Annotated in this window: 50 protein-coding genes and 1 pseudogene (1 of these 51 only partly in view); 30 read left to right on the forward strand and 21 right to left on the reverse strand. The window is 63.1% G+C overall.

The genetic code is table 11. The features are described from left to right. Positions 1 to 1,627 carry the 3' portion of a two-component system sensor histidine kinase NtrB gene (locus AQS8620_RS14395; RefSeq protein WP_085837717.1) on the forward strand. The gene continues 839 nt to the left of window position 1, outside the view, so the window shows 1,627 of its 2,466 coding nt (coding positions 840–2,466); its start codon lies beyond the left edge, outside the window; the stop codon is at positions 1,625 to 1,627. Here the strand turns inward: AQS8620_RS14395 and AQS8620_RS14400 are convergent. The 7 genes from AQS8620_RS14400 to AQS8620_RS14430 form a co-directional block, all read right to left on the reverse strand. After that, positions 1,624 to 3,492 carry a putative bifunctional diguanylate cyclase/phosphodiesterase gene (locus AQS8620_RS14400; RefSeq protein ID WP_159453256.1) on the reverse strand — a complete coding sequence of 623 codons (1,869 nt, stop codon included), beginning with the start codon at positions 3,490 to 3,492 and terminating at the stop codon, positions 1,624 to 1,626. The two genes, AQS8620_RS14395 and AQS8620_RS14400, sit on opposite strands and share 4 nt — an antisense overlap. 453 nt (positions 3,493 to 3,945) lie before the next feature. Continuing rightward, complete coding sequence (locus AQS8620_RS14405; protein WP_085837719.1) at positions 3,946 to 4,401, reverse strand: type II 3-dehydroquinate dehydratase; 456 nt, start codon at positions 4,399 to 4,401, stop codon at positions 3,946 to 3,948. 29 nt (positions 4,402 to 4,430) lie between these two features. Beyond that, positions 4,431 to 5,726: a TRAP transporter large permease gene (locus tag AQS8620_RS14410; RefSeq protein ID WP_085837720.1), complete on the reverse strand. Its 1,296-nt coding sequence runs from the start codon at positions 5,724 to 5,726 to the stop codon at positions 4,431 to 4,433. Beyond that, positions 5,723 to 6,241 carry a TRAP transporter small permease gene (locus AQS8620_RS14415; protein WP_085837721.1) on the reverse strand — a complete coding sequence of 173 codons (519 nt, stop codon included), beginning with the start codon at positions 6,239 to 6,241 and terminating at the stop codon, positions 5,723 to 5,725. Before AQS8620_RS14415 ends, AQS8620_RS14410 begins: the two co-directional genes overlap by 4 nt. Positions 6,242 to 6,316: 75 nt before the next feature. Then, complete coding sequence (gene dctP / locus AQS8620_RS14420; RefSeq protein WP_085837722.1) at positions 6,317 to 7,312, reverse strand: TRAP transporter substrate-binding protein DctP; 996 nt, start codon at positions 7,310 to 7,312, stop codon at positions 6,317 to 6,319. A gap of 213 nt (positions 7,313 to 7,525) precedes the next feature. Further along, on the reverse strand, positions 7,526 to 8,212 hold the full coding sequence (locus AQS8620_RS14425) for a GntR family transcriptional regulator (RefSeq protein WP_085837723.1): 687 nt from the start codon (positions 8,210 to 8,212) through the stop codon (positions 7,526 to 7,528). Between the two features lie 99 nt (positions 8,213 to 8,311). Continuing rightward, entirely contained in the window at positions 8,312 to 9,202 is an 891-nt protein-coding gene (locus AQS8620_RS14430) for a ThuA domain-containing protein (protein ID WP_085837724.1), read from the reverse strand. A 164-nt stretch (positions 9,203 to 9,366) separates the two neighbouring features. Here AQS8620_RS14430 and AQS8620_RS14435 point away from each other — a divergent pair, with 164 nt between their 5' ends. From AQS8620_RS14435 to hisD, 11 genes are all read left to right on the forward strand, one after another. Beyond that, on the forward strand, positions 9,367 to 9,936 hold the full coding sequence (locus AQS8620_RS14435) for a hypothetical protein (RefSeq protein WP_085837725.1): 570 nt from the start codon (positions 9,367 to 9,369) through the stop codon (positions 9,934 to 9,936). Position 9,937: 1 nt separating this feature from the next. Next, on the forward strand, positions 9,938 to 10,861 hold the full coding sequence (locus tag AQS8620_RS14440) for an ABC transporter ATP-binding protein (protein WP_085837726.1): 924 nt from the start codon (positions 9,938 to 9,940) through the stop codon (positions 10,859 to 10,861). Continuing rightward, complete coding sequence (locus AQS8620_RS14445) at positions 10,858 to 11,601, forward strand: ABC transporter permease (RefSeq protein WP_085837727.1); 744 nt, start codon at positions 10,858 to 10,860, stop codon at positions 11,599 to 11,601. Before AQS8620_RS14440 ends, AQS8620_RS14445 begins: the two co-directional genes overlap by 4 nt. A gap of 6 nt (positions 11,602 to 11,607) precedes the next feature. Beyond that, on the forward strand, positions 11,608 to 12,678 hold the full coding sequence (locus AQS8620_RS14450) for an ABC transporter substrate-binding protein (protein WP_085837728.1): 1,071 nt from the start codon (positions 11,608 to 11,610) through the stop codon (positions 12,676 to 12,678). Next, entirely contained in the window at positions 12,675 to 13,493 is an 819-nt protein-coding gene (locus tag AQS8620_RS14455) for an ABC transporter ATP-binding protein (protein ID WP_085837729.1), read from the forward strand. The genes AQS8620_RS14450 and AQS8620_RS14455 overlap by 4 nt, the downstream gene beginning before the upstream one ends. Then, positions 13,490 to 14,302: an ABC transporter permease gene (locus AQS8620_RS14460; RefSeq protein WP_234990507.1), complete on the forward strand. Its 813-nt coding sequence runs from the start codon at positions 13,490 to 13,492 to the stop codon at positions 14,300 to 14,302. Before AQS8620_RS14455 ends, AQS8620_RS14460 begins: the two co-directional genes overlap by 4 nt. A gap of 2 nt (positions 14,303 to 14,304) precedes the next feature. Continuing rightward, entirely contained in the window at positions 14,305 to 15,144 is an 840-nt protein-coding gene (locus AQS8620_RS14465; protein WP_085837730.1) for a substrate-binding periplasmic protein, read from the forward strand. Positions 15,145 to 15,223: 79 nt separating this feature from the next. After that, positions 15,224 to 15,661, forward strand: coding sequence for a c-type cytochrome (locus AQS8620_RS14470; protein ID WP_159453257.1), 438 nt, complete (start codon positions 15,224 to 15,226; stop codon positions 15,659 to 15,661). A gap of 48 nt (positions 15,662 to 15,709) precedes the next feature. Then, complete coding sequence (locus AQS8620_RS14475) at positions 15,710 to 17,422, forward strand: pyrroloquinoline quinone-dependent dehydrogenase (protein ID WP_200809638.1); 1,713 nt, start codon at positions 15,710 to 15,712, stop codon at positions 17,420 to 17,422. Between the two features lie 97 nt (positions 17,423 to 17,519). Next, the gene (locus AQS8620_RS14480; protein WP_085837732.1) at positions 17,520 to 18,299 is read left to right on the forward strand and encodes a transporter substrate-binding domain-containing protein; all 780 of its coding nucleotides are present in this window, start codon (positions 17,520 to 17,522) and stop codon (positions 18,297 to 18,299) included. Between the two features lie 135 nt (positions 18,300 to 18,434). Continuing rightward, positions 18,435 to 19,721, forward strand: a complete 1,287-nt coding sequence (gene hisD / locus AQS8620_RS14485; RefSeq protein ID WP_085837733.1) for a histidinol dehydrogenase — start codon at positions 18,435 to 18,437, stop codon at positions 19,719 to 19,721. Between the two features lie 70 nt (positions 19,722 to 19,791). On the opposite strand, the gene AQS8620_RS14490 is transcribed toward hisD, so the two are convergent. Together AQS8620_RS14490 and AQS8620_RS14495 are read right to left on the reverse strand one after the other, a co-directional pair. Further along, entirely contained in the window at positions 19,792 to 21,138 is a 1,347-nt protein-coding gene (locus AQS8620_RS14490; protein ID WP_085837734.1) for an amidase, read from the reverse strand. Next, positions 21,131 to 21,328 carry a hypothetical protein gene (locus AQS8620_RS14495; protein WP_085837735.1) on the reverse strand — a complete coding sequence of 66 codons (198 nt, stop codon included), beginning with the start codon at positions 21,326 to 21,328 and terminating at the stop codon, positions 21,131 to 21,133. Before AQS8620_RS14495 ends, AQS8620_RS14490 begins: the two co-directional genes overlap by 8 nt. A gap of 144 nt (positions 21,329 to 21,472) precedes the next feature. Between AQS8620_RS14495 and AQS8620_RS14500 the strand changes: the two genes are divergently transcribed. Further along, entirely contained in the window at positions 21,473 to 22,669 is a 1,197-nt protein-coding gene (locus AQS8620_RS14500; RefSeq protein WP_085837736.1) for a nuclear transport factor 2 family protein, read from the forward strand. A gap of 60 nt (positions 22,670 to 22,729) precedes the next feature. Then, on the forward strand, positions 22,730 to 23,746 hold the full coding sequence (locus AQS8620_RS14505; RefSeq protein WP_085837737.1) for a LacI family DNA-binding transcriptional regulator: 1,017 nt from the start codon (positions 22,730 to 22,732) through the stop codon (positions 23,744 to 23,746). On the opposite strand, the gene AQS8620_RS14510 is transcribed toward AQS8620_RS14505, so the two are convergent. The 8 genes from AQS8620_RS14510 to AQS8620_RS14545 all read right to left on the reverse strand — a co-directional run bounded on the left by AQS8620_RS14510 (position 23,700) and on the right by AQS8620_RS14545 (position 33,133). Then, the gene (locus tag AQS8620_RS14510; protein WP_085837738.1) at positions 23,700 to 24,902 is read right to left on the reverse strand and encodes an MFS transporter; all 1,203 of its coding nucleotides are present in this window, start codon (positions 24,900 to 24,902) and stop codon (positions 23,700 to 23,702) included. The two genes, AQS8620_RS14505 and AQS8620_RS14510, sit on opposite strands and share 47 nt — an antisense overlap. Further along, positions 24,899 to 26,602 (reverse strand): alpha-glucosidase, encoded by a 1,704-nt coding sequence (locus tag AQS8620_RS14515; protein ID WP_085837739.1) that lies wholly within the window; start codon positions 26,600 to 26,602, stop codon positions 24,899 to 24,901. The genes AQS8620_RS14510 and AQS8620_RS14515 overlap by 4 nt, the downstream gene beginning before the upstream one ends. A gap of 26 nt (positions 26,603 to 26,628) precedes the next feature. Next, positions 26,629 to 27,696, reverse strand: a complete 1,068-nt coding sequence (locus AQS8620_RS14520) for an ABC transporter ATP-binding protein (protein WP_085837740.1) — start codon at positions 27,694 to 27,696, stop codon at positions 26,629 to 26,631. 4 nt (positions 27,697 to 27,700) lie between these two features. Beyond that, entirely contained in the window at positions 27,701 to 28,582 is an 882-nt protein-coding gene (locus AQS8620_RS14525; RefSeq protein WP_085837741.1) for a carbohydrate ABC transporter permease, read from the reverse strand. 13 nt (positions 28,583 to 28,595) lie between these two features. Next, complete coding sequence (locus AQS8620_RS14530; RefSeq protein ID WP_085837742.1) at positions 28,596 to 29,633, reverse strand: carbohydrate ABC transporter permease; 1,038 nt, start codon at positions 29,631 to 29,633, stop codon at positions 28,596 to 28,598. A gap of 129 nt (positions 29,634 to 29,762) precedes the next feature. Next, positions 29,763 to 31,004: an ABC transporter substrate-binding protein gene (locus AQS8620_RS14535; protein ID WP_234990508.1), complete on the reverse strand. Its 1,242-nt coding sequence runs from the start codon at positions 31,002 to 31,004 to the stop codon at positions 29,763 to 29,765. A 183-nt stretch (positions 31,005 to 31,187) separates the two neighbouring features. Further along, positions 31,188 to 32,207, reverse strand: a complete 1,020-nt coding sequence (locus AQS8620_RS14540) for a LacI family DNA-binding transcriptional regulator (protein WP_085837743.1) — start codon at positions 32,205 to 32,207, stop codon at positions 31,188 to 31,190. A gap of 155 nt (positions 32,208 to 32,362) precedes the next feature. Then, positions 32,363 to 33,133: an L-iditol 2-dehydrogenase gene (locus AQS8620_RS14545; RefSeq protein WP_085837769.1), complete on the reverse strand. Its 771-nt coding sequence runs from the start codon at positions 33,131 to 33,133 to the stop codon at positions 32,363 to 32,365. Positions 33,134 to 33,554: 421 nt separating this feature from the next. Between AQS8620_RS14545 and thiC the strand changes: the two genes are divergently transcribed. From thiC to thiD, 7 genes are read left to right on the forward strand one after another with little or no spacing between them, the layout of a single operon-like run. Then, positions 33,555 to 35,351 (forward strand): phosphomethylpyrimidine synthase ThiC, encoded by a 1,797-nt coding sequence (thiC, locus tag AQS8620_RS14550; RefSeq protein ID WP_085837744.1) that lies wholly within the window; start codon positions 33,555 to 33,557, stop codon positions 35,349 to 35,351. Next, positions 35,348 to 36,316, forward strand: a complete 969-nt coding sequence (locus tag AQS8620_RS14555; protein WP_085837745.1) for an FAD-dependent oxidoreductase — start codon at positions 35,348 to 35,350, stop codon at positions 36,314 to 36,316. Before thiC ends, AQS8620_RS14555 begins: the two co-directional genes overlap by 4 nt. Next, positions 36,285 to 36,482: a sulfur carrier protein ThiS gene (gene thiS / locus AQS8620_RS14560; RefSeq protein WP_085837770.1), complete on the forward strand. Its 198-nt coding sequence runs from the start codon at positions 36,285 to 36,287 to the stop codon at positions 36,480 to 36,482. Before AQS8620_RS14555 ends, thiS begins: the two co-directional genes overlap by 32 nt. A 1-nt stretch (position 36,483) precedes the next feature. Further along, positions 36,484 to 37,251 carry a thiazole synthase gene (locus AQS8620_RS14565; RefSeq protein ID WP_085837746.1) on the forward strand — a complete coding sequence of 256 codons (768 nt, stop codon included), beginning with the start codon at positions 36,484 to 36,486 and terminating at the stop codon, positions 37,249 to 37,251. Further along, a complete protein-coding gene (locus tag AQS8620_RS14570; RefSeq protein WP_085837747.1) occupies positions 37,251 to 37,844 on the forward strand; it encodes a thiamine phosphate synthase in 594 nt (197 codons plus the stop codon). The genes AQS8620_RS14565 and AQS8620_RS14570 overlap by 1 nt, the downstream gene beginning before the upstream one ends. After that, on the forward strand, positions 37,841 to 38,833 hold the full coding sequence (locus AQS8620_RS14575; RefSeq protein WP_085837748.1) for a HesA/MoeB/ThiF family protein: 993 nt from the start codon (positions 37,841 to 37,843) through the stop codon (positions 38,831 to 38,833). Before AQS8620_RS14570 ends, AQS8620_RS14575 begins: the two co-directional genes overlap by 4 nt. Next, positions 38,830 to 39,579 carry a bifunctional hydroxymethylpyrimidine kinase/phosphomethylpyrimidine kinase gene (gene thiD / locus AQS8620_RS14580; protein WP_085837749.1) on the forward strand — a complete coding sequence of 250 codons (750 nt, stop codon included), beginning with the start codon at positions 38,830 to 38,832 and terminating at the stop codon, positions 39,577 to 39,579. Before AQS8620_RS14575 ends, thiD begins: the two co-directional genes overlap by 4 nt. A 12-nt stretch (positions 39,580 to 39,591) precedes the next feature. On the opposite strand, the gene AQS8620_RS14585 is transcribed toward thiD, so the two are convergent. Continuing rightward, positions 39,592 to 40,614 (reverse strand): LacI family DNA-binding transcriptional regulator, encoded by a 1,023-nt coding sequence (locus AQS8620_RS14585; protein ID WP_085837750.1) that lies wholly within the window; start codon positions 40,612 to 40,614, stop codon positions 39,592 to 39,594. Between the two features lie 128 nt (positions 40,615 to 40,742). Here AQS8620_RS14585 and AQS8620_RS14590 point away from each other — a divergent pair, with 128 nt between their 5' ends. From AQS8620_RS14590 to AQS8620_RS14630, 9 genes and pseudogenes are all read left to right on the forward strand, one after another. Further along, a complete protein-coding gene (locus AQS8620_RS14590; protein WP_085837751.1) occupies positions 40,743 to 41,783 on the forward strand; it encodes a Gfo/Idh/MocA family protein in 1,041 nt (346 codons plus the stop codon). Between the two features lie 12 nt (positions 41,784 to 41,795). Then, a complete protein-coding gene (locus tag AQS8620_RS14595) occupies positions 41,796 to 42,728 on the forward strand; it encodes a sugar phosphate isomerase/epimerase family protein (protein WP_085837752.1) in 933 nt (310 codons plus the stop codon). A gap of 48 nt (positions 42,729 to 42,776) precedes the next feature. Continuing rightward, on the forward strand, positions 42,777 to 43,985 hold the full coding sequence (locus tag AQS8620_RS14600) for an ABC transporter substrate-binding protein (RefSeq protein WP_143267538.1): 1,209 nt from the start codon (positions 42,777 to 42,779) through the stop codon (positions 43,983 to 43,985). Between the two features lie 147 nt (positions 43,986 to 44,132). Next, positions 44,133 to 45,035 (forward strand): carbohydrate ABC transporter permease, encoded by a 903-nt coding sequence (locus AQS8620_RS14605; protein ID WP_085837772.1) that lies wholly within the window; start codon positions 44,133 to 44,135, stop codon positions 45,033 to 45,035. A 2-nt stretch (positions 45,036 to 45,037) separates the two neighbouring features. Continuing rightward, positions 45,038 to 45,853 (forward strand): carbohydrate ABC transporter permease, encoded by an 816-nt coding sequence (locus AQS8620_RS14610; RefSeq protein WP_085837753.1) that lies wholly within the window; start codon positions 45,038 to 45,040, stop codon positions 45,851 to 45,853. Continuing rightward, positions 45,850 to 46,923, forward strand: coding sequence for an ABC transporter ATP-binding protein (locus AQS8620_RS14615; RefSeq protein WP_085837754.1), 1,074 nt, complete (start codon positions 45,850 to 45,852; stop codon positions 46,921 to 46,923). Before AQS8620_RS14610 ends, AQS8620_RS14615 begins: the two co-directional genes overlap by 4 nt. Before the next feature lie 10 nt (positions 46,924 to 46,933). After that, positions 46,934 to 48,079 (forward strand): Gfo/Idh/MocA family protein, encoded by a 1,146-nt coding sequence (locus tag AQS8620_RS14620; RefSeq protein ID WP_085837755.1) that lies wholly within the window; start codon positions 46,934 to 46,936, stop codon positions 48,077 to 48,079. Further along, on the forward strand, positions 48,076 to 49,380 hold the full coding sequence (gene xylA / locus AQS8620_RS14625; protein ID WP_085837756.1) for a xylose isomerase: 1,305 nt from the start codon (positions 48,076 to 48,078) through the stop codon (positions 49,378 to 49,380). The genes AQS8620_RS14620 and xylA overlap by 4 nt, the downstream gene beginning before the upstream one ends. A gap of 117 nt (positions 49,381 to 49,497) precedes the next feature. Beyond that, positions 49,498 to 49,682: pseudogene (locus AQS8620_RS14630) on the forward strand (transposase); the annotation flags it as partial. 59 nt (positions 49,683 to 49,741) lie between these two features. Here the strand turns inward: AQS8620_RS14630 and AQS8620_RS17090 are convergent. The 3 genes from AQS8620_RS17090 to AQS8620_RS14640 form a co-directional block, all read right to left on the reverse strand. After that, positions 49,742 to 50,041 (reverse strand): amidohydrolase family protein, encoded by a 300-nt coding sequence (locus AQS8620_RS17090; RefSeq protein WP_159453258.1) that lies wholly within the window; start codon positions 50,039 to 50,041, stop codon positions 49,742 to 49,744. Beyond that, positions 49,930 to 50,346, reverse strand: a complete 417-nt coding sequence (locus AQS8620_RS17160; RefSeq protein ID WP_200809640.1) for an amidohydrolase family protein — start codon at positions 50,344 to 50,346, stop codon at positions 49,930 to 49,932. The genes AQS8620_RS17090 and AQS8620_RS17160 overlap by 112 nt, the downstream gene beginning before the upstream one ends. A gap of 125 nt (positions 50,347 to 50,471) precedes the next feature. Next, on the reverse strand, positions 50,472 to 50,619 hold a 148-nt coding region (locus AQS8620_RS14640), incomplete at its 5' end, for an IS3 family transposase (protein WP_143267539.1).

Consider the following 50,619-nt stretch of genomic DNA (forward strand, 5'->3'; position numbering starts at 1 on the left):
CGCGGCGGGGGCGTTTCGGGCATGGCACGTCCGGTTTTCGGCTCTCAAGGAACGCCGCACGCTGCTGGCTATTCTGAATGCGTTGAGCGGGGCGGTCTTTGTGATTCAGGATCGCAACCGCCCGCCTTTGGTCAATCAACGGGCCGAAGATCTGAGCGGAGCGGATATCGCGGCCGTCGATTGGCTGGAACGCGCGCAATTCCATTCGCTCTATCACCGCGCCGTTTTGAGCGGCAAGGATCATCCGGTCAACCGGCTGTTTGACCCCGATCACGGGGGCAAGGTTTTTGCGGGCTGGATCGACGGGGACGGGGTGGAGCGCGCTCTGGAATTTTCGCGCCGTGTGGTGCAGCCCGATCCCGACGCGGCGCCGTTGAATGTCATCGAGATCCTTGACGAGACCGAAAGCTGGCGCGTGCGCGAGAACCTGTCGCTGGTGGAAAAACTGTCGGCCTTGGGGGAAATGGCCTCGGGTCTTGCGCATGAGATGTCGAATATTTTCGGGGTGGTGCAGCTTGCCTCGGACACGGGGATGCTGGTCGCAAAATCCCCCGCTGCGCGGCGCCAGTTCGAGGCCATCCAATCGGCTTGCCATCGGGGCGGCGTGTTGACCAGTCAGCTCTTGCGGCTGGGCGGACAGGAACATGGCGTGCCCGAGGTCATCGACCTGTTGAAAAAACTTGAACGGGTTGGCGTTCTGGCCCGTGTTTCGGTGCCTGCGGATATTGCGATCGTGATCGAAACCCCCGAGGGCGAGACGGATTTGCAGGTCTTTTGCAATCCGGCGGAATTGGCGGGGACCCTGTTCAATGCGGTTTTGAATGCGCGCAACGCCTTGAGTGACGCGGCGATCGCGCAGGGCACGATCACGATCGGTCTGCGCCGCGTGACGCTTGACGATGGCCCGCCGCCGCTGGCGGGCTTTGAAATCAGTGTGGATGACAATGGTCCGGGATTTGAGCCCGAGATTCAGGACAAGCTGTTCGACCCGTATTTTACCACCCGCCACGACAAGGGCGGCACCGGTCTTGGCCTTGCGTTGGCGCGCGATTTTGCCACACGGGCGGGCGGATCGGTGACGCTTGAGGCGGGGGCGCAGGGCGGTGCATCGTTTCGCCTGATCCTGCCCGCGGCCCAGCCCATGGCGCCGCAAGACAGCGGGCAAGACGCGCTGAGCCTTGAGGGGTATCGCTTGCTTTTGGTCGCGCCGCCGGAAAATTTCGACCCGCTCACCCCCTATAGTTTGCGCTCGCTCGGGGCGGATGTTTACACCGCCGATACGGTTGATGCGGCCCATGCGATTGTGCCTCAGGCGCGGCCCCATGTGCTTTTGATCGACAGCGGTTTGACGCAGACCCAGACGGGGGCGGCGTTTGTCGCACAGCTGCGCGCCCGCCTGCCCACGTGCGGATTGATTTCGATGCAATCCGCGCTTCAGGCGGTGCGCGCCTTCAAGGATCAGGAGCAGGGGCGCGCGCCGGACCTAGGGGTAAAAGACCCGGGGGTTCAAGGCCCGGGGGGGCAAGATCTGGGGTTGAAAATCGACATGCCGGTCGGTTTGGACGTTCTGGTCAACTCGATCCGCTTGTGTCACCCCCTGCCAGAGGCCCCGCCAGCGGCGGATTAACGACGTTGTGCGTGGATGAGGGAGGGCTGGAATTCGTCTGGCTCAAAGCCATCTGGCGCGCAGTCGCGGGCGGCCTGCAGGTCGCTCAACAAAGGCCGGATGGCGGTATGGGGCACGGCGGGGCTGAACAGATAGCCCTGACCAAAACGGCAGCCCATATCGAGCAGCAGGGTGCGGTCCTCTTCGGTTTCAATCCCTTCGGCAATCACCTCAAGGCCAAGGTGGTCGGCCATCTGGATCAGGCCCTGCACGATGGCTTTGTCGCGGACCGTGTCGGCCAGAGCGCTGATAAAGCTGCGGTCGATCTTAATGATGTCGATGGGCCATGTTTTGAGATGCATCAGCCCGCCATAGCCGGTGCCGAAATCATCCAGAGCGACGCGCGCCCCGCGCATGCGTATTTCGGCCAAAGTCCGAAACACCTGCCCTTCGATATCGCCCAGCATGGTTTGTTCGGTCACCTCGATTGTCAGATCGTCCCACGTCAGGCCGTGTTGGCTAAGAACCTCTTGTAAGTCAAAGACGAATTCCGGACGCAGCAGATCGAAATGAGTGACATTGAGCGACACATATTGTTCGATCAGCCAGCCGGCCTGCTTTTCGGCGGCCAACACGCCAAGCGCCTGATGCGCCATGGTGCGGGTGAGTTTTTCGACCTGCGAGTGATCGCTCAGGATCGCCTGAAACGAGGCGGGGGGGAGCACGCCCTGCACGGGATCGTTCCACCGCGCAAGGGCCTCGAACCCGATGCATCTGCGGGTTTCCAGATCGACAATCGGTTGATAATACGGAGAAATTTCGTTCAGTTCCAAGGCGCGTTCAAACCGTAACCCCAAGGATCTGCGGTCATATTGCGCGTGTTCGTTTTCGTCGAAAATGGCCACGCCATTGCGCCCTATGGCCTTGATGGCATAGAGCGCGGCATCGGCGCGGCGGAACAATTCGTCAAAGGTATTGCCGTGTTTGCGCAGCAGGCTGACGCCCATGCTCATGCGCCCCAGCCCCGGCTTTTTCAGCTTGGTCAGGTCGCGCTGCACCATGGCGTTAACCTGATGCAAAATGACTTTGAGATAGCTTTCCGTAATTTGGGGCGCTTCAAACATCATGGCGAATTCATCGCCGCCGATGCGGCCCACGACCGCATCCAACGCCCGCAACCCGCCCAGCGACCGCCCGATCGCGCGCAGGTAGTCGTCACCGAATTGATGGCCGTAGATATCATTGATGGATTTGAAATGGTCCAGGTCGATCAACACCAGCGCAATCTGGCCGGTGGTCACCGTGATCCGTGACTCGCAGATCGTGCGAAAGGAGGCGGCGTTTTCAACCAGCGTCAGCCCGTCCAGCTCGGCGCGGCGGCGAAACCGCATCACTTCGGTGAGGGCAGTTTCGCGTTCATATTCCGCCTGTTGGCGCATGACCCATTGGGACATGATCCCCGCAAGAAGGGAGGCGCTGTGTTCGCAGGCGGCTGTTTGGGCGGCGGTCGGCTGGAGGGATCGACGGAACAGAAAGATCAGCTGGTAGGTGACGCGGTTCAGTTCAGCGCTCGATCCACGGCCCGCACCGACGCGGGAGTCCGATATGCTGACGTAGGTATCCTGCCTGAGTGTGCGCAGCTTCAATCCCCCAGCAAGTCGGGCGCCGTTGAAGGTACGATGCAACGTTTCGTCGCGCAGATAGTCGTCATAAAAGGCAAAGAGTTCCGGGCGGGCACGTTCGTCGCCGCAATGGGCCAGTTTCAACGGGTGCTCGCCCCAGCTGTCGCTGTCCAGCACCAGAGCGACACCATCCGCCTGGGTCAGGCGGATCCCGGCGCGGGTCAGCTCGTTGAGGGTGGCGTGCAGTTCGGTGTTGTTTGGCAAACACCGCCTGTGTTCGGTGCGGGGTCGCGACCCGCCAAGCGCCGCGCCCGGCGGCCGTTCATCCCCCTTGTGCGTGCCCCCCGGTGTTGGCGGATACACCGCACAAAAGGGGGAGGATGCAGCGCCGTTCGGGGCGTCCTCATCGGCATCGTCGCGCGTCATGACCAAGACAGACCGATGGGGCGATCCGAGGGAGCTGCATCTTTTGCAGCGGAGCGCTTGGTTGCATTGCAGACAACGAGTGCACGACACGAACGAGCCACTTGGTAACCTTTCACAGCGCAGGCAGCGGCCTGCTTCTCTAAAAAATCCCATACCCAAGTTAAAAATGCGTTAATCCGCCCCCCATCTGCAAGTCTCTTTCGAGCAAATATGGCGCTGCGCGGATCGAGCAAATATGGCGCTGCGCGCATCGGGGCGATGCAGGGTCAAAAGCGGCTGGCGCGCCTGCCCTCAGGCCGCGAGCGCGGCGGCCCGCAGGATCGCAAAGCGATAGCCGATGGTGCCAAAGCCTTCGATTTTGGCGGTGGCGGCGCGGGAGATATGGGAGGGGTGGCGGAATTCGTCGCGTTTGAATAGCGGCGAGATATGCACCTCGAAAATCGGCCCGTCAAAGGTCAGCAGGGCGTCGAGGATAGCGATGCTTGTCGAGGTAAACCCCGCCGGATTGATCAGGATCGCGGAGCCTTTCTTGCGGGCTTCGTGAATCCAGTCGATGATGACCCCCTCGTGGTTGCTCTGGTGGAATACCACCGAGGTGCCCGCGTCGCGCGCCGCATCGTGACAGATGGTTTCGATATCGGCGAGGGTTTCGGTGCCGTAGATATGGGGCTGGCGTTCCCCGAGAAGGTTCAGGCTTGGCCCGTTGATGACATAGATCGGCAGGGCGAGAGAGGGATCGTTGGACATGATGTCTCCTGATTTTCTGGATATGGGTGTCAATTGCCGTAGCCGTAGAGGCGGGGCAGCCACAGGACGAGGCCGGGCACAAAGGTGATGATGCCGAGGCCGACGATCATGATCCCGAGGAAGGGCATGAGGTAGCGGATGGTCTGGGCCACCGGCGATTTTGTGATCGAGCTGACAACGAAAAGCAAAAGCCCGTAGGGCGGGGTCGTCAGCCCGATCATGGTGTTCACGACAACGATCACGCCGAAGTGGACTGGGTCCACGCCAAGGGCGAGGGCGGTGGGAATGAGGATCGGGGTGATGACGAGCAGGATCGCATTGGCTTCGATCAGACAGCCCAGCACCAGCAGCACGGCATTGACCATCAACAGGAATTGCCACGCGGACAGGTCGTATCCGGCCAGCGCGCCGCGGATGGCCGCGGGCACTTGTTCAACCGTGATGACATAGTTGAACACCAAAGCGCCCGCGATCAGGATGCCAACGGAGGCGGTCGAACGGGCCGAGGAGCGGATCGTGCGCCATGTGTCGCGCAGGGTGATCGAGCGATAGAATACTGCCGACACCACGAAGGCATAGAGCGCGGCAAGGGCGGCGGCTTCTGTCGGGGTGGTGACGCCGCCGTAGATTCCCACCAGCAAGATGACGGGCATCAGCAGCGCAGGCACGGCCCGCAGGGTGATTTTGGGCAGCGCGTTCAGGGGCACGGGATCTTCGGTCGGGAAATCGTAGCGCCGCGCGAGAAAGGCGTTCATCAGCATCAGCAGCAGGCCAAGGATCAACCCCGGCACCACTCCGGCAAGGAACAGAAAGCCGATGGAAGTATCGGAGACCAGCGCATAGAGCACCATCGGGATCGAGGGCGGAATGATCGGGCCGATGATGGCCGAGGCGGCGGTGATCGCCCCCGCATAGGCGGCGGGATATTTGCCGTCGCGCAGCATCAGGTTGATGATGATGCGCCCCATGCCCACCGCATCGGCGATGGCCGAGCCGGACATGCCCGAAAAAATCAGCGAGGAGAACACGTTTACATGCCCGAGGCCGCCGCGAAACCGGCCCACAAGCGCGCGGCAAAAGCCCAGAAGACGGTCCGAGAGGGAGCCGATATTCATCAGGTCGGCGGCAAAGATGAACAGCGGAATGGCAAGCAGCACGTAGCTGCCATAGAGACCGCGCAGCATTTGTTCCGCCGCGATGCCCATGTCCATGCCCGAGACAAACAGATAGGTCAGCGAGGCCACGATCATGGCGTGGCCAATCGGCAGTCCGATGATGGCCGCACCGACGATGATGGCGACCGCAAGAGAAAATTCGGGGCTCATTCGGGGGTATCCTCGGGCAGGGACGTGTTCGCGGGCGGGGCGATGACGCCGCGCAGCTCTTGCACCGCGATCAGCGCGTAGCGCAGGATGCTGACGGCGAGAAACACCAAAAAGATAGCGAAAACATAGTTGTAGGGAATGTCGAGGTAAGAAGTATCCTCGATTTTCATGAAGCTTACGTAGCTCCAGCTATCGCCAAAGGCGATGAGATAGACGGTGATCAGCAAGAGCGCGGCAAGAATGCGAAACACGCGGCGGGTGCCTGCGCCGACCGCGGAATAGACGATGTCGAACCGGATTTCGTCCTCGTCGCGCGCGCTGACGGACTGCCCCCATAAAATGATCCAGATCCAGGCAATCGCGCAGACCTCGACCGTCCAGCCGACGGGCTGGCCGATGACATAGCGCATGAACACTTGCAGGATGAAGCTGAGAAACATGGCCGAAAGCAGCAGCGCGGGCACGGCTTCGGCGACTGTTGTGTAGATCCGCAGGGCGCGGTTGCGAAACGTCATTGGTCTGCCTTTGTCGAAAAGAGGGAGCAGGGTCGCGGGCCCATGGCCCGGACCCTGCGGGACCGACGCGCGCCGCTAGTTGCCTGCGGTCGCGTTGATCTTGTCAAGCATGCCCGGAATCCAGCTTTCGGCGAAATCGGAGGCCAGATATTTTGCCTGCGCATAGTCGCGAAACGCGGCACGATCCGGTTCGTAGACCGCAAGCCCTTCGTCCTTGAAGAACTGCACCAGCTCCTCTTCGCGCGCGAGGTGCTTTTGGGTGCTCCAGTCGATGATCTCGTTGGCGGCGGTTTGGAAGCGGTCTTGTTGCTCGGGCGTCATCTCGTTCCAGATGTCGAGTTTAAGCGTCAAAAGGTCGAAGCCGATCAGGTGGTTGGTCAGAACGATCTGGTTGGTGACTTCGTAAAACTTCATGTTGTAATCGTTGGGCAGGGGGTTGTCCTGACCGTCAATCGCGCCGGTCTGCAGGCCGGTGTAGACCTCCGAATAGGCCAGAGGCGTGGGGTTTGCCCCGATGGCCTCCCCGAGGAATTGCCACGCATCACCGCCGGGCATCCGGATGGTCATGCCTTTGAGATCCTCGGGGGTCATGATCTGTTTTTCGGGTTTCAGATTGACTTGACGGGTGCCGAAATAGACGGGGCCAAGGATTTTGAGGCCCAGTTTATCGGCGGCAATCTGGTCAAGTTCCTGCCCGACCTCGCCCGCCATCACGTCGAGCATGTGATCGGTGTCGGCAAAGAGATAGGCGGCGGTGACGATGGACCATTCGGGCGCCTGATTGGCGATGTCCTGGGGCGGGATGATGCCCATTTCCAGCGTCCCGCGCTGGATGGCGGTCAGTTCCGAGCCCTGGGGCACCAGGGTTGCGCCGAAATAGTTCTGGATTTCGAAATCATCCGACAGTTTTTCGGCCAGCATGTTGAAGGCCTCGGCGCGGATGTCGTTTTCCGACACAACAGACGAGAATTTCAGCACAGGTTTGTCTGCGGCAAAGGCACTGGACAGGCCACTCGTCATCGCAAGTGCCACGAGACTGCTGCCAAGGATCTGGCGGCGGGTAATGGTCATAGGTTCTTCCTCCCATTTGAAGACTCTTCAACTCCCCCAAGACATTCGGCCAAACTGTTAATCTGTGTCAAGATATAAAATATATGACAAAGTGCAAAACGTCATATAAAAATAAAGATCCGCATGCGCAAACGGCCACCCGGGGGTGGCCGCCTGTCAAAAGGAGGGCGCGAAAGGCTGTGCGGGTGCCAAAACGCCCGCGTTGCGCAGTGTTTAGGGGATTTTGCCAGTGCTCAGGATATGCTGCACACCGCTCTGGATATGGCGGCGCAGCAGGGCACAGGCTTTGTCAGTGTCGCGCGCCAGCACGAGGTCGCGCAGTTGTACGTGTTCGGCGGCGGCTTTTTGGCCCCGAAAATCCAGCACCAGCATGTGATAGCGCAAAAACCGGTCAAAAATGCTGGAATGGGTTTGCATCAGCGCAGGGGCGTTGCAGGCGGAAATCGTCGCGTGGTGAAAGCCCCAATCGTGTTTGACCCAGGCCTCGACCTCGGCATAGTTGCCCTCGATCAGATCGCGTTCGACGGCTTGCAGCTTGTAATGGGCGGATACGACGTTGCCTTCCCAGTTCAAGTCACCCTGTTTGAGCGAGCGTTCCAGCGCATGGGTTTCCAGAAGAATGCGCAAATCCGCGATATCATGCAGCCCGCTTTGGGAAATCGGCGCAACCTGAAAGCCGCGTTGACCCTCGGCAACCACGAGTTCTTCGCTGATCAACCGGCTGAGAATCTCGCGCAAAGTCGACACACTGACCGCATATTTTTCTTTCAGAACATCCAGTTTGAGACGGTCGAGCGGCTTGAGATATCCGTGGATAATATCGGTTCTGATCCGGCGAAATGCAATTTCTCCGACAGTTTCGCCATCAATACCAATATTGTCGAATTTGTTTGCTAACATGAAAACGGATGTCCAATGCGTTTTGTCGGGCTGATCCCAGAATTACCTCGGGTTTGGGGGCAATAGCAAGCGAGGGGCGTGTCCGCCCCCCGCCGCGGGTCACTCCCCGACGCAGAAAGGCGCCTTGCCCATCGTGCCTTCGACACCGGCAAGGATGTGCTTGCGCCAGTTCTCGTCCTCGAGGATTTCCATGCTGTGACCGAGGGTTGTCAGCCACGCGCGCCCGCCGTCGTAGTAATGGCACCACGACACGGGGTGGCCTTCGCCCATGCCCGGATGGCCGTAATAGCCCTGTGTGCCTTCGGTCATCGTCGCTTCGTCCACGCTCAGCAGGATGCGCACATCGCTGAGCGCGCGCGGATCGGGATGGACGTTGTAGAACTCTTCGGGGCCGAAGGTGACGCCGTCCAGATGCGCAACGGACGGATCGTTGGGTGCGCTCACATGCACGGTGCCGGTCTGGCGGGGCGCGTGATCATAGAGCTGTGCGCCCAGAAGACCTTCGTACCACGTCCAGTTGAAATTGGTCCCAAAGGCATTGTGAATGCCGGCAAAACCGCCGCCACCCTCGACGTAGATGCGCAGGGACATCTGCCCGAGGCTCGAGAGGGCGTCGCGCCCCGTGTTCCAGAACACGATGGTGTCAAAGGGGCGCAGGTTGAAGCCGCTGTCCATAAAGGTCGGATCTTGGGTCGCGGTGACTTCCATGCCTGCGCTTTCGAACAGCGCTGTCAGCGCCTCGACGCCCGCGTCGCGGTTGTCGTGCTGTTTCACGCCTTCGGCGACGTGATAGAAAACCAGCACCTTGGAGGCGGCTTCCTCGCCGCTGGTGCGGTCGAACCAGTCGTTATAGCAGCTGTCGTCCAGGCTGCCGCAAACGCCATATTTTTCAAAGGTTGTGTAGCTGTCGGGGATGCCGGTTGCAAAGCTTGCAGGCGCGGCGACGCCCGCCATGAGCAGTGCCAGCGCGGCGGATTTCAGTCCTGTCATGTGGTTTCCTCCCATTCAGGTCGCGTGTTCGCGTAGAGGGCGAACGGCGCTATTCGTGCCACAGGTTTTGCCACTCATCAAACAAAATATATGATATTGACAAAAACAAATGATATTTTGTTATTTAAGTGAGGCGAGAGGTTTTCCCTCTCGGGGGAGAGAACATGCAAGATGTCAGCTTGGCCGTTTTGGGCCTGCGCCTGTTGTGCGGCGCAATCGTGATTGTCTGCCACCAGATGGTGCTGGGCATGATCGCGCGCCGTGTCATGAGGGGGAACGGGGTCGGGGTCGGCGGCGCGGCGCCGCTGGAGGCGGCGGGACAGCGCGGGGTGAACCGTTTGCCGCTCTGTGCGCCTGCGTTGATTTGCGTTCTGGTTCAACAGGTTGGCTGGCCAGCGCTGCGCGTGCAAGGATGCGGCGCGCGGGTGGTGTTTTGCGTGGTGCTGGCGTCTTTGGGGATGGGCTGCGCGATGCTTTGCCTTGGCGCGGCGGCCCCGCTTGTGGCGCGCGCCCTGCCCGATCTGCGCGGGGCGGTCCTGCTGGACGGGTTGGCCCAAGTGCAGGTCATCGGGCTGCGCAGCGCGGTTCTGGCGCTGGTGCCGGTTGCGCCGCTGGCGATGGCATCGTGCTGGTGTGCGCGCGCGCGCGCGTTGGCCCGCCCCGTTCTGGGGGGCTGGGCGCTTGCGCTTGGTGCGCTGTGCCTGTCGTTGCTTGGGTGGCGGGGAGGGATCTGAGATGGCCAGCAGCTGCCCTGCGATCTCGCTTGAGAATATTCACAAATCCTTTGGCGGCGTGCACGCGCTCGACGGGCTGACGCTTGATATTGCCGCCGGTAGTTTCGTGGCTCTTTTGGGACCGAACGGCGCGGGAAAATCGACGGTGGTTGATATTGTGTCCACCCTCACGCGGCCTGATCGCGGGCGCGCGCGGGTGGCGGGGCTGGATGTGGTCGCGCAGGCAAAAGCCGTGCGACGCAAGCTGGGGGTGGTGTTTCAGACCCCCACCATCGACAGCCGCCTGAGCGTGGCGGACAATCTGGCGTTTCACGCGGCATTGCACGGGGTGGCACGCGGCGCGCGCGCCGCGCGCATTGCGCAGGTGTTGGAGCAGAGCGATCTTGCGCCGCTGCGCGACCGTATCGCCGCTGGCTTGTCGGGCGGGCAGAAACGGCGGGTTGAAATCGCGCGCGCCATGATCCACGCGCCCGAGGTTCTGATTTTCGACGAGCCGACAACGGGGCTGGATGCGGCGGCGCGGGCGGCATTTTGGCAGGCCCTGTCGCGTCTGCGGGCCATGCGGGCGATCACGCTGGTGGTGACAACCCATTATTTACAAGAGGTTGCGGGTGCCGATCGGCTTTGCATCCTGAACAAGGGGCGCATGCTTCGCGATTGCACCCCGGCCGCACTGGCGCGGTTCGGACAGGGGGGCGTGCAGCTGCTGATGCAGCCCGCCGGCCCCCGGCAAAGGGCGGCGTTGCTTGTGGCCTGTCCAGCGGCGCGCGCGCGCGAAGACGGGCGGATGTCCTTGCGGTTGCGTGATCGCGCGGCGGCCGAGGCTGTTCTAGCGCGGCACGGGGCGCTGCTGGATGGATATGCGCTTGAGGCGGCGGATCTGGAAACGGCCTATCTTGGGCTGTTCACGGAGGACGCGCGATGAGGCTGCGCCACCTGCGGGACCGGAGTCTGGCGCTGGGGTGCCTTGTGGGGGTCTGGATGGCGAGCGCGCAGATCGCGGGGCCGACAGTCGTGCCCGGCCCCTTTGCAACGCTGGACGCCCTGTGCCGCATGGCCGGGCAGGCCGCCTATTGGGCCAGCATCGCCCAAAGCCTTCGGGTCTTTGCGATGGCGTTTGGCCTGGCGGCGCTGCTCGCCATTCCCTGCGGGATCGGCTTTGCGCTGGTGCCACGGTTGGGGCGGGCGATGGAGCCGTTTGTGTTTGCGCTGGCGGCCACGCCGCGGGTTGCCTTTGTGCCGTTGCTGATCGTTCTGCTCGGCCTTGGGGATCCGGCGAAAGTCGCGCTGGTGTTTCTGGGCGCATCGATTCCGATCCTTCTCAACACGTGGGCGGGGGTGCGCCATGCCGACCCCGATCTGGTCGAGATGGCGCGCGCCGTCGGGGTCAGCCGGTGGCAGCGCGTTGCCTGGGTGATCCTGCCGGCCGCTTTGCCGATGATGGTGACGGGGCTGCGCCTTGGGGCGACCATCGGGCTGATCAACACGGTGGTTGCGGAATTATACACCGCGATTGGCGGGTTGGGCGGGCTGTTGGCGCGCTATGGCGCCAGTTTTCGCATGGCCGAATATATGGCCATTGTCGTGACCCTGTCCGTGGTCGGTGTGGTGATCAGCTCAGGCCTCTATCATCTTGAAAAATTTGTAAAACATAGAATGGAGTGACTTGCCATGTCGTTGAATATCCAGCCCTTTGGTGCGCGCGGTCGCGGTCTTTGGCGGGCGGTTGCGGCCCTATGGATCGCGTGTCTGGGCCTTGTGGGCGGGGCGGCGAGCGCCGAGCCGTTTCGATTGATCGTAACCCATCTCGAGCCGCCGTTGTTGCCCAATTCGGTCATGGATCTGGCGCAGAGCCTTGGCTATTTCGAAGCCGAAGGCGTCGAGGTCGATTTGGTGCGCGTTCAACAAACCCCTTCCGCGATTGCGGCGCTCAAAGCGGGGGAGGGCGAGATGGCGAATATTTCGCTGGATGCGCTGTTGCAATTGCACGCGATGGGCGACGACAGCCTACGCGCGGTCGTCTCGCCCAACACGTCTCTGCCGTTTTTGATCGCCGCGCGCGCGGCGGTGGCGAGTCCCGAGGCACTGGCGGGAAAAACCTTTGGCATCGGGCGGGTCGGGAGCCTTGATCATGCGCTGAGCATGCGGGTCCTGGCCGAGGCGGGCGTGGGGGCGCAGGCGGTGTCGCTGGTGGCGTTGGGCCAGCCGGCAACGCGCGCGCAGGCGCTGGCGGCGCAGCGGATTGACGCGACAACGATGTCGGTGGGGGTGTGGTCCACGATGCCCGACCGCGACGGCCTGCACGTGCTGGTCAGCCCCGAGGCCTATTTTGCCGCGGCCCCCTTGGTCAACAAGGTCAACGTTGTGCCGCGCGCGGTTCTTGAAACCCGCCCGCGCGAGGTGCAAGCGGTGATCCGCGCCTTGCTGCGCCTGTCGCGCGACATCGCCGCCGAGCCCGATCTGTGGGTGCGGGCGATGTCGCCGCTGCGTGCCGATGTCGGCCCGGAGGCGCTGCGCGAACTGGTGGCGCAGTTTTCGGGCAGCTGGATGGTCAACGGCGGCATGAATGCGGCGGATTTGCTGCGCACCCGCGACTGGTTGATCGAAACAGGAGAGCTGTCGCAGGCCGTGGTCGTGGCGGCCGCGCCAGACGATCTGTCGGCCTGGGTCGATTTTGCCCCGCTGGACGCCGCCCTGCGCGATCTGGGCGTCGCGGCGGGGGCCGATCCGGTGGCGCGATGAACGCCGCTGCCCCCTGTGCGCTGTCGCTGCGCGATGTGTCGCTGTCCTTTGGGGCGGTGCCGGTGCTGGCGGGCCTGACGCTTGAGGTGCGCGGCGCGGGGGTGACGGTGGTGCTGGGGCCGTCGGGCAGCGGCAAAACAAGCCTGCTGCGCCTTGCGGCGGGGTTGATTGCGCCGGACCTTGGTGCAGTGTCAATCGCGGGGCGCGCAGAGGATCGCGCGGCTGACGGGACCCGTGGGGGCGCGCGTGTCGGGGTGATGTTTCAGGAGGCACGCCTTTTGCCTTGGGCGACGGTGCGGCGCAATCTGGAATTCGCGCTTTTGCCGCTCAAGCTGTCGCGCGCGCAGGTCACCGCGCGCATCGACACCCAGCTGGCGCGGCTCGGGATCGCGGATCTGGCGGCGCGCATGCCCGCGCAAGTATCGGGTGGCCAGAAGCAGCGGGTGGCGCTGGCGCGGGCCTTGATCGTAGCGCCCCGGGTGTTGTTGATGGACGAACCCTTTGCCAGCCTCGATGCGCTGTTGCGCGAAGACATGCAGGACGAGCTGTTGCGGGTTCTGGCGCTGCAACCGGCCAGCGTGGTCTTTGTGACCCATAGCGTCGACGAAGCGCTGTATCTGGCGGATCGGATTGTGGTTCTGGGGGGCGGAAAAATCCTTGCCGATGTTGCGGTGACGACCCCGAGGCCAAGGCGCGTACCCGCGGGGGAGCCGCTTGGGGATGACGCGGCGCTGCGGGCCGATCTGCGGCGCATCCTGCGTGGGGCAAGCAGCGGTGGCGCGCGCGCGATGGCGGCCCGGGGAGCGGCACCATGAGCGATCTGATGCGCGAACTGGAAGGGCTGCGTGCCATTTGGTGGCGCGATGTGCGCCGGATGCTTACCGACAAGAACCAGATCGTCGGCGGTGTGAGCCGCCCCCTGCTTTGGGTGATTGTGCTGGGGGTCGGGTTGAACCCGTGGTTTCGCGGCGAGGTATACGGGTCGGTGCGCTTTGTCGTGCCCTTCACCTTTGTGCAGTTCCTGTTTCCGGCGATCATCCTGTTGAACCTTCTCTATGCCTCGGTCCAATCGGCGGTCTCGCTGATCTGGGATCTGAAATTCGGTGTATTGCGCGAGGTGCTGGTCGCGCCACTGTCGCGGGCCACGGTCTTGGTCGGCAAGATTCTGGGCGGGATGACGGTGGCGCTGGTGCATGGGGCGCTTGTGCTTTGCGTGGCGCGGGCGGCGGGGGTGGCCATGACCCTATCCGAGCTTGTGTCCCTGCTTGGCATCATGGCGGCGCTGTCCTTTGGTCTGACGGCCTTTGGCATCGTGATTGCGCTGTCCCTGCGCGAGTTCGACAGCTTCGGGGTGTTTTCCAACGCGGTGATTTTGCCGCTTTATTTTACCGCAGGGTCGGTGTTTCCGCTCGATGCGGGGCTGTCGCGGGCACAAACCCTGACCACCTATCCGCAGTGGCTGGTCAGCATCGTTGAAGTGAATCCGCTGACCTATGTGCTTGATCTGATGCGCGCGGTGGTCATCGACTGGCACAGCTATCCGCTGTGGTACGGCGTGGCCGTGATCGTCGCGCTCGATCTGGGGTGTCTGGGGCTGGCGCTGATGCGCTTTCGCAGGGTCTAGCGATGGTGCGCGCGCGCAAAAAGGGTCTGTCTGGGCTTGTGCCGCTTCTGGGCGGGCTGTGCCTCTTGCTTGCAGCCGGATCTCTGCCCCCCGACACGGCCCTGTCCAAAGTCAAAGCCGCAGGACGGTTGCGGGTCTGTCACCCCTCCGACAATCCCCCCTGGATCACGCGCGCGACGGCGGGCCAGCCTGCGGGCGGGATCGACCTTGTGCTCTTGGGGGCGATTTCGCGCAACGCGGGATGGGACATGGTTTCTGTGCCCGTTGCGCAGATGGATGCGGGGATCAATCCGCGCCGCTGGGGGCTGACGCGCGCGCGTTGTGACGTGATCGCGGGGGGGCTGGTATTGACGGAGCAGACCCGCGGGTTTCTCGACGCGCCTGTGGCCCATGCCACCTTCGGCTGGTCGCTGGTAACGCTCGAAGCCAAGGGGGAGGCGGCGTTGACGCCGGGCGCCACGATCGGGGTCTATGTCGCCTCTTTGGCGTCGGATCGCGCTAAGCTCGGCGGCTGGATTCGGGCGCAGGGTCTGGCACCAACAATCTTTGCGCGGCCCGAGGCGCTGATCGCGGCGCTGCGGGCGGGGACGATTGTTGCGGCGGTCACGGACGCGCCGCTGAGAGAGGGAAGCGTGCGGCTGCGGATCGGCCGTCTGCCGCCGCCCTTTGCGCGTCAACAGGTTGGATTTGGATTTTGGAAAGGCGATGCGACCCTGCGCGATGCGGTGCTTTCGGGCCTCTCGGGGCTTGAGGCGCAGGGGCAACTTGCGGGGATTCAAGAGTTTTATCAGGTGTCGGCGGGAGATGGCGGGGCAGAGCCGAGTAAGGATCAGTCAAATTGACAAATACCATACATTTTGAATAATCTCATTTTAAAATAAGAATCACCGATTCATGTTCGGTGAGCAAGAGGAGAGACCAATGCCAATTCGCCACATCCTGCAAACGACAGGTGGACTTATGCTTTTGTGCGCTGTCGCAAGCGGGGCACAGGCCGCTGACAAGGTGGTTCTTTTGCAAGGCGGCAGCATCGGCACCGCGCAGGTTGCCGCAGGGGCCGAGGCCTATCTCGACAATTGTGCGGGATGCCACGGGGAGGATTTGCGCAGCGTGAATTCCAATGCGCCGGACCTGCGCGGGCCGACTTTCCAGTATTCCTGGGTGACCAAGCCGCTTGAGGAAACGTTTCACAAAATCATCACGACGATGCCGCCGGGGATGACGGGGGAGATCGACCCCGAAACCTACGCGCAGATCGTCGCCTATATCCTGAATTTCAACGGGGTCGAAGCGCAAGAGGACGGGCGTTTCCCGCAGACGGCCGAGGAGGTCGCGCCGATGGATCTTGTGATCCAGTAGGGGCGAGGCGCGGCCAAAGTACAACAACACGAAGAGGAGGAGTGATCTATGTTGGGACAGATGACAGGACGACTGCGCGGCGGTTTGACGGGAGTGGCGCTTGGGGCTTTGGCCTGCCTTGCGCCGGTTGCGGGCAGTGGCGCGCCGGTGACGCAAGAGACCTTGCTCGATCCGGCACCGCAGGACTGGCTGCAATGGCGCCGCACATTTGACGGTTGGGCCCATTCGCCGCTTGACCAGATCACCAAGGAAAACGTCGGAAGTCTGACGCTGGCGTGGGGGTGGGCGATGTTGCCCGGCAGTCAGGAAGTTGTGCCCATCGTGCATGACGGTGTGATGTATATCGCCAACCCCGGTGGCTCGGTGCAGGCGCTGGACGCCAAGACCGGCGATTTGATCTGGGAATACCGGCACGAAACACCCGAAGGCTTTCGCGAAGGCATGATGAACCGCGGTCTCGCGCTTTGGGGCGATAACGTGTTCATCGCGACGCCCGATGCGGAAATGATCGCGCTTGATACCAAATCCGGTCAGATCGTCTGGCAGACCACGATCGCCAGCCGCGAGGTCGGAAAGTCGATCACCGCCGCGCCGATTGCGGTGGATGGCAAGGTGATCGTGGGGGTGCAGGGGTGCTTTCGTTTTTATGAGGAAAAATGCGCCGTGGTTGCGTTTGATGCGCAAACCGGGGCGCAGGCGTGGCGCACGGATACGGTGCAACGCGAAGAGGGGGACGGCGAGAATACATGGGGCGGCCAGCCGTGGCTGCTGCGCGGGGGTGGCGATGTGTGGACCACTGCAACCTATGATCCCGACCTTGACCTGATTTACATCGGCGTCAGCCAGGCCAAGCCCTGGTCGCGGCTGAGCCGTGGGCAGGACGGGGACTCGCTTTACACAAGCTCGACGCTTGCGCTTGATCCCAAAGACGGGTCCATCCAATGGTATCGTCAGTATATTCCGGGTGAAACCAATGACATGGATGAGGCATTCGAGCATATCCTCGTCGATATCGATGGCGAGCCGTCCTATGTGAACATGGGTAAACTGGCGATCCTGTGGCGCGGAAGCCGCGTGGACGGGACGCCGCTTCCGGCCTTTGATATGGGGCTTCAGGACCAGATCGACCTGAACGCCGATGGCACCTTTGCCACCTATCGCGATGGCAAGATCGGCGAGCTTGGGGTGCCCGTGATGCTATGTCCCTCGACGACCGGTTTTCGGGCGTGGCGCAGCATGGCCTTTAACCCCGACACCCGCGCGGTTTATGTGCCGATGTCGATCAACTGCGACGAGGCGGTTGTCTATGGCGAGGTCGAGATGGTCGAGGGTGGCGGCGGCAACGGCAAGTTTGCGGAGAACCGGATCGCCCATCCCGACGATCCCGATCACCTCGGGCGGATTGCCGCGCTCAACATCGATACCGGCGCGCTTTTGTGGGAAAAACGCCTGCGCACGCCGGCCAATACCGGCATGCTCAGCACCGATACGGGCCTGATTTTCGCAGGGGATTGGGACCGCAATTTCTGGGCGCTGGACGCGCAAACCGGCGCTGAATTGTGGCGCACGCGTCTGCCACAGGCCGCGCAGGGGATGCCGATTACCTATGAGGTGGACGGGGTGCAATATATCGCGATTCCCGTGGGCACAGGCGGTTATTCCTGGTCGACAAGCGTGCCCACGCAGCTTGCCCCCGAAGTGAAACGCCCCGAAGGCGGCAATGCCATGATGGTCTTTGCCCTGCCTGCGCAACCCAGCTGATCGGGTTTCGCGCAACGCGCACGAAACCTGTCGTAAACATTGGAAAGGATGCGTCGGATCATATGCGATCCGGCGCATTTCGCACATGACATCACCTGTGATCACCTTCGTTTTTTCTTTGATCCTTGGCGCTTTGTGCCTTGGGATAACGGGCGCGGCGCGGGCGCAAGAACCCTGGGTCGCGCCGGAGTTTCTGGCGCAAAGCCGACCCGATTTCGGCACGCGCTTGCCGCTTTGCGTGCTCAAAGGCTCGCCCAGTTTCGAGCGCGATGTGCAAACGGCGCAGGCCTTGGCCGATGTGTTGCTATTGACCTCGCAGGTGGTTGAGCTGGACCTGCGCGATGTGGCGCATCAATCCCAGGACGGGGTTTGGCCCGAAATCCGGCAGGCGCTGGCCGGACGCTGTCTTGGGGTTATGGGCGCGCGGCTTTACGGGGCGCAGCGCCTGCCCGATTGGCTGATCGCCTCGCGCCCCTATTTTTCCGCGCCCTATGTTCTGGTTTCGCAGGCGGCGCAGTCGCTTGACGATCTTGCAGCGTCCCATCCGCGCGCGCAATTGGGCGCGCCGCTGTACACGCCGATTGACCTGTCGTTGATCACCTTGATTGAGGCGGGGGGCCGGTTTGGCGGTTTTCAACGCCGCCCGTTTGATCGTCCCGAAATTGCGCGCGCCTTGATGTTGGCCGGTGCGATGGATGCGGCGATTTTATGGGAGCCGGATTTGGCGGGGCTGGCGCCGGATTTCTACCAAACCGTCGCGCCGATGCCGCCATCCTTTGATGCAAACCGCGATGTGGCGATCCTGTTTCGCAGCACCGATGGTGCGCTGCGGGCCAATATCGACGCGGCGCTCAAGGTGCTGGCGGCCGAGGAGTAGGCGGATGCGCTTGATTTAGGCAGTGTTGCCGGAAAATCGGGGCAGCGGGCGCTTGTGCCCTGCGCGGCGATTCCCACTATTGCATTCGTATGCAAAAATGCTATCGACGGGGGATCAGACACCGGATGTGAGGCCATGACCGACAGCAACACCAGCTTTCAAGCTCCCGAATTTATCAAAGCTCCGGCCCGCAGTGCCGTGGCAGACAACGCCCCCGTCGAACAGATTGTGGCCGAGGTGATCGCCCGCGTGCGCAGCGAAGGCGATCTGGCCGTTCGTGACTATGCGCGCAAATTCGACGGCTCCGATCTGGAGGCGTTCGAGGTAAGCGCGGCCGAGCGCGCGGCGGCTTTGGCCGACCTCGAGCCGCAGACCCGCGCCGATACGGAATTTGCCATTGCCAATGTGCGCGCTTTTGCCGAGGCGCAGTTGGGCACGCTGGGCGAACTGGAAGTCGAGATCCGCCCCGGTGTGCATCTGGGCCATCGCAATATTCCGCTCGAACGGGTGGGCTGCTATGTTCCCGGCGGTCGGTTCCCGCTTTTGTCGGCGCCGATCATGACGATCGTGCCCGCCAAAGTCGCGGGCGTGGGGGAGGTGATTGCCTGCCTGCCGCCCAATGCGCACCCGGCCATGATCGCGGGCTGTCACCTGTCGGGGGCGGACCGGATTTTTCGCATCGGGGGCGCGCAGGCGATTGCGGCGATGGCGCTTGGCACGCAGACCGTGCCGAAAGTGGACAAGATCGTCGGGCCGGGGAATGCCTTTGTGAACGAGGCCAAACGCCAGGTGTTCGGCCCCGTGGGCATCGACCAGCTGGCGGGACCGTCGGAGATTTTCGTGCTGGCCGATGACACGGGCGATGCGGAAATGATCGCGACGGATTTGTTGGCGCAGGCCGAGCATGACGTGCGCACGCGGGTCGGCTTGATCACCACCCACCGTCCCTTGGCCGAGGCGGTTCTGGCCGAGGTCGAGCGCCAGCTTGCCACCCTGTCCACCGCCGAGGTCGCGCGCCCTGCGTGGACGGATTACGGCGAAATCGCGCTGGTCGCGGATGAGGCGGCAATGATTGCCTATTCGGATGCGGTCGCGGCAGAGCATCTTCAGGTGCACACTGCGGACCCCAAAGCCTTTGCCACCAAGCTCAGCCATTATGGATCGCTGTTCATCGGCGAGCTGTCGAGCGTGGTCTATTCGGACAAATGTTCGGGCACGAACCACACGTTGCCAACGATGGCAGCGGGGCGCTACACGGGCGGGCTTTGGGTTGGCACCTATATCAAAACCGTGACACATCAGTGGCTTGACGCCGAAGGGGTGAAACAGGTTGCTCCGCCTGCGGCCCGTCAGGCCAAGAGCGAGGGCTTGGAAGGGCACCGGCGCGCGGCGCAGTTGCGTCTGGATCGCTTGCAGGCCTGACACCGGGCCCGTTGAACGCAAAACGGCCGCGTTTGATGCGCGGCCGTTTTGTTCTGGGGCGTGGGCAGGATCAGAGCGGCGGTTTTTGCAGGCAGTGATCGCTGGCCTGTTCAAAGGCCTGCGCGATCCGGCAAATCCGCGCTTCGCCGCCTTTGGCCCCGATGATTTGCAGCCCCACAGGCAACCCGTCGATCAGCCCGCAGGGCACGGTGATGGCGGGATGGCCGGAGATGTTGAAGGGGAAGGTGCGCATGGGCGTCCAGACCGCCCCGTCGGCAAACTGCGCAAAGGCGGGCGCGGGGGTGAGGGTGGTTGCCGTCACGATCGCATCTCGCCCTGCGAGGGCTGCGTCGATGTCTGCACTCAGCAGCTGCGCATGGGCCTGCGCCTTTTCAACGTCGCGCGCCGTCAGGACCGCGCCGCTGATCAGGTTCAGCCGGGCGTCGCGCCCATAGTCCTGTCCCCGCTTTGCAAGGCGCGCGCCGTGGACCTGCCAGGCCTCGGCCTGGATCAGCACACAGCCGGCATCTTCGGCTTGGGCGTAGTCGGGCATGTCGACCAGCGAAATTTCCATGTCCAACCGCGACAGAAGACCGACCGCGTCATCGAGAAGCGCGAGCAGGGCAGGGTGCGCCGCGGCGTCCTGCAACCAGTCGCGGGCAAAGCCCAGGCGCAGGCCTTTGGGATCATGGCCAAGCTCACGGCTGGCGGCGGGTGTCCCCGCGCAAGACAGCACATCCAGCACCAGCGCCGCTTCGCGCACCGAGGCGGCGAGCGGGCCGATGGTGTCGAGCGTTTGCGACAGCGGGAAAACGCCGTCATCGCGAATGCGCCCGCGCGTCGGTTTCAACCCGACGATGCCGCAATAGGCGGCAGGGCTGCGCACCGATCCGCCGGTGTCGGTCCCGAGGGCAGCGCGCACCAGCCCGCCCGCCACCGCCGCCGCCGAGCCCGACGAGGAGCCGCCGGTGATATGGTCGCGATGCCACGGGTTGCGCGCGGGCGGGTAGGGTTGATCCCAGGCAGGGCCGGTGAGGGCAAATTCATAGGTCGCGACGCGCAGGATCGGCAAGGCTCCCGCGCGGCGCAGCGCCGCAACAGGCGCGCTGTCCTCGCGCAGCAGTGTGGTGGGCATGGCCTTCGAGCCGCAAAGATTGGGCTGGCCCTGCGCGGCGAACATGTCCTTGAGGGCGATGGGCAGACCGTGAAGCGGGCCGAGATCCACGCCCGCATGCAGCGCTGCATCTGCCGCTTGCGCCTGGTCCAGGGCGTCGGCGGCGATCCATGTGACCGCGTCGAGGGCGCGGCGGGCGTGGACGCGCTCAAGCGTGGCGGACACCAGTGCAACGCTGGTGGTGTCGCCGTCGCGCAGGGCGCTGGCCTGATCGCATAGGGGGCGGTCGATCCAGTCAGTCATCGCCGCGCGCTTTCGGGTCTGCAAGCCGCGCGGCGCGGGCCTGTAATGCGGTCGCGCTGGCAAGAGCTGCCTCCTGTTCGTCGCGCGCAAGGGTCACCCCGTGGCGAGCCAAGATGGCCCCAAGCGCCTCGCGGGTCAGGGGCGCTTGGGGCTCTGGGTGCGCCGCGGGCATCGGGGGTTTTTGGGGCATGGCGGTCTCCGGTCGGGGCGCGAAAGTGGTGGGGCACAGGCGTAGAATGACACTGCGCGGATTTCTTTTGCAACACACTTGCATACGTATTCAACATAGGCCACAACTCTTGGCAAGAGGCAAGCGACCCCCAAAGGAGACCCCATGGCGACCCCCACCGATAAACCCACCGATAAATCCGCAGACCCCAAATCTGGCGATAGCCGACCCGCCAAAGCCGCGCAGAGCCACGCGGGCGAGGTCTTGCAATGCGAGCGGCTCGATTTCACCGATCTGGTGCCTCAAAACCGCCCGCGCGCCCAGTCGATGGCGGGGTTTGACGACTGCTACACCGATATTGTCGACTATATCATCCGCTGCACCCACAAGATTTGGGACGAGCGCGATGTGGGGCTGATTTACACCCATTACACCCATAATTGCGTGCTCTATGGGACGATGGGCACCATGTATAACCGCGAGGATGTGGTGCGCGACACGCTGCAACGTCTGGTGTCCCTACCCGAGCGGCGCGGCATGGCCACGCAGGTGGTCTGGAGCGGCAACGACGTTGACGGGTTCTACACCTCGCATCTGGTGACCGGATCGGGGCGCCACAGCCAGAACGGGCATTACGGACCCGCCACGGGGCGGGCTTTTGTGTCGCGCACCGTCGCCGATTGCATGGTCTTCGAGAACAAGATCTACCGCGAATGGGTGGTGGCCGACCAGATGGCAATCATCCGCCAGCTTGGACTTGATCCGCAGGCCTATGCCGAAAAACTGGCGAAAGCGAAGCTGTCTCAGGGCCTGACGAGCCTTGATATCGGGGAAAATGGCCTGATGATGGGGCAATATCCCCCCTCCGAGCTGCCGCTTGATACCTCGATTGCCGCGAGCGATCTGGAACGCAAGACCCTAGAATGGCTGCACGCCGCCTATAACCGCAAGATGTTTGGCGTGCTGCGCGATGTCTATGCGCCGACGGTGATGTACCACGGCCCGCTGATGAAGGAACTCTACGGCATCACCGCCGTCAGCCACCAGATGATCGGCTTGATCGGCGCGATTCCCGATGCGGTTTTCATGCCCCAGCACGTCTGTTCGGTGGACTGCGTCGAGGGCGGCACGAAGGTCGCCGTGCGCTGGGTGATGGAGGGGCATCATCTGGGCTTTGGCGGTCTGGAAAGCCTGGGCGATCCGACCGGAAAACGTATCCAGGTCATGGGCATGTCGCATTTCCACTACAAGGACGGGCGCATCGTTGACGACTGGACTGTTTACGATGAACTGTCCATGTTGGTGCAGGTGAAACTGGCACAGCTTGCAGATCGCCCCGCCGTGTCCGATATCGCCCTCTAAGTCAGCGGCCCGTGTCCTTTTGGGGCGGGGCTGCCCCAACCCAAAAGGAGATGCGCGGGGATGAGCGACAAACCGGTCACATCCGTTGATGTTGCGCGCAAGGCAGGCGTCAGCCAATCCGCCGTGTCGCGCTATTTCACCCCCGGAGCCTCGGTCTCGGCCAAAATGGCCGAGCGCATCCGCATCGCCGCCGGGGAGCTGGGCTATCGCCCCAACATCCTTGCGCGCTCGTTGATCACGGGCAAAAGCCGGATCATCGGGCTGGTGGTGCATTATTTCGAAAACCAGCTGTATCCCGACCTTGTTGAACGACTCTCGATCGCCTTGCAAGACGAGGGCTATCACGTGCTGTTGTTCATGGCGCAGCGCACCGTGGGCGATGTCGAGGATGTGGTGCAACGCATTCTCGATTACCGCGTCGATGCGCTGGTTCTGGTGTCTGTGTCGCTGTCGTCCGTGTTGACCGAGCGCTGCGTGGGGCTGTCGATTCCGGTGATGCTGGTGAATCGCGACCAGCCCGACAGCGGGTTGCGGTCGGTCACAAGTGACAACCACACCGGCGGGCGGATGGCGGCGCAGGCCTTGCTGGAGGGCGCGCCCAAACGCATCGCCCTGTTGCGCGGGTTTGCCAATGCCTCGACCGATCGCGACCGCGTGGCGGGCTTTGAAGAGGCCCTCTCGCAAGCGGGTGCCCAGATCGCGCTGAGCGCGGCGGGGGACTATCACTACGACACGGCCCGCGCGGCGGCTTTGCGGTTGTTTGACCGTCCCGATCCGCCCGATGCGCTGTTTGTGCCCGATGATCACATGGCCTTTGCCGCGCTGGATGTCATCCGCAGCGCCTGCCGGTTGCGCGTCCCCGAGGATGTCGCCGTGGTGGGGTTTGACGATGTGACCGCCGCCGCCTGGCCAAGCTTCAACCTCACCACTGTGCGACAGGATCGCGGCGCGATGGTGACGCGGGCCGTGGCCGCGCTTATGGCGGCCTTGGGGCAGGGGGAAGAGGGGCCGCGCAAGGTTCTGCTGCCCGTCACTTTGGTGCGGCGCGCGACGACGCATCCGCCCGCGCAAAGCTGAACCGCACCCCCGCCAGCACCACCATGACCGCGCCTGCCGCCGCCACAACGCCCCATCCGTGCGCGGCGTAGATCCACGTGCCCACAGCAGAGCCAAGCGCGCCCGCGGCGGTGAAACTGGCCATATAGACCCCGTTCAGCCGCGCCCGCCCGCCGCTTGCAAGGCCAAAGATCGTGCGCTGTCCGATGACAAAGCTCATGGTGACGGCGAGGTCGAGCAGGAGGGCAGAAAGGACCAGCACCACAGTACCCGTGCCCGTGCCCGCAGGCGCGATGCCTGCCAGAACAAAGGCCAGCGTGCCTGCGGCCAATGCGCCTGCGGTGCCTGCGCGCGCGTGTCCGTGATCGGCCAGCGTGCCCGCAATCGGCGCGACAACCGCGCTCATGGCGCCTGCAAGGGCAAAAAGGCCGATCTGGGCGTGACTCCAGCCCCAAGCGGGCCCGGCGAGCCAGAGCGGGATGGTGGTCCAGAATAGCGAAAACCCTGAAAACAGTGCCATTTGGTAGAGGATGCGCTGGCGCAGGAGCGGCATGGAGGCGAGCGCTCTGGCCATCGCGGGCAGCATGGCGGTGCTGGCGTCCTGTGCGGGCGGGCGGCGGGCGGGCAGGCGGTGGAACAGCGTTGCCAGCAGCGCGCCCATCAGTGCGGCGCTGATCCAGAACATCGCGCGCCAGCCCAGGCTTGCGGCCACAAAGCCCGACACGGGGCGCGCGAGCATGATGCCGACCATCAATCCGGTGGTGACCGTGCCCACGGTGCGCCCGCTGCGCGCGCTTGAGGCCAGATGGGTGGCATAGGGCACAAGCACTTGCACGCAGACCGAGCCAAGCCCGATGGCAAGGCTTGCCACGAAAAACACGGCGGCGGTCTGGGTGAGCGCCGCAAGGCAAAGCGCCCCCCCCGCCAGCGTGACCAGCCCCAGGATCAGCGCGCGGTTTTCCAGCCGGTCCGCCAGCGGCACGACCAGCAGCAGGCCCAGACCGTAGCCGATCTGGGTGAGGGTGACGACCAGCCCCGCCGCGCGTTCGGAGAGGTGCAAGTCGCTTGCAATCGTGCCTGCAAGGGGTTGGGCATAGTAGACATTCGCCGCCAGCAACCCGCAGGCCACCGAGAGCAACACCATCAGTCCCGGGCGGGCGGGCGTGCCGGGCGTCATGTCGCCCCCCAGGCGCAGACCAGTGCGCTCCAGCCTGCCAGTTGGACGCGCCCCCCGGTCAGGGTCGCGCCAGAGCTGTGCAGCACTTTGGGGTCTGTCAGCGCGCGCGGCAGATCAAAGACCTGCGCGGCGCGGCTGAAATTCAGCACCACCGCCACACCCCGGTCCCCCAGCGCGCGGCTGTAGGCGAAGATGGCGCGATGCGCGGGCGCAAGGTCGGTGTAATCGCCATAGACCAGCGCAGGCTGGCGTTTGCGCAGGGCGATCAGGGCCTTGGTTGCATGCCAGATGCTATCGGGGTCGGCCAGCGCGGCTTGGGCGTTCACCGTGTGATGGTTGGGGTTCACGGCAAGCCACGGCGTTGCGCTGGTGAACCCGCCCTGTGGGCCATCGTCCCACTGCATCGGCGTGCGGGTGTGGTCGCGGCTGGTGCGGTTGAGACGCGCAACGAATGCGGCCTCATCCGCCGTGCCATCGGCCAGCGCGCGCGCCCAGGCGTTGCGCACGGCGATGTCTTCGAATTGCGCGACGCGGGTGAAGGGGAAATTGGTCATGCCAAATTCGTCGCCCTGATACAGAAACGGCGTGCCTTTCTGGGTAAGCAGCAGCGCGTTCAGAACCTTGGCCGAGGCCACGCGCCAGTCGGGGTGATCGTCGCCGTAGCGGCTGACGGGGCGGGTGCAGTCGTGGTTGGCCAGATAGACGGTGGTCCAGCCGTGCCCATCCATGCTGGCGGCCTGACGGGCGAAAATGTCTTTGAATTCCGGCAGGGTCCAATCGCGCGGCTGTCCTTGCGCATCGCGGTCGAATTCCACCACATCGAATTGGAAAATCATGTCCAGCTCGCCGCGCCGCTCGTCCACGACACGCCGCATTTGCGCCTGATCCAGACCGTTGCCTTCGCCCACGGTGGTGCAGTCATACTGCGACAAGACCTCGCGGCGCATCTCTTGCAAATAGTCGTGCAGCTTGGGCCCTTCGGCATAGTGGCGCTGGGGTTTGACCCCCGCGGGCAGGTCGGGCAGCGCGGGATCTTTGGAAATGAAGGGGATCACATCCATGCGAAACCCGTCGACACCCTTGTCGAGCCAAAAGCGCATGATGTCGTAGACCTCTGCGCGCAAATCGGGGTTGTCCCAGTTCAGATCGGGCTGTTTTTGCGCAAAAAGATGCAGGTAATATTGCCCCGACTCCGCATCGAAGGTCCAAGCGGGGCCGGAAAAGAAATTCGGCCAGTTGTTGGGCGGGCCCCCTTGGGGGGCGGGATCGCGCCAGATGTAATAGTCGCGGGTTTCGCTGTCGCGGCCCTGCCGCGCTTGGGCAAACCACGCGTGTTCGTCGCTGGAATGGTTCACCACCAGATCGACGATCAGCCGCATACCGCGCGCTTTCAGCCCCGCGAGAAGCGCGTCGAAATCGGCCATTGTGCCAAAGGCGCGGGCCACTTTGCGGTAGTCGCGGATGTCATAGCCGTTGTCGGCATCGGGGCTGTCGTAATGTGGCGACAGCCAGATGAGGTCCACGCCAAGATCGGCCAGATAGTCGAGTTTGGCGAGAATGCCGGCCAGATCGCCAACACCATCCCCGTCGCTGTCGAGAAAACTGCGCGGATAAATCTGGTAGGCGACGGCGTCTTTCCACCAGATTTTGCGCATGCCGTTGATCCGCTCGGGGGCGGCAGGGGTCGTTTGCTGTGTCATGGGGGGTCCGTTTGGGCGGGCAGTGTTTATGCGGGGATCAACAGCGGCTCGATCCGCTGTCCGGTGGTGCCATCGAAAATATGGCTGACCTTTGCGGTGACGGCGGCGCGCACCACGTCACCGATGGCCAGACTGGCGGCCTTGTCGGCTTTGAGGGAAATCAGATCGTCCTTGGCGCGGATGGCAAACATCGTGCTGTCGCCAAGCCGCTCCACCGAATAGACGGGCGCGGCCAGGTTGCCGCCTTCGCTGACCACGGCGACATCTTCGGCGCGAAACCCCAGCGTCACGGGGCCGCTGTGGCGGTGGGGCAAGCCGCTGACGGTCAGCACGGGGGAGGTGAAGGTGCCCGCCTCCAGATGCCCCTCGATCAGGTTCATCGCCGGCGCGCCGATGAAGCTTGCGACAAAGGTATTTGCGGGCTTGTTGTAGATGTCCATCGGCGGCGCGATCTGTTGGGCGATGCCGTTTTTCATCACCACCACGCGGTCGGCAAGGGTCATGGCCTCGACCTGATCATGGGTGACGTAGACGGTGGTGGTTTTCAATTCGTGGTGCAGGTTGGCGATCTGCGCACGGGTGGAGACGCGCAGTTTGGCGTCCAGATTTGACAGCGGCTCATCCATCAGAAAGGCATTTGGCGCACGCACGATGGCGCGCGCCAGCGCGACCCGCTGGCGTTGCCCGCCCGACAGCGCGGCAGGGCGGCGGTCGAGGAACTGCGTCAGTTCCACCATTTCGGCGGCGCGCAGTACGCGTTCCTTATGCTCGCTGGCGGGGACTTTGCGGATGCGCAGCGGAAAGCGGATGTTTTCGTAGACCGACATGGTCGGGTAGAGACCGTAGCTTTGGAACACCATTGAAATGTCGCGGTCTTTGGGCTCGAGGTTGTTGACCATCCGCTCCCCCAGCCAGATTTCGCCCGAACTGACCTCTTCCAGCCCTGCGATCATGCGCATCGTGGTGGATTTGCCGCAGCCAGAGGGGCCGAGCAGCACCAGAAATTCGCGGTCCGCAATGTCGAGGTTGAGGTTGTCGACCCCGATAAAATCGTTCCAGCGGCGGGTGATGCCTTTGAGTTTGATGTCGGCCATCGGTTTATCCTTTCACGGCGCCGGCGGTGAGGCCGCCCACGATTTGGCGTTGGAAGAACATGACAAGAATGAAAAGCGGCACGGTGGCCGAGACCACGGAGGACACGGCAAACATCACGTTGCCTTCGCTTTCGATCGAGCCAAGGAAGGAAGCGATCTTGGGGATCATGGTTTGGTTTTCCTGCCGCAACAGCATCGCCGTCACCGCAAAGTCGTTGTAGGCGAGCAGAAAGCTGAACAGCCCTGTGGTGATGATGCCGGGCCACATGACTGGCACGATCACTTCGCGAAAGGCCTGAAAACGGGTGCAGCCGTCGACCATGGCTGATTCATCGAGGTCTTTGGGGATCGAGAGGAAAAAGCTGTGCAACATCCACAGCGTGAAGGGCTGGTTGATGGCGACAAGCACGATGATCGCGGTCGGCAGCGTGCCCCAGATGTTGAGCTGGAAGAAGGGCACAAGGTAGCCCGACACCAGCGTGATATGGGGCATGGCGCGAAATACCAGCGCGAGGATGAGAATCCAGAAGGCGTAGCGATAGCCCGAGCGGGCCAGCGCGTAGCCGCCCAGCGTGCCAAGCACGAGGCTCAGCACCGTGACCACCACCGTGACCAACATCGTGTTCAGCCCTGCGCGCCAGAAGTCGTTCAAAATCCACGCGCCTTTGTAGCCGTCCATCGTAAAGGCGTCGCCGGTCTGGCGGATGGTGTTGACGCCGCTCAGGGCGTTGCTCCAGTCGGCACGGCTGAAAAAATCCGCCTCGACCTTGAAGGAACCCCATGTGGTCCACAGGAAGGGAAAGCCTGCAACCACCATCCAGAACAGCACGAAAGCGGTGGCGATGAGGGTCAGCGTGTAGTTGGGGCGGGCGGGGGAAGATGTCATGACGCGGCCTCCTTTAATGGGCGCTTTTGCGCGAAAAGTCGCGCCACGTGCGGATGAGAACGGGAAAGAGCAGCACGATCAGCAGCGCGATCGTCAGCAGGGATGTCGCCGCAGCCGAGGCAAAGAGTTGGCCGTTTTCGGCTTGTAGGTCGTTGTAAATGCTAAAGCTGAGCGAGGTGGCGCTGGCTTGGGCGTTGAACCCGATGATCGGTTCGAGCACGCGGAAATTGTCCATCAACTGCACCAGCGCCACGAAGGTTGCCAGGGGCACGAGGTGGGGGATAATGACGAAGCGGACGCGTTCCCAGCGGTTGGCCCCGTCGATCATGGCCGATTCCAGCGTGTCTTGGGGGACGGTTTGCAGCCCGGCGTAAAAGACCACAAAGCTGAAGGGCGCGGCGATCCAGATGCCGTAGAGAAAAAGCGTGAGCCATGTGAGCGGACCGGAGGCGGCGATGGACAGCGTGGGGTCTTGGGTCACCCATTGCAGCAGATTGCCCAAAATTCCGCGGCTGTTGACCATCCAGTAGATCACCAGCGACCCGATCAGCGGCGTGATGATCATCGGCAAAAGCGAAACGAAAATCACCGGACCTTTGAGAACCGCGGGAATGCGGTTGACCGCCAGCGCGATCCAGAAGCCCGCCAGCATCCCGAGCGGCGTCACCACGGCGGTGTAGCATAGGGTGAACAGCAGGGCGCGGTAGAAGGGCAGTTGGTAAATGCGGCGCAGGCTGTCGGCAATGCCGTCAGTGTCTTTGAGGATCGTCGCGATTTCACGGGTGGCAAGGTGGCTGCGGTTGAAATATGTGCCCAGCCCGTTGAACCGCCCCAAAGGTTGCGCGTCGCGCAGCGCAGCGGTGGCCGCGGCATCGACGCGGGTTTCCATCGTGCAGCCCCCGAAGGGCGAACAGCTTTCGACCTGCGTCAGCACTTGGGGATGTTCGATGTAGAGCGACTGGACCACGATGGAGACCAGCGGCAGGGCGATAAACAGGATCATCGCAAGGGCGGAGGGCAGGATGAACCATGCAAAGGCCTTATGCGGCATGGGGGGGCTCCTTTGGATCGGGCAGGTCGGGGGACGCAGGTCTTCACACCCTGCGTCACAGTCGAGCAGGGCGCAATTCGATCACAACGCGGCGAGAGGGGCCGCGGGGAAGGCCCCGCGGCGGCCGGGTTAGTTGAGGTAGCCGCGTTCCTGGGCGGCGGCGGTGTAGGCCGCTTCGACACCGGCCAGTGCCTCCTGGGCGCTTTCCTTGCCTTGCAGGTAATCGACCAGTTCATTGCCAAGCGCGGAGTGCATCAGACCCATGTAGGGCAGGGTCGGATAGGCCACGCCGCCGCTCGATACATTGGCCATGATCCCGACGGCGTTATCGGTGGGCACGTAGCCGTCGATCATCCAGCTTGCACCCGTGGGATGCTCGGTGGCGAGGTCGGGGGCGATGGCATGCATCATCACCTGAAACGACGCGGCGGCATCTTCGTCGGAAATGTTGGACGCGATGGAAAACCCGTCCCAGAACAGCGCGCCGGCGGGGATGCCCGCATCGCCCAAGGTAGGCGCGGCGGTCAGCACCGTGTTCGGCGCGATCTCGGGGTAATCACCGTCGGCGTCGATCAGCGGACCGGCTTGGCTGGCCCAGAGGTTCATCATCGCGACCTCGCCTGCGCCCCACATTTTCGACGCCTCCAGCGAGCCGATCGACAGGTAGTCGGGGTCCATATAGGCGGTGAGGGCCTTCATCGTTTCAAGGACGGTGACGCCCGCCTCGGAATTGATCGCAGGCTCTGCGGTGCCCGCCTTGAAGAAGGGCGCGCCGCTGGCCGAATACATGTTCACGAATTCTTCGGCCAGTTCCCATCCGGGGGCATAGGCGCCTGCCAGCGGGTATTCGAGGATGCCCTGGCTGCGGATCGCTTCGGCGGCGTCCAGCACTTCTGCCCAGGTGGTGGGGGTGCTTTCGATGCCTGCCTCTTCCAGCAGATCGGCGCGGGTGAACAGATGCATGCCGTTGACCATAAAGGCGATGGCCATGATTTTTCCGTCGATGCGAATGATTTGCTGGGGTGTCAGCTGCGCGCCGTATTCTGCCACCAGATCGTCGAGCGGCTGCACGAGGCCTTCGTTCAGCAGGGGCGGGAGCGAGTTGTTGGCAATCACGGCGACGGTGTATTCTGCGGGATTGATCGAGAGCGCGGGCACCTGCAGGTTTTTGTGCTCTTCGGTCTGGTTCACCGAAACGCTGAGCGTGTCGCTCGCACAGCTTGTGGCGCGCTCCATCACAAGGTCGAGCGCGCCGAAATCATTGGCAAGGATGCGCACGGACCCCGCATCGCTGATCCCGCACTCGGCAAGGGCCATGACAGGAAGCGCGCTGAGAAGGGCGGCGGCGGATACGGTCAGAAGTTTGGTCACGAAGGATCCTCTCTGCGGTTGGCTGGAACGGGCGGTTGGCCGCCTCTCTGAGGAGCTGCGCGCATGTTTCCTGCGCTTCAAGCTTATGCATACGTATGCACCGCGGAAGGACGTTTTTCAAATGCTTCTTGCAGGGCCGTGAAATTTTCACGGATTTTGCCTAAATATTATGCAAGAGGGGCGTCAAAATCGGGCAGTCTGGCGCTGGACCAGCACCGCCTGCAGGTCAAGCTCTTGGATTTGCCCCTCGGGATCGGCGCGGCGCGCCTCCAGCAGGGCCGTGGCGCGTTGTGCGAGGGATGTCAGGTCCTGACGCAGGGTGGTGAGCTGGTAGGCCGGGCGGGCGGCTTCGGGAATATCATCAAAGCCGACCACGGACACATCGCGCGGCACGCTCAGGTTCAGCCCGTAGCGCAGGGCATCGCAGGCCCCCATTGCAAGCTGGTCGTTCACGCAGAACACCGCATCGGGACGCGGCCCGCTCTGCAAGGCGTGCGTCACCGCCCGATGTCCGCCATCGTAGGAAAAATCGGTTTCCACCATCTGCGGCGCTGCGCCGCCAAGCGATCGAACCTGCCCGGCAAAACCCAAAGCCCGTTCGCGGCCCACGGGGGCGTCCTCGGGTCCGGCCAGACACAGGAACCGGCGGTGGCCACTGTGCCACAGCCGCTGCGCGACATCGGCGGCGGCGGCGTGATGGCAGGTGCAGGCGGAATCGGCCAACCCGCTGGCACGCCGGTTGTAGAGCACGACAGGGATGCGGTTCTGGCGGAACCCGTCCAGATGGCTGGTGGTCAGGGTCACGCAGGAAATCGCCCCCTCCAGCGGAAAGCTCCATGCTTCGTTCACCGCGTTTTGCACGTCGGATTCATCAGAGGGCATGAACAGCAGCATCCGCTGGTCGCGCCGTCCCAGAGCCTGGGAAATCGCGGTCAGCATTTGCGGCATGGCCAGAATCGACTGCTGCGTGGCGATGACGGCCACCATGCCGGAGCGGTTGGTGATCAGCGAGCGGGCCAGCGCGTTGGGCGTGTAGCCCATGCGGGTCGCCACCGCGTGCACATGCGCGCGGGTGGTGGGCGAAATGCGCGGATCGTCGCTAAAGCTGCGCGACACAGTCGATTGCGACACGCCAGCAGCCTGCGCCACATCCGACGCGGTGACGCGGCGCACAGGCGGTGAGGACAGCACGCCGCGGCTCATAGCGCAGGCCTTGAGCAGGGGGCGGGGGCAAGGGGGCGCGGAGGGGTCGTCATGCGTGCAAGTGTCCGCGCGCGCGCGTCTCTGTCAAGCAATGTCGATCCGGCGGGGCCTGGTGCCTCCCGTTTTGGCCCCCGTTTTGCCCGCAGATCGTCGGTTCAGCTCATCCATTGGCCGCCGTCGACGTTGTAGGTCTGGGACACCACATAGTCGCTGTCGGAGCTGGCAAGAAAAACCGCCATTCCGGTCAGATCGGCGGGCACGGCAAACCGGCCCGCAGGCACACCGGCGGCGACTTCGGCCTTTTTCTGGCCGGGCTTTTTGTGTTCGAGTTTGGCAAACATGGCATCCACATGATCCCAATGCGCGCCATCCACGACTCCCGGCGCAATCGCGTTGACGTTGATGCCGTGCGAAATCAGGTTCAAACCTGCCGATTGGGTCATGGAAATAACGGCCGCCTTGGTCGAGCAATAGACAAGCACCAGCGCCTCGCCCCGTCGTCCCGCCTGCGAGGCCATGTTGATGATCTTGCCGCCGTGCCCCTGCGCAATCATCTGGCGCGCGGCGGCCTGCATCGTGAACAGCGTGCCCGCCACGTTCACCGCATACAGCCGCTCGTAGCTGTCGCGGGTGATATCAACGGTCTCGGCCGCGTCGAACAGGGCAGCGTTATTGATCAGGATGTCCAGCTTGCCCGTGGTCGCCACCACTTTGGCGATTGCGGCGTCGATACTGTCCTGACGACAGACGTCGATCTGGACGGCATAGGCATGCGGCCCCAAGGCGCGGGCGGTTTCCTCGGCGGCTTCGCGGTTGATATCGGCAATGGCCACGCTGGCTCCTTGATCGATATACGCCTGGGCAAAGCCGCGACCGATGCCGCGGGCCGCGCCGGTGATAAGCGCCGATTTTCCTTGAAGTCTCATGAAGTTATTCCTTTTGTCTGGCGCCGTTTTTGTTGTCTTGGCCCGTGTTTGAGGCCGTGACATGTCACGGGCGCGCGGCCTGTCGCAGACCGCGATCTGATCGTCTGGCAGGGCCATGTGTCAAGCAAAGATCCCGATGGGGTTGCAGCGCGCATCTGTCGGCTCATCTTGCCAAAGCAAATCTTGCGACCTATAAAACCCGCACGCAGGGGAGTCCCGCCCAAGGGACTGAGAGGCTGATAGGGCATTTGCCCGGTGACGCGACCCTTTGAACCTGACCCAGTTGATACTGGCGTAGGAAGCTAAGGGTACATCGGGGCTTGTGGCCCCGTGTCTGTCCTGACGTGACGGTCTTTTGCCGTTCGCTCCTCCCCACGCTCATCTGGTGTCTTTTTGAGACTTGAGCTTAAGGAGCGCCAAAATGAATATCCCCAACCCTAAAATTACCACCGGACAGTTGCCCGCCTCGCGCAAGATTTACGTCGCAGGGGATCTGTACCGTGATCTGCGCGTGCCGATGCGCGAAATTGATGTGCATCCGACGGCGGGCGAAGCGCCCCTGCCGGTCTATGATACCTCCGGTCCCTACACCGATCCGGCGATCGCGACGGATATCACGCAGGGCCTTGCCCCGCTGCGCCAGTCCTGGATCACCGCGCGCGGCGATGTCGAATCCTATGACGGTCGCGCCGTCAAACCCGAGGACAACGGCGGTGCGAAGGGCGCGCAGCTGGTGCCGGAATTTCCCCAAAAGCGCCGCCCGCTGCGCGGCACTGGCGACAGGGCTGTCACCCAGCTGGCCTATGCGCGGGCGGGGATCGTGACGCCGGAAATGGAATTCGTCGCGATCCGCGAAACCCAGTTGCGCGCCGCCGTGCAAGAGCGCGATGGCGAGGATTGGGGGGCGGCGATTCCCGCCTGCGTCACGCCGGAATTCGTGCGCGCCGAAGTGGCCGCGGGGCGGGCGATCATTCCTGCAAACATCAACCATCCCGAACTGGAACCGATGATCATCGGGCGCAATTTTCTGGTGAAAATCAACGCCAACATGGGCACCTCTGCCGTGACCTCCAGCATGGCCGAAGAGGTGGACAAGATGGTCTGGGCGATCCGCTGGGGCGCGGATACGGTGATGGACCTGTCCACGGGGCGCAACATCCACAACACCCGCGAATGGATCCTGCGCAACAGTCCGGTGCCCATCGGCACGGTGCCGCTCTATCAGGCGCTGGAAAAGGTCAACGGCATCGCCGAAGACCTGACCTGGGAGGTGTTTCGCGACACGCTGATCGAGCAGGCCGAGCAGGGGGTGGATTATTTTACCATCCATGCGGGCGTGCGGCTGCACATGGTGCCGATGACCGTGAACCGCGTGACCGGCATCGTGTCGCGCGGCGGGTCGATCATGGCCAAATGGTGCCTGCATCACCACCGCGAGAGCTTTCTCTACGAACATTTCGACGAGATTTGCGACATCTGTCGCGCCTATGATGTCAGCTTTTCGCTGGGCGACGGTTTGCGCCCCGGCTCGATCGCCGACGCCAATGACGCCGCGCAATTTGCCGAATTGGAAACGCTCGGGGCGCTCACGAAAATCGCCTGGGCCAAGGACTGTCAGGTGATGATCGAGGGGCCGGGCCATGTCGCCATGCACAAGATCAAGGAAAACATGGACAAGCAGCTGGAGTGTTGCCACGAGGCGCCGTTCTACACGCTTGGGCCGCTTACCACCGACATTGCGCCGGGTTATGATCACATCACCAGCGGGATCGGGGCCGCGATGATCGGCTGGTTCGGCTGTGCGATGCTGTGCTACGTCACCCCCAAGGAACACCTCGGGCTGCCCGACCGCGATGACGTAAAAACAGGGGTGATCACCTATAAAATCGCCGCCCATGCCGCCGATCTGGCCAAGGGCATGCCGGGGGCGCAGGCGCGCGATGATGCGCTGTCGCGGGCCCGGTTCGAATTTCGCTGGGAAGATCAGTTCAACCTGTCGCTCGATCCTGAAACAGCGCGTGAGTTTCACGACCAGACCCTGCCCAAAGAGGCGCATAAGGTCGCGCATTTCTGTTCGATGTGCGGGCCCAAGTTCTGCTCGATGCGCATCAGCCATGACATTCGGGCCGAAGCGCAAAAAGAGGGGATGGAGGCAATGGCCGAGAAGTTCAGGCTTGGCGGCGACCTCTATGTGTCCGTTGCAGAGACCGGCGAATGATCACCATCGCGGGGGCGGGTCTTGCGGGGCTGACCTGCGCGCTTGAACTGGCGCGCAGGGGGGGCGCGGTGCGGGTGTTCGAGCGGGGCAGTTGTATCGGCGCGCAGAGCGTCTCGCGCTTTGCCGGCGGGATGCTGGCCCCCTGGTGCGAGGCCGAAACCGCCGATGCGCAGGTGACCCGCCTCGGGGGCCGCGCCGCGCAGTGGTGGGCACGGATCACGCCCGTCAGCCGCAGTGGTACGCTGGTGGTCGCCCCGCCGCGCGACAGGGCGGAACTGACCCGCTTTGCCCGCCGCACGACGGCCCATCGCGCGCTGGACGCCGCAGGCATCGCCGCGCTCGAACCCGCGCTTGCGGGGCGCTTCGAACGCGGGTTGTTTTTCGCCGATGAGGCGCATCTGGACCCACGGCGCGCCCTGGCGGATCTTGCGCAGGCGGCGCAGGCCTGCGGCGTCGAGATCACGCTGGGCACACCGGCACCGCCCCGGGTCGATCTGGATTGCACCGGCATCGCGGCCGATCTGGCGCAGCTGCGGCCGGTGCGGGGGGAAATGGCGATCCTGCACTGCCCCGACATTGCGATTGGCCGCACGCTTCGTCTGCTGCATCCGCGCCTGCCGCTGTATTTGGTGCCACGCGGGGCGGGGCGCTACATGATCGGTGCGACGATGATCGAAAGCTCCTCAACCCGCGCGCCGACGCTGCGCTCGCTGTGCGAAATGCTGGGGGCGGCCTTCGCCCTGCATCCGGCGTTTGGCGAGGCGAGCGTGATCGAAACCGGCGCGGGGCTTCGCGCGGCCTTTCCCGACCATTTGCCGCGTTTGCAGCGCATCGGGGACAGGCTTGCCCTCAACGGCCTTTATCGACACGGCTTTCTGCTGGCCCCTGCCATGGCCGAACGCGTGGCCGACCATTTTTTACCGGAGACATCGAATGCACATCACGGTGAATGCAAAACCGCATGACATCTCGGCGCAGACATTGGCGGGCGCCTTGGCTGAACTGGGGGTTGTGAGCCCCGCCATCGCCACCGCGGTGAACGGCCTGTTCGTGGCGCGGGACGCGCGCGCAACCACGCGGCTTGCGGCGGGGGATCGCGTGGAAATTCTGGCCCCGATGCAGGGAGGATAACATGAAGGTTTACGACATCGAGCTTCACTCGAACCTGATGCTGGGCACGGCGCAATACCCGTCTTTGGCGCATTTGACGGGCGCAATCCGCGCCAGCGGCTGCGCGGTTGTCACCGTTTCGTTGCGGCGTGAAACAGCCGATGGGACGGGGGCGGGATTTTGGGACATGCTGCGCCAGACGGGCGCGCGGGTTCTGCCCAACACCGCAGGCTGTCACAGCGTGCAGGAGGCCGTGACGACCGCACGGATGGCGCGCGAGGTCTTTGAGACCGATTGGATCAAACTCGAGGTGATCGGTCATGCCGACAGCCTGCAACCGGATGTCTTTGGCCTGGTCGAGGCGGCAGGCATCCTTGCCGCTGACGGGTTTCAGGTATTTCCCTACACCACGGACGATCTGGTCGTGGGCGAAAAGCTGCTCGCGGCGGGATGTGAGGTGCTGATGCCCTGGGGCGCGCCGATCGGATCGGGGCAAGGCCTGCGCAACCCCGATGCCCTGCGCACGATGCGCGCGCATTTTGCGGGCGTCCCGCTGATCGTGGATGCCGGACTGGGGCGCCCCTCGGATGCGGCAGCAGCGATGGAGCTGGGCATGGACGGGGTGCTGTTGAACAGCGCCGTGGCAAATGCCGGCGATCCGGTCGCCATGGCGCGGGCCATGGCGCTTGCGGTGCAGGCCGGACGCGCGGGCTTTCTGGCCGACCCGATGGAGCGGCGCGATATGGCCGTGCCCTCGACGCCGGTTCTGGGATTGGCGGAGTTGATGTGATGGAGCGTTTCTATCCGATCGTGGGCCATGTCGATCTTCTGGCCGTTCTGGTCCCGCGCGGCGCAAAGCTGGTGCAGCTTCGCCTCAAGGATGTTCCCCCCGAGGATCTGCGCCGCCAGATTGCCCGTGCCCGCGATATCTGTGCCGCGCATGGCGCGCAATTGGTGGTCAATGACCATTGGCAACTGGCGCTCGAGTTGGACTGCGACTTTGTGCACCTGGGGCAGGAGGATATGGAAACCGCCGATTTCCCCGCGCTGCGCCGCGCGGGTCTGCGCTTTGGGCTGTCTACCCACGACACCGCCGAACTGGAGCGTGCGCTGGCGCTGCATCCGGCCTATGTCGCTCTGGGCCCCGTCTACCCCACCCGCCTCAAAAAGATGAAATGGGCGCCGCAGGGGCTTGATCGCCTTGCCGACTGGAAACGGCGCGCCCCGGAGGTGCCGCTTGTGGCCATCGGCGGGCTGACGCCCGAGCGCGCGGCCGGCGTGTTTGGCGCAGGGGCCGATAGCCTTGCGGTCGTGAGCGACCTGCAACAGGCCAGCGATCCCGCCGCGCGTCTGCGCCTGTGGCAAGAGGTCTGTGCCCGATGACCCGCTATGCACGCCAGATGCGAGTGCCAGAGGTTGGCAGCGCAGGGCAGGCGCGGCTGTCGGGCGCCCATGCGGTGATCGTCGGTCTGGGCGGGCTTGGCTGTCCCGCGCTGCACTACCTGGCGGGGGCGGGTGTGGGGCGGATCACGGTCTTCGATCCCGACATCGTCGATGTCAGCAACCTGCACCGCCAGACCCTGTACCGCATGTCCGATCTGGGCAAGCCAAAGGCACAGGCCGCTGCCGCCTTTGTGCGCGCCTTCAACCCCGAGATCGATCTGCGCGCCTGCGCGGTGCCGCTGTCGCCCGATAGCGCCTGCGACGTCGCGCGCGACGCGGATGTGGTGATCGACGCGGCGGATAGTTTCGCCGTCTCCTACATTTTGTCGGACGCCTGCCGCAGCACGGCCACGCCGCTGATTTGTGCCAGTGTTTTGGGGCAAACCGGCTACATTGGCGGGTTTTGCGCGGGTGCCCCGTCGCTGCGGGCGGTGTTTGCAGACCTGCCAACCTCGGGGGCAACCTGTGCCAGCGCCGGTGTCCTTGGTCCGGTCGTGGGGATGTTTGGCGCATTGCAGGCGCAGATGGCCTTGCGGGTGCTGTTGGGGCATCGGCCCTCGGGTCTGGGGCAGATGATCACCGCCGATCTGGCGCAGATGCGCTTTGGCGGGTTCGATTTTCAAGACAGTCGCGAACCCGAGCGCTTCTGGCCGTTCGTCTCGCCCCAAAGCCTGCGCCCCGAGGATCTGGTGGTGGAGCTGCGCGGCGTGGACGAAGCCCCACAGCCCATCGTGGCACAGGCGCTGCGACTGGACGCAGCCGGGGTGGCAGACCAGGTGGTGGATCAGCTGGCCACCCTGCCAGCGCACCCCGACCGCCGCATTGTTCTGTGTTGCCGGTCCGGACAGCGCGCGTGGCAGGCGGCCGGTATTCTTGAGGCGCGCGGGTTTCACGCCATCGCTTTGATGGCCGCGGTGACCTGCGGATGACGCGCCTGTTGATCATCGGCGGAACGGACAGCAGCGGCGGGGCGGGGCTGACGCGCGATGCGTGGGTTGCACAGGCGCATGGCATCGCGGTTGCCCCCGTCGTGAGCGTGGTCACGGCGCAAACCAACAGCCGTTTGCACGCCGCCTGGCCGATGCCTGCCGATAGTGTCGGCCAGCAGATCGCAGCGGCTTTGGCCTGCGGGCCTGTCGGCGCGGTCAAGATCGGGGCGCTCGGCACCCACGACAACGCCGCCGCCGTCCACGAGGCGCTTGCGGGGCAGGGCGCGGCGGTGGTGTTTGATCCGGTTTTGAAAACCAGTTCGGGCGGGGGCCTTTTATCGGGACCGCCCCCTTGGCCGCTGCTCGCGCGTGCCGCTTTGGTGACGCCCAATCTGCAAGAGGCGGCGATGCTTGCGCAGCGACCGCTGCCGCAAACCCCGGCGCAAGTGGTGTCCGTGGCCGAGGTGATCCTGTCCAAAGGCGCGCGCGCGGTTTTGATCAAGGGCGGGCATGGCACCGGCCCGATGTCTTGCGATATGCTGAAAACCGCCACACAGCAGCATGTGTTTCAAAGCCCCAGACTGCGCGCAGAGCTGCGCGGCACAGGCTGTGCGCTGGCGACGGCGATCGCGTGCAACCTCGCGCAGGGGCGTGACCTGAAGGCGGCAATCGGCGCGGCAAAGGCCTTCGTCCATGCCTGTTTGCAAGCCGGAACATATCTTGAGGCGGAGGCCATTCGCCCCTGAGGAGAGAGCTGTTCAGGCGCGCGCAGGGGGCGCTTGAATGCTGTCGCTCACCACCAACTTGGCGGGCCAGACTAGCGCGGCATTGGGGCTTTCGCCACGAATGACGCGCAGGGTTTCGCGCGCGATTTGCGTGCCGAGTCCTTCAAGGTCTATCGCGCAGGCGGTGACGGCAGGCTCGAGAAACCGCAACTGTTTGGAGCGGCGCAGGGTGACGATGGACAGATCTTTTCCGGGAGAAAGACCGGCATCGCGCAGGGCGCTATAGGCGCCAAAAGCCATCATTTCATAGTTCAAGATCAAAGCCGTGACCGGATCATCCATCGCCAGAATGCTTTGGGTGACAGCGCTGCCGCCAAATTCGCTGTGCTCGGCGGGAATCACCAGCGAGGGGTCGTGATCAAGGCCGAGTTGTGCACAGGTCGCCGCGTAGGTTTCGTGCAACAGCACGCCGATGTTGGACGTACTGGGCGGCGCAGTGACAGCGATACGCCGATGCCCGAGGGCGACGAGCTGTTGCATGGACTGGCGCAAAAACCCCTCGAAGTCGAGATCGATCCACGCGTAATCCCCCGCGATTTGCGAGCGGCCAAAGGCGAGAAACGGCATGTGGCTTTTGAGCAGCAATTCGATCCGGCTATCCTGCGCGCGGGTGGCCGTGACGATGATCGCATCCGCGATGCCCCGCGCGATGGTGCGTTTGATGAATTCCGTGGGATCGCTTGCGGAATTGGACGGAAGAATGATCAAATCGTAGCCCTGCGCGGATAGCGCATCCTGCATGGCGTCGATGATGCGCATGAAGAAATTGTCACCGCCGCGCACATCGGCCTGACCCGTTTCAAGGACGAAGGCCACCGTTTGCGTCGATCCGCGCCGCAGTGAACGCCCCGATGTATTGGCGCTATAGCCCAGTTCAACCGCCGCATCGAGCACCCGTTGGCGGGTTTTCGGGTTCACATCCGGCTTTGCGTTCAGCGCGCGAGACACGGTTCCGATAGACAAACCAAGGTGTTGAGCGAGGTCTTTGATATTCACGCGGCGGCATCTCCGTAAACGTTTCCAGAAAGTGTTTGACACATTGTGGGGCGCGGCGCTAGGTATCGTAAACGTTTACGGAGGTCGGGCGGCGTCGAGGAGGACAGCCCCCGAAGAGGAGAAATTTAATGTCACATGCCGTGCAAACCGCCGTTCTGGTGGGCTGCGGAGCAATGTCTGAAGGCTGGCTGCGCGCCATCCAGACGCTCAACGCGACCGCGCCGACAGTCGATGTGATCGGCTTTGTCGATCTTGACGAGACCCTCGCGCGGCATCGCGCTGACACCTCGGGTTTTCCCGATGCTGCCGCGGGCGCAGACCTCGGGGCGATGCTGGCCGCGCTGGAACCGGATGTTGTGTTTGACATCGTCGTGCCGGCCGCACGGCGGTCAGTTGTCACCACCGCCTTTGCCGCGGGATGCGACGTGCTTTCGGAAAAGCCGCTGGGCAATACGCTGGGCGAAGCGCGCGATCTGGCCGCCGCACGCGACCGATCCGCCCGCCTGCACGGCGTCGTGCAGAACCGTCGCCATTTGACGGGAATCCGCCGCGCCAAAGCCTTTTTGGACAGCGGAGCGATTGGCACGGTCGCCGAGGTGCATTGCGACTTTTTCATCGCGCCGCATTTTGGCGGGTTTCGCGAGGAAATGGAGCATGTCTTGCTGCATGATATGGCGATCCACACCTTTGACGCCGCGCGCTTTGTCGCTGGCGTCGAGCCTGCGCGCGCGGTCTGTCTGGAAAGCAATCCGGCGCATTCATGGTATGCCCATGGCGCCAGCGCAGCGGTGCTTTTCGCCTGCGAAAACGGCGTGACGATGAGCTATCGCGGCTCGTGGTGTGCCGAGGGCCTGCCCACCAGCTGGGAAGCGAGCTGGCGGATTGTCGGGTCCAAAGGCACGCTTTTATGGGACGGAAACGACGGGTTTCAGGCCGAAGTCCCGCAGGGGCGTGACGGTTTGCTTAGCACCCAGACCCCGCTGGAGGTCCCCCAAATTGCACCGCTTGCCCATGAGGGCCACGCAGGTGTCATCGCCGATTTCCTCGAGGCGCGCAGGACGGGGCGGTCGCCGCTGACCGACGCGCGCGACAATATCCGCAGCCTTGCCATGACCTTCGCCGCTATCGATAGCGCCGAGCAGGGCCGCTTCATCGACATTTCTGTTTGAAAGGACATTCACATGAGCAATCCGGCAAAATCCATCCGCATCGGCACGATGGTTGCGGCCTCTGGCGGTCAGGCCGCCACGCGCATTGGCGAAATCGCGGATATGGGGTTCGAAAGCTTCGAGCCGTTCTTTTGGCAGACCACCAACGGGCAGGATCTGGCCGAATTGGGCAAGCGCTGCGTGGATGCCATTGGCGGGCGTGACATCACGATGTCGACGCTGGGCATGTTTGGCAATCCGCTGGAAGACGAGGCGCTGGACCGCGACACATTGCAGGGCTGGAAGGATTGCATCGACAATGCCCACCATTTCGGCGCGACCTGCATTGCGGGGTTTACAGGGCGTGTGCGTGGCAAGCCGATTGAAGACAGCCTTGGGCGCTACCGCGAGGTCTGGTCGGAACTGGCCAAGCGCGCTGCCGATAAGGGCATCAAAATTGCCTTTGAAAACTGCGCGATGGACGGAAACTGGCAGACGGGCGACTGGAATATCGCCCACAACCCCGATGCGTGGGAGTTGATCTTTAACGAGACGCCCGACGACAACATCGGGCTGGAATGGGAACCGTGCCACCAGATGGTTTACCTGATCGACCCGCTGCCCCAGATCCGCAAATGGGCCGACAAGATTTTCCACGTCCACGGCAAGGATGCCACCATCCGCCACGATGTGATCCGCGAACACGGGATTTTCGGCAAACTGCCCCATGTGTTCATGCGCACGCCCGGATTTGGCGATACCAACTGGACGGATGTCATCACCGAGCTGCGTCTTGCGGGCTACGAGGGCGCGATTGATATCGAAGGCTGGCACGATCCGGTCTACCGTGATGCGCTGGAAATGACCGGCCAGATGCACGCGCTGAAGTATCTCAAGTCCTGCCGCGGCGGCACATTCGTGCCGGGTGAAGGGGCTTACGAGGGCGGGGATCCGTCGCTTTTGTGATCCCCACACGAACATAAATCATATCCGAGTTTTTAGGGAGGAGACCTCATGGACATGAAATTTCTGGGCGTTTTGACCGTAGGAGGCGTGGCCTTGGCCACGGCGGCATCCGCGCAACAAACCGAGCTGGATTTGTGGACGATCGACGATCCGGGCGAATATCACTACGTGCTGGCCGAGGAATATATGGCCCTGCACCCGGAGGTGAAGATCAACGTCCGCACCGTGCAATTGCGCGATATGGTCAATGATCTGGCCCGTGCGGTGGCCACGGGTGATGCGCCCGATATCACCTATATCGACAACCCCGAAGTGGCGCTGTTTGCCTCGCGGGGGTTGTTGATGGACCTCACGCCCTACATCGAGGCTTCCGATGTGGTGCATGCTGACGACATTTTCCCCGGTCCGCTGGCCTCGGTCAGCTATGAGGGCGGCATCTATGGCCTGCCGCGCGGCGCCAACACCATCGCGCTGTATTACAACGCCGATATGTTCACCGCAGCGGGTCTTGATCCCGACCAGCCGCCTGCAACGTGGGACGAACTCTATGAGGCGGCCAAGACGCTGACGCGGCCCGACGACAATGTCTACGGGCTCGCGTTTTCCGCTGTTGCAACCGAGGAGGGGACGTTTCAGTTCCTGCCGTGGTTGCAGATGGCGGGCGGCGATTTTGACAATGTGAACACCGCAGGCGCGGCAGAGGCGCTAAGCCTGTGGAAACAGTTCATCGACGAAGGCATCGCCTCTCGCGACACGCTGATCCGCAGCCAGTGGGACAGCACCGGCACATTCAACGCAGGCTCTGCGGCGATGGTGATTTCGGGTCCTTGGGAATTGCCGCGCATGATGTCCGAGGTCGAGTTTGACGTGCGCGCAACGCCCTTGCCGATGCCCGCAGGCGGGGACACCCGTGCCTCGGCTCTTGGCGAAGGGGACAATGTGATCCTGGCCAGCACCGATGCACCCGAGGCCTCTTTTGCGTTCCTTGAGTATCTCTATTCGCAGATGGATCGCGTCTGGAACGAGTTTGGCTATCTTCCGGCGGCTGACGTCGAGGTGGTCGATCCCAAGTTCCCCGAGATTTACGCGACATTCGAGGAAAGCATGCAGTTTGCGCGCAACCGTGGGCCAAGTCCCGAATGGCCGCAGATTTCCAAGGCCATTCAGGGCGCGATCCAGTCGTCGCTGACAGGGCAGGCCAGCCCCGAGGACGCTTTGGCGCGCGCGCAGTCGCAAATCGACAAAGTTGTAAAGTGACGCGCGGGCGGCGCCTGATCATCACGCGCCGCCTTGCCATTTGACCTCTGCGACGGGCCCGTCACAGGGCACGCGCGCAGTCGTGGCAGGCCGTGCCTGACCAACACGGCCTGCCACACATCATTTCGCCAAAGGGACATGCCCCTCATGCTAAAATTCACCAACACATTTCGCGACGGCGTCGGGTTTGACACCCTGCTTGTCGGGATCGCGCTGGGATACCTTGTGGTCTTCTCCGCCTTCCCACTGGCCTATAACCTGTTGATGTCGTTTCAGGATGTGGACCTGTTTTCGCTTACCTCCTTTGATCGCCCCTTCGTGGGCTGGGACAATTACCGCGAAATCCTGTCGCGCCCCGAACTGTTACCGATCCTGTGGAACACGGTGAAATTCGTCGGCATTTCCGTGATAGCGCAGCTGAGCCTCGGCTTTGCCATCGCGATGTTTTTCCAGCTGGATTTTCCGTTCAACACCTGGCTGCGCGGTCTGTTTCTGGCCGGTTGGATCATGCCCGCGCTGGTGGTTGGCGCGGTCTGGAGCTGGGTTCTGGCGGGGGATTTCGGCGTGCTCAACCATGTGCTGAGCGAGCTGGGCCTGATCCGCGCCAATATTTTCTGGCTCTCGGATCCTGATGTGGCGCTCTATTCCATTATTTTTGCCAATATCTGGCTTGGCGTGCCCTTCAACATGATCCTGCTGTCGGTCGGCCTCGCGGGCATTCCCGAAGATGTCTACGAGGCGGCCGAAATGGATGGCGCAACGCGCATCCAGCGGTTTTTCACCATCACCCTGCCGATGATGCGCGCCCAGCTTGGCGCGGTCATTTCGCTGGGCGTCATTTTCACGCTGCAACAATTCGACCTGTTCGCGGCCCTCACCCAGGGCGGCCCGGCCAATTCTTCGAACGTGTTTCAATACTGGTCGTGGCAGCTGGCGTTCCAGAACTATGAAATCGGGCTTGGCTCGGTGATTTCGGTGCTGATGATCGGCTTTGTGATTGCGGTCGCCTTTGTCTATGTGCGCTCGACGCGCTACGAACAGGAGAGCTGATCATGGCCCGCAAATATGGCCTTTTGGCCCTCGCCGTTGTCATCCTGTCGATCTACCTGTTTCCGGTCTACTGGATGTATATTACCGCGCTCAAAACCGGCACGGAGATCTTTGCCAATCCGCCGACCTTCTGGCCGCGCGACCCGCAGGTACAGATCGTCGAGGTCTGGACGCGGTTGCGCATGGATGTCTATCTGCGCAACTCCCTGTTGATTGCGGGCGGTGTGACGCTGATCGTCGCCTTGCTTGGCACCGGCTGCGCCTATGTGCTGGCGCGCATTCGCAACCGCTGGATGGACGGGGTTTTGTTTGGCGTGTTGATGATGCAGGTCCTGCCCTCGTCATTGATGATCACGCCGATCTTTGTGGCCTTCAACCAGATGGGGCTGTTGGAATACCCACGCCTGTCGGTGGTTCTGGCACAGGCCGCCAAGGTCATGCCGCTCTACATCGTGCTTGTGCGCGCCACCTTTTTACAGGTCCCGCGCGAGTTGGAAGAGGCCGCATTGGTGGATGGCAACAGCCGGATCGGGGCGTTTACATCGATCATCGTGCCCTTGGCGCGCAACGGCATCCTTGTGACATCCGTGCTGATTTTCCTGCAATCCTTCGGGGAATACGTCTATTCGCGCTCGCTGATTTCCGAGCGTGCGCTGCAACCGGCGACCGTGGGGCTGCAATCTTTCATGGGACCCAACAGTTCCGATTGGGCAGGCGTGATGACCTATTCGGCCATCTACGTCACCCCCATTCTCATCGTTTTTGTCTTGCTGCAACGCCAGATCGTCAGCGGCTTGACCTCAGGAGCGCTCAAATGACTTTCCAGATCGAGCTTGACCAGATCAACAAATACTACGGGGCGTATCATGCGCTGCGCGATGTCAGCCTGCAAATTCCCCAAGGGCAGTTTGTCGCCCTTGTCGGCCCGTCGGGCTGCGGGAAATCCACGCTTTTGCGCACGATTGCGGGGCTGGAAGGGATCAGCGACGGGCGGATTGAAATCGCAGGGCGCGATGTCAGCACGCTGGCGCCGCGCGAACGCGATCTGGCGATGGTGTTTCAATCCTACGCGTTGTACCCCCATATGACCGTGCGCAAGAACCTGACCTATTCGCTGCGGCTCAAGCGGCGCAAGGCGGGCGAAATTGACACAGCCGTGGAGGAAATCGCCCGCATCACCGGCCTTGACGGGTTGCTGGACCGCTATCCGCGTGAACTGTCGGGCGGGCAGCGCCAGCGCGTCGCGATGGGCCGCGCGATCATCCGCGACCCCAAAGCGTTCCTCTTTGACGAACCCCTGTCGAATTTGGACGCTGCGCTGCGCGTTCATATGCGGGCCGAAATCCGCAAGCTGCACAACCGTCTTGGCGCGACCTCCGTCTACGTGACCCACGATCAGATCGAAGCCATGACCATGGCCGATCACGTGGTGGTGCTGCGCGCGGGGCGCATCGAACAACAGGGCGCGCCCCTTGACCTCTACGACCGCCCCGCCAACCGCTTTGTGGCGGGGTTTATCGGCTCGCCGGCGATGAACTTTGTCGACGGCGTTGTCGCCGGCGACGGCCGTTCGGTTCAGCTTGATCTGGCGGGTGCGCCGGTGCTGCGCTTTGCAGGGCAACGCCCCGCGGGCGAGCCGGTCTGTGTGGGCCTGCGCCCCGAACATCTGGAAGTCGGGGCGGGGCGCGACATCAACCGGCTCGACCTGCCTGTGGGGATGGTCGAGCGCACGGGGGCGGCGTCCTATGTGGTCAGTGACACCACGCCCGAACTGATGATCGCAGCCCCTGTGCGGGTCGCCGATGGCGCGCGGATTGCGGTCAGCATCGCGCCGGAAAACCTGCATCTCTTTGCCCGAGCGGGCGAGGGGCTGCGGCTGAATACGTGAGGAGGACGACATGCAACGTTTGAAACTGGGAATGGTCGGCGGCGGGCAGGGCGCCTTTATCGGCGGCGTTCACCGCATCGCCGCGCGCCTTGACGGGCAGTGGGATCTGGTCGCAGGGGCGCTGAGTTCGGACAGCGCCCGCGCGCAGGCCTCTGCCAACGATCTGGGCATCGCGCCGGATCGCGCCTACACCGATTTTCACGAGATGGCCAAGGCCGAAGCGGCGCGCGCCGACGGCATTGACGCCGTGGCCGTGGTCACCCCCAACCACATGCACGCCGCGCCGGTGATTGCCTTTCTGAAGGCCGGAATCCACGTGATTTGCGACAAGCCGCTGGCGGCAACGCCCGAGGACGCCGCGGCCATCGCGCAGGCTGCCGCGACCAGCAGCGCACAGTTTTTTCTGACCCATAATTACACCGCCTATCCTCTGATCCGCCAGGCGCGCGAGATGGTAGCACGCGGTGATCTGGGCGATATCCGTCTGGTGCAGGTCGAATACGCCCAAGACTGGCTGAGCGAACCGCTCGACAACAAGCAGGCCGCTTGGCGCACCGATCCGGCACGCTCGGGGGCGGGGGGCTGCATCGGCGATATCGGCACCCATGCCTATAATTTGGCAAGCTATGTCAGTGGGATGGCTGCCACGCAGGTCGCGGCCGATCTGGACGCTTTCGTCGAGGGGCGGCGGGTGGATGACAATGTGCATGTGCTGCTGCGCTACGGCAACGGGGCCAAGGGGATGCTGTGGGCCAGTCAGGTCGCCGTGGGCAATGAAAACGCGCTACGGCTGCGGGTCTACGGGTCGCAAGGCGGGTTGGAATGGGATCAGGAAGTTCCCAACACCTTGCGCTTTACCCCCTTCGGTGCGCCGACCCGGACGCTGACGCGCGCAGGCGCGGGTGGCACCGCAGCGGGGACGCGGCACCTGCGCACGCCCGCAGGCCATCCCGAAGGCTATCTGGAAGCGTTCGCGACCCTCTATTCGGAGGCCGCAATCGTGATCCGCGCCGCCAAATCCGGCCAGTCGCCCGATGCGCAGGCGCATGTGCCCGACCTGACCGACGGGCTTGCCGGCATGGACTTTATCGCCGCCTGCCTGTCTTCCTCATCCAACGATGCCCGCTGGGTATCCCTGACCGGAGCCGCCACATGAGCGATTTTTTCAAAGACATTCCCAAGCTGGCCTATGAGGGGCCCGACAGTCCCAATCCCTTTGCCTATCGCCACTACGATCCCGATGAGGTGGTCGCCGGCAAACGCATGGAAGACCATCTGCGGTTTGCCGTTGCGTGGTGGCATAGTTTTGCCTGGGAGGGCGGCGATCCTTTTGGTGGCCAGACCTTCGAGCGGCCGTGGTATCCCCAAGACGACATGGGCCGGGCCAAGATGAAAGCCGATCTGGCCTTTGAGATGTTCGACATTCTGGGCGTGCCGTTCTTTTGCTGGCATGACGCCGACCTGCGCCCCGATCAGGGCAATTTTGCCGATAACCTGTCTACGCTCGACGAGATGAGCGATCACATTCTGGGGCTGATGGAGAGCCGCAAAACGCGCTGTCTGTGGGGCACGGCCAACATGTTCTCGCATCGGCGCTGGATGTCGGGGGCGTCGACCAATCCCGATCCCGAAGTCTTTGCCTTTGCCGCTGCCACCGTGAAATCCTGCATGGATGCGAGCCACCGGATGGGGGCAGAAAACTACGTGTTATGGGGCGGGCGCGAGGGCTACGAGACGCTGCTAAACACCGATTTGAAGCTGGAACAGGACCATATGGGCCGGTTTTTGAACATGGTCGTGGATTACAAACACAAGATCGGCTTCAAAGGTGCGATTTTGGTCGAACCCAAACCCCAGGAACCCTCCAAGCACCAGTATGACTACGACGCTGCCACCTGCATCGGCTTCCTGCGCAAATACGGGCTGGAAAAAGAGGTCAAACTCAACCTCGAACAGGGTCATGCTATTTTGGCGGGACATTCATTTGAACATGAGCTGGCCGTCGCCGGGGCCGAGGGCATGTTGGGGTCCATCGATATGAACCGCAACGACTATCAATCGGGCTGGGACACCGACCAGTTTCCCAACAATGTCCCCGAAGTGGCGCTGGCCTATTATGAAGTCCTCAAAGCGGGCGGATTTAGCACCGGGGGCACCAATTTCGACTCCAAAGTGCGCCGCCAGTCGCTGGATGCCGAAGATCTGGTGCTGGGCCATGCGGGCGCGATGGACGTCTGCGCGCGCGGCTTTAAAGCGGCGCTGGCAATGCACGAAGACGGCGGTCTGGAAGCGGCGCGCGCCACGCGCTACGCAGGCTGGGACACGCCTGCGGCGCGCGCCATGCTCGACAGCGATCTGGCCTCGATCAGCGCGGCAGTGCTAAGGGACGCAACCAACCCTGCGCCCGTCTCGGGCCGTCAGGAACGTCTGGAAAACTGGGTAAACCGCTTCGTTTGACACGATCCCAAAACGCCCCCGCTCCTGCGGAGCGCGGGGCACACCCTCTGTGGGGCGGTCTTGTAAATTATTATCATAATCCTAATTATCCGAAAGATGCGATGCAGGGCGACGCCGCGACAGGCGACGGGGTTTGTCGAAAGTCTGTTGCGCTTGGTCGCGCCTGAATGGGCGGGCCCGACTTGAGCACACTGTCGCATCGCCACAAGACCCTTGCCGTGAACATTGCGTATCGCGGCATCAAGCAGCCGTTGACGCTTCTAGTCGACAGCGCAGGGATCAGGGTCGAGGGTGAAGGCGACTGCGCGCGCCCGAATGCCATGACGCCCGACGGCGTGTGACGGACGCCGGCGCAGGAGCGTCACGCCCTGACCTGATCAAAGCCGAACAGGCGGTTTGGCGTATCCCAAAGGATTTTGCGGCGCATCGCAGGGTCTGGCACGGCAGCGCCGAACAAATCCAGCAGCGGGCCATAATCCACACGCTCGGGCACGCGCAGAAACGGCCAGTCGGATCCCCAGATACAGCCGTCTGGCCCAAAGGCGTCGATCAAAGCCTCAACAAAGGGCGAGACATCCTCGAAGGGATGCGAACGATCGGAAAACTTGATGTGGCCGGACAATTTGACGACCGCCCGCTTGCGCCGCCCCAAATCCAACAAGGCCTGAAACCCCTGCTGTTGCCTCCCGAGTGCCGGCCGCGGACGCCCGACGCCTCGAGCATCGGCAAAATTCCCAAAAGCCCGTCGGCTTCGACCTGTATCTGCAAGAACAGATCCAAGGCGCGCAGCCTTTCCAGCAACGGCTCTGTGCCGGCGTAATATCCCTCCTCGAAAAACGGCAGATTGAACGCCACACCCACGATGCCCTGTCGTTTCAGATCGGCGAGCCGTTCGAGCGATGTATCATGCGCCACGACAGCGATGCCTTTGTAGCGGCCACCGCTTTGGGCGATCGCATCCAGCATGCAGCTGTCTGAGCTGCTGCCTGTTTCGTGGACACCGAGATAAGGTGTTTATGAGATTGGAGATCAGCAATGGCGAGAAGCGTTTACTGGACTTGCACCGTTTCTGTTCCGGTGTGTTACTCATGTTATGCGGCGAGTTTTTCGAGCGCCACGGGTGATTTGCCATCCAATGCTGAATGGCGCCTGCGCGGGTTGTAGAAGCCGTTGATGTATTCGAACACCGCGACCTCGACATCCCGGCGTGTTTGCCATGTGTTTTGCCAGATCAGCTCG

The organism is Aquimixticola soesokkakensis (genome assembly GCF_900172375.1).
Classification (GTDB): Bacteria; Pseudomonadota; Alphaproteobacteria; order Rhodobacterales; family Rhodobacteraceae; genus Aquimixticola; species Aquimixticola soesokkakensis.

Bases quoted from the DNA above. Each gene is read 5' to 3' on its own strand.
- AQS8620_RS14405 (WP_085837719.1), bottom strand. From the start codon at position 4,401: ATGTCCAACGATCCCTCTCTCGCCCTGCCGATCTATGTCATCAACGGG.
- AQS8620_RS14410 (WP_085837720.1), bottom strand. From the start codon at position 5,726: ATGAGCCCCGAATTTTCTCTTGCGGTCGCCATCATCGTCGGTGCGGCC.
- AQS8620_RS14415 (WP_085837721.1), bottom strand. From the start codon at position 6,241: ATGACGTTTCGCAACCGCGCCCTGCGGATCTACACAACAGTCGCCGAA.
- dctP (WP_085837722.1), bottom strand. From the start codon at position 7,312: ATGACCATTACCCGCCGCCAGATCCTTGGCAGCAGTCTCGTGGCACTT.
- AQS8620_RS14425 (WP_085837723.1), bottom strand. From the start codon at position 8,212: ATGTTAGCAAACAAATTCGACAATATTGGTATTGATGGCGAAACTGTC.
- AQS8620_RS14430 (WP_085837724.1), bottom strand. From the start codon at position 9,202: ATGACAGGACTGAAATCCGCCGCGCTGGCACTGCTCATGGCGGGCGTC.
- AQS8620_RS14435 (WP_085837725.1), top strand. From the start codon at position 9,367: ATGCAAGATGTCAGCTTGGCCGTTTTGGGCCTGCGCCTGTTGTGCGGC.
- AQS8620_RS14440 (WP_085837726.1), top strand. From the start codon at position 9,938: ATGGCCAGCAGCTGCCCTGCGATCTCGCTTGAGAATATTCACAAATCC.
- AQS8620_RS14445 (WP_085837727.1), top strand. From the start codon at position 10,858: ATGAGGCTGCGCCACCTGCGGGACCGGAGTCTGGCGCTGGGGTGCCTT.
- AQS8620_RS14450 (WP_085837728.1), top strand. From the start codon at position 11,608: ATGTCGTTGAATATCCAGCCCTTTGGTGCGCGCGGTCGCGGTCTTTGG.
- AQS8620_RS14455 (WP_085837729.1), top strand. From the start codon at position 12,675: ATGAACGCCGCTGCCCCCTGTGCGCTGTCGCTGCGCGATGTGTCGCTG.
- AQS8620_RS14460 (WP_234990507.1), top strand. From the start codon at position 13,490: ATGAGCGATCTGATGCGCGAACTGGAAGGGCTGCGTGCCATTTGGTGG.
- AQS8620_RS14465 (WP_085837730.1), top strand. From the start codon at position 14,305: ATGGTGCGCGCGCGCAAAAAGGGTCTGTCTGGGCTTGTGCCGCTTCTG.
- AQS8620_RS14470 (WP_159453257.1), top strand. From the start codon at position 15,224: ATGCCAATTCGCCACATCCTGCAAACGACAGGTGGACTTATGCTTTTG.
- AQS8620_RS14475 (WP_200809638.1), top strand. From the start codon at position 15,710: ATGTTGGGACAGATGACAGGACGACTGCGCGGCGGTTTGACGGGAGTG.
- hisD (WP_085837733.1), top strand. From the start codon at position 18,435: ATGACCGACAGCAACACCAGCTTTCAAGCTCCCGAATTTATCAAAGCT.
- AQS8620_RS14490 (WP_085837734.1), bottom strand. From the start codon at position 21,138: ATGACTGACTGGATCGACCGCCCCCTATGCGATCAGGCCAGCGCCCTG.
- AQS8620_RS14495 (WP_085837735.1), bottom strand. From the start codon at position 21,328: ATGCCCCAAAAACCCCCGATGCCCGCGGCGCACCCAGAGCCCCAAGCG.
- AQS8620_RS14500 (WP_085837736.1), top strand. From the start codon at position 21,473: ATGGCGACCCCCACCGATAAACCCACCGATAAATCCGCAGACCCCAAA.
- AQS8620_RS14505 (WP_085837737.1), top strand. From the start codon at position 22,730: ATGAGCGACAAACCGGTCACATCCGTTGATGTTGCGCGCAAGGCAGGC.
- AQS8620_RS14510 (WP_085837738.1), bottom strand. From the start codon at position 24,902: ATGACGCCCGGCACGCCCGCCCGCCCGGGACTGATGGTGTTGCTCTCG.
- AQS8620_RS14515 (WP_085837739.1), bottom strand. From the start codon at position 26,602: ATGACACAGCAAACGACCCCTGCCGCCCCCGAGCGGATCAACGGCATG.
- AQS8620_RS14520 (WP_085837740.1), bottom strand. From the start codon at position 27,696: ATGGCCGACATCAAACTCAAAGGCATCACCCGCCGCTGGAACGATTTT.
- AQS8620_RS14525 (WP_085837741.1), bottom strand. From the start codon at position 28,582: ATGACATCTTCCCCCGCCCGCCCCAACTACACGCTGACCCTCATCGCC.
- AQS8620_RS14530 (WP_085837742.1), bottom strand. From the start codon at position 29,633: ATGCCGCATAAGGCCTTTGCATGGTTCATCCTGCCCTCCGCCCTTGCG.
- AQS8620_RS14540 (WP_085837743.1), bottom strand. From the start codon at position 32,207: ATGAGCCGCGGCGTGCTGTCCTCACCGCCTGTGCGCCGCGTCACCGCG.
- AQS8620_RS14545 (WP_085837769.1), bottom strand. From the start codon at position 33,133: ATGAGACTTCAAGGAAAATCGGCGCTTATCACCGGCGCGGCCCGCGGC.
- thiC (WP_085837744.1), top strand. From the start codon at position 33,555: ATGAATATCCCCAACCCTAAAATTACCACCGGACAGTTGCCCGCCTCG.
- AQS8620_RS14555 (WP_085837745.1), top strand. From the start codon at position 35,348: ATGATCACCATCGCGGGGGCGGGTCTTGCGGGGCTGACCTGCGCGCTT.
- thiS (WP_085837770.1), top strand. From the start codon at position 36,285: ATGCACATCACGGTGAATGCAAAACCGCATGACATCTCGGCGCAGACA.
- AQS8620_RS14565 (WP_085837746.1), top strand. From the start codon at position 36,484: ATGAAGGTTTACGACATCGAGCTTCACTCGAACCTGATGCTGGGCACG.
- AQS8620_RS14570 (WP_085837747.1), top strand. From the start codon at position 37,251: ATGGAGCGTTTCTATCCGATCGTGGGCCATGTCGATCTTCTGGCCGTT.
- AQS8620_RS14575 (WP_085837748.1), top strand. From the start codon at position 37,841: ATGACCCGCTATGCACGCCAGATGCGAGTGCCAGAGGTTGGCAGCGCA.
- thiD (WP_085837749.1), top strand. From the start codon at position 38,830: ATGACGCGCCTGTTGATCATCGGCGGAACGGACAGCAGCGGCGGGGCG.
- AQS8620_RS14590 (WP_085837751.1), top strand. From the start codon at position 40,743: ATGTCACATGCCGTGCAAACCGCCGTTCTGGTGGGCTGCGGAGCAATG.
- AQS8620_RS14595 (WP_085837752.1), top strand. From the start codon at position 41,796: ATGAGCAATCCGGCAAAATCCATCCGCATCGGCACGATGGTTGCGGCC.
- AQS8620_RS14600 (WP_143267538.1), top strand. From the start codon at position 42,777: ATGGACATGAAATTTCTGGGCGTTTTGACCGTAGGAGGCGTGGCCTTG.
- AQS8620_RS14605 (WP_085837772.1), top strand. From the start codon at position 44,133: ATGCTAAAATTCACCAACACATTTCGCGACGGCGTCGGGTTTGACACC.
- AQS8620_RS14610 (WP_085837753.1), top strand. From the start codon at position 45,038: ATGGCCCGCAAATATGGCCTTTTGGCCCTCGCCGTTGTCATCCTGTCG.
- AQS8620_RS14615 (WP_085837754.1), top strand. From the start codon at position 45,850: ATGACTTTCCAGATCGAGCTTGACCAGATCAACAAATACTACGGGGCG.
- AQS8620_RS14620 (WP_085837755.1), top strand. From the start codon at position 46,934: ATGCAACGTTTGAAACTGGGAATGGTCGGCGGCGGGCAGGGCGCCTTT.
- xylA (WP_085837756.1), top strand. From the start codon at position 48,076: ATGAGCGATTTTTTCAAAGACATTCCCAAGCTGGCCTATGAGGGGCCC.
- AQS8620_RS17160 (WP_200809640.1), bottom strand. From the start codon at position 50,346: ATGCTGGATGCGATCGCCCAAAGCGGTGGCCGCTACAAAGGCATCGCT.